The organism is Curtobacterium sp. LFS079, assembly GCF_047977865.1.
Lineage (GTDB): Bacteria > Actinomycetota > Actinomycetes > Actinomycetales > Micrococcaceae > Arthrobacter.
Map to the genome: position 1 here is coordinate 1 of NZ_JBFPFO010000017.1, position 56971 is coordinate 56971.

The 56971-nt window shown below is 63.5% G+C and carries 53 protein-coding genes and 1 pseudogene (1 of these 54 cut by a window edge); 21 read left to right on the plus strand and 33 right to left on the minus strand.

All coding sequences use genetic code 11. The features are described from left to right. Positions 1-238, plus strand: a 238-nt coding sequence (locus ACNQPB_RS18805; RefSeq protein ID WP_498753944.1) for an integrase core domain-containing protein, incomplete at its 5' end; no start/stop codon positions are given. Here ACNQPB_RS18805 and ACNQPB_RS18810 read toward each other — a convergent pair. Continuing rightward, positions 235-942 carry a transposase gene (locus tag ACNQPB_RS18810; RefSeq protein ID WP_498753945.1) on the minus strand — a complete coding sequence of 236 codons (708 nt, stop codon included), beginning with the start codon at positions 940-942 and terminating at the stop codon, positions 235-237. The genes ACNQPB_RS18805 and ACNQPB_RS18810 overlap by 4 nt on opposite strands. Positions 943-998: 56 nt before the next feature. Further along, a complete protein-coding gene (locus ACNQPB_RS18815) occupies positions 999-1445 on the minus strand; it encodes a transposase (RefSeq protein ID WP_498753946.1) in 447 nt (148 codons plus the stop codon). Positions 1446-1874: 429 nt separating this feature from the next. Here ACNQPB_RS18815 and ACNQPB_RS18820 point away from each other — a divergent pair, with 429 nt between their 5' ends. The 3 genes from ACNQPB_RS18820 (at position 1875) to ACNQPB_RS18830 (ending at position 2947) form a co-directional block, all read left to right on the plus strand. After that, a complete protein-coding gene (locus tag ACNQPB_RS18820; RefSeq protein WP_498753947.1) occupies positions 1875-2495 on the plus strand; it encodes a helix-turn-helix transcriptional regulator in 621 nt (206 codons plus the stop codon). Further along, a complete protein-coding gene (locus tag ACNQPB_RS18825; protein ID WP_498753948.1) occupies positions 2492-2617 on the plus strand; it encodes a hypothetical protein in 126 nt (41 codons plus the stop codon). Before ACNQPB_RS18820 ends, ACNQPB_RS18825 begins: the two co-directional genes overlap by 4 nt. A gap of 78 nt (positions 2618-2695) precedes the next feature. Beyond that, the gene (locus ACNQPB_RS18830) at positions 2696-2947 is read left to right on the plus strand and encodes a hypothetical protein (protein ID WP_498753949.1); all 252 of its coding nucleotides are present in this window, start codon (positions 2696-2698) and stop codon (positions 2945-2947) included. A 99-nt stretch (positions 2948-3046) separates the two neighbouring features. Here the strand turns inward: ACNQPB_RS18830 and ACNQPB_RS18835 are convergent, their stop codons facing one another. The 3 genes from ACNQPB_RS18835 to ACNQPB_RS18845 are packed head-to-tail and all read right to left on the minus strand — an operon-like array spanning position 3047 to position 7297. After that, positions 3047-4300: a M20 family metallo-hydrolase gene (locus ACNQPB_RS18835; protein ID WP_498753950.1), complete on the minus strand. Its 1254-nt coding sequence runs from the start codon at positions 4298-4300 to the stop codon at positions 3047-3049. Further along, a complete protein-coding gene (locus tag ACNQPB_RS18840; protein WP_498753951.1) occupies positions 4300-5961 on the minus strand; it encodes an amidohydrolase in 1662 nt (553 codons plus the stop codon). The genes ACNQPB_RS18835 and ACNQPB_RS18840 overlap by 1 nt, the downstream gene beginning before the upstream one ends. Positions 5962-5989: 28 nt before the next feature. Continuing rightward, positions 5990-7297 (minus strand): MFS transporter, encoded by a 1308-nt coding sequence (locus tag ACNQPB_RS18845; protein WP_498753952.1) that lies wholly within the window; start codon positions 7295-7297, stop codon positions 5990-5992. A gap of 184 nt (positions 7298-7481) precedes the next feature. Between ACNQPB_RS18845 and ACNQPB_RS18850 the strand changes: the two genes are divergently transcribed. The 5 genes from ACNQPB_RS18850 to ACNQPB_RS18870 all read left to right on the plus strand — a co-directional run bounded on the left by ACNQPB_RS18850 (position 7482) and on the right by ACNQPB_RS18870 (position 11999). Then, a complete protein-coding gene (locus ACNQPB_RS18850; RefSeq protein WP_498753953.1) occupies positions 7482-8573 on the plus strand; it encodes an RsbRD N-terminal domain-containing protein in 1092 nt (363 codons plus the stop codon). 119 nt (positions 8574-8692) lie between these two features. Next, the gene (locus tag ACNQPB_RS18855) at positions 8693-10057 is read left to right on the plus strand and encodes an MFS transporter (RefSeq protein ID WP_498753954.1); all 1365 of its coding nucleotides are present in this window, start codon (positions 8693-8695) and stop codon (positions 10055-10057) included. Continuing rightward, the gene (locus tag ACNQPB_RS18860; protein WP_498753955.1) at positions 10057-10452 is read left to right on the plus strand and encodes a RidA family protein; all 396 of its coding nucleotides are present in this window, start codon (positions 10057-10059) and stop codon (positions 10450-10452) included. The genes ACNQPB_RS18855 and ACNQPB_RS18860 overlap by 1 nt, the downstream gene beginning before the upstream one ends. Beyond that, positions 10449-11069 carry an RraA family protein gene (locus ACNQPB_RS18865; RefSeq protein WP_498753956.1) on the plus strand — a complete coding sequence of 207 codons (621 nt, stop codon included), beginning with the start codon at positions 10449-10451 and terminating at the stop codon, positions 11067-11069. The genes ACNQPB_RS18860 and ACNQPB_RS18865 overlap by 4 nt, the downstream gene beginning before the upstream one ends. Before the next feature lie 27 nt (positions 11070-11096). Continuing rightward, a complete protein-coding gene (locus tag ACNQPB_RS18870) occupies positions 11097-11999 on the plus strand; it encodes a LysR family transcriptional regulator (protein ID WP_498753957.1) in 903 nt (300 codons plus the stop codon). 73 nt (positions 12000-12072) lie between these two features. Here ACNQPB_RS18870 and ACNQPB_RS18875 read toward each other — a convergent pair whose 3' ends face one another. Continuing rightward, positions 12073-13743: a flavin monoamine oxidase family protein gene (locus ACNQPB_RS18875; protein WP_498753958.1), complete on the minus strand. Its 1671-nt coding sequence runs from the start codon at positions 13741-13743 to the stop codon at positions 12073-12075. A 26-nt stretch (positions 13744-13769) separates the two neighbouring features. Beyond that, positions 13770-14624: a nitrilase-related carbon-nitrogen hydrolase gene (locus ACNQPB_RS18880; protein WP_498753959.1), complete on the minus strand. Its 855-nt coding sequence runs from the start codon at positions 14622-14624 to the stop codon at positions 13770-13772. Positions 14625-14774: 150 nt separating this feature from the next. Here ACNQPB_RS18880 and ACNQPB_RS18885 point away from each other — a divergent pair, with 150 nt between their 5' ends. From ACNQPB_RS18885 to ACNQPB_RS18910, 6 genes are all read left to right on the plus strand, one after another. Then, positions 14775-15935 carry an RsbRD N-terminal domain-containing protein gene (locus tag ACNQPB_RS18885; protein ID WP_498753960.1) on the plus strand — a complete coding sequence of 387 codons (1161 nt, stop codon included), beginning with the start codon at positions 14775-14777 and terminating at the stop codon, positions 15933-15935. Between the two features lie 181 nt (positions 15936-16116). Then, entirely contained in the window at positions 16117-17592 is a 1476-nt protein-coding gene (locus ACNQPB_RS18890) for an amino acid permease (protein ID WP_498753961.1), read from the plus strand. A 185-nt stretch (positions 17593-17777) separates the two neighbouring features. Continuing rightward, complete coding sequence (locus ACNQPB_RS18895) at positions 17778-19442, plus strand: thiamine pyrophosphate-dependent enzyme (protein ID WP_498753962.1); 1665 nt, start codon at positions 17778-17780, stop codon at positions 19440-19442. Positions 19443-19480: 38 nt separating this feature from the next. Continuing rightward, positions 19481-20860, plus strand: coding sequence for an NAD-dependent succinate-semialdehyde dehydrogenase (locus tag ACNQPB_RS18900; protein ID WP_498753963.1), 1380 nt, complete (start codon positions 19481-19483; stop codon positions 20858-20860). Next, positions 20857-22218 carry an FAD-binding oxidoreductase gene (locus tag ACNQPB_RS18905; RefSeq protein WP_498753964.1) on the plus strand — a complete coding sequence of 454 codons (1362 nt, stop codon included), beginning with the start codon at positions 20857-20859 and terminating at the stop codon, positions 22216-22218. The genes ACNQPB_RS18900 and ACNQPB_RS18905 overlap by 4 nt, the downstream gene beginning before the upstream one ends. Positions 22219-22423: 205 nt before the next feature. After that, a complete protein-coding gene (locus tag ACNQPB_RS18910; protein WP_498753965.1) occupies positions 22424-23350 on the plus strand; it encodes an ester cyclase in 927 nt (308 codons plus the stop codon). Positions 23351-23667: 317 nt separating this feature from the next. Here ACNQPB_RS18910 and ACNQPB_RS18915 read toward each other — a convergent pair whose 3' ends face one another. Then, on the minus strand, positions 23668-24765 hold the full coding sequence (locus ACNQPB_RS18915; RefSeq protein ID WP_498753966.1) for an FAD-dependent oxidoreductase: 1098 nt from the start codon (positions 24763-24765) through the stop codon (positions 23668-23670). A gap of 113 nt (positions 24766-24878) precedes the next feature. Between ACNQPB_RS18915 and ACNQPB_RS18920 the strand changes: the two genes are divergently transcribed. Beyond that, positions 24879-25328, plus strand: coding sequence for a MarR family winged helix-turn-helix transcriptional regulator (locus ACNQPB_RS18920; RefSeq protein WP_498753967.1), 450 nt, complete (start codon positions 24879-24881; stop codon positions 25326-25328). A 357-nt stretch (positions 25329-25685) separates the two neighbouring features. Here ACNQPB_RS18920 and ACNQPB_RS18925 read toward each other — a convergent pair whose 3' ends face one another. The 19 genes from ACNQPB_RS18925 to ACNQPB_RS19015 all read right to left on the minus strand — a co-directional run bounded on the left by ACNQPB_RS18925 (position 25686) and on the right by ACNQPB_RS19015 (position 48118). Next, positions 25686-26384, minus strand: a complete 699-nt coding sequence (locus tag ACNQPB_RS18925) for an alpha/beta fold hydrolase (RefSeq protein WP_498753968.1) — start codon at positions 26382-26384, stop codon at positions 25686-25688. A gap of 100 nt (positions 26385-26484) precedes the next feature. Next, positions 26485-29202 carry a helix-turn-helix transcriptional regulator gene (locus tag ACNQPB_RS18930; protein WP_498753969.1) on the minus strand — a complete coding sequence of 906 codons (2718 nt, stop codon included), beginning with the start codon at positions 29200-29202 and terminating at the stop codon, positions 26485-26487. An 87-nt stretch (positions 29203-29289) separates the two neighbouring features. After that, positions 29290-29724: a tautomerase family protein gene (locus ACNQPB_RS18935; RefSeq protein ID WP_498753970.1), complete on the minus strand. Its 435-nt coding sequence runs from the start codon at positions 29722-29724 to the stop codon at positions 29290-29292. 684 nt (positions 29725-30408) lie between these two features. Continuing rightward, the gene (locus ACNQPB_RS18940; RefSeq protein WP_498753971.1) at positions 30409-31278 is read right to left on the minus strand and encodes a sugar phosphate isomerase/epimerase family protein; all 870 of its coding nucleotides are present in this window, start codon (positions 31276-31278) and stop codon (positions 30409-30411) included. 91 nt (positions 31279-31369) lie between these two features. Continuing rightward, entirely contained in the window at positions 31370-32869 is a 1500-nt protein-coding gene (locus tag ACNQPB_RS18945) for a CoA-acylating methylmalonate-semialdehyde dehydrogenase (protein ID WP_498753972.1), read from the minus strand. Positions 32870-32909: 40 nt separating this feature from the next. Continuing rightward, positions 32910-33911 carry a Gfo/Idh/MocA family protein gene (locus tag ACNQPB_RS18950; RefSeq protein WP_498753973.1) on the minus strand — a complete coding sequence of 334 codons (1002 nt, stop codon included), beginning with the start codon at positions 33909-33911 and terminating at the stop codon, positions 32910-32912. Beyond that, positions 33908-34801 carry a sugar phosphate isomerase/epimerase family protein gene (locus tag ACNQPB_RS18955; protein ID WP_498753974.1) on the minus strand — a complete coding sequence of 298 codons (894 nt, stop codon included), beginning with the start codon at positions 34799-34801 and terminating at the stop codon, positions 33908-33910. Before ACNQPB_RS18955 ends, ACNQPB_RS18950 begins: the two co-directional genes overlap by 4 nt. Next, positions 34798-35586: an SDR family oxidoreductase gene (locus ACNQPB_RS18960; protein ID WP_498753975.1), complete on the minus strand. Its 789-nt coding sequence runs from the start codon at positions 35584-35586 to the stop codon at positions 34798-34800. Before ACNQPB_RS18960 ends, ACNQPB_RS18955 begins: the two co-directional genes overlap by 4 nt. Next, positions 35583-36596, minus strand: a complete 1014-nt coding sequence (iolG, locus tag ACNQPB_RS18965) for an inositol 2-dehydrogenase (RefSeq protein WP_498753976.1) — start codon at positions 36594-36596, stop codon at positions 35583-35585. The genes ACNQPB_RS18960 and iolG overlap by 4 nt, the downstream gene beginning before the upstream one ends. Beyond that, complete coding sequence (locus tag ACNQPB_RS18970) at positions 36586-37638, minus strand: Gfo/Idh/MocA family protein (RefSeq protein ID WP_498753977.1); 1053 nt, start codon at positions 37636-37638, stop codon at positions 36586-36588. Before ACNQPB_RS18970 ends, iolG begins: the two co-directional genes overlap by 11 nt. A gap of 14 nt (positions 37639-37652) precedes the next feature. Next, on the minus strand, positions 37653-38579 hold the full coding sequence (locus ACNQPB_RS18975; RefSeq protein ID WP_498753978.1) for an NAD(P)-dependent oxidoreductase: 927 nt from the start codon (positions 38577-38579) through the stop codon (positions 37653-37655). Positions 38580-38616: 37 nt separating this feature from the next. Continuing rightward, positions 38617-39600: a LacI family DNA-binding transcriptional regulator gene (locus tag ACNQPB_RS18980; RefSeq protein WP_498753979.1), complete on the minus strand. Its 984-nt coding sequence runs from the start codon at positions 39598-39600 to the stop codon at positions 38617-38619. Positions 39601-39642: 42 nt separating this feature from the next. After that, positions 39643-40854, minus strand: a complete 1212-nt coding sequence (locus ACNQPB_RS18985) for a Gfo/Idh/MocA family protein (protein WP_498753980.1) — start codon at positions 40852-40854, stop codon at positions 39643-39645. 36 nt (positions 40855-40890) lie between these two features. After that, positions 40891-41724 carry an HpcH/HpaI aldolase family protein gene (locus tag ACNQPB_RS18990; protein ID WP_498753981.1) on the minus strand — a complete coding sequence of 278 codons (834 nt, stop codon included), beginning with the start codon at positions 41722-41724 and terminating at the stop codon, positions 40891-40893. Next, the gene (gene iolD, locus ACNQPB_RS18995; protein ID WP_498753982.1) at positions 41661-43604 is read right to left on the minus strand and encodes a 3D-(3,5/4)-trihydroxycyclohexane-1,2-dione acylhydrolase (decyclizing); all 1944 of its coding nucleotides are present in this window, start codon (positions 43602-43604) and stop codon (positions 41661-41663) included. The genes ACNQPB_RS18990 and iolD overlap by 64 nt, the downstream gene beginning before the upstream one ends. A 36-nt stretch (positions 43605-43640) precedes the next feature. Further along, a complete protein-coding gene (locus ACNQPB_RS19000) occupies positions 43641-45071 on the minus strand; it encodes an aldehyde dehydrogenase family protein (protein WP_498753983.1) in 1431 nt (476 codons plus the stop codon). Positions 45072-45099: 28 nt separating this feature from the next. After that, positions 45100-46002, minus strand: coding sequence for an ATP-binding cassette domain-containing protein (locus ACNQPB_RS19005; protein WP_498753984.1), 903 nt, complete (start codon positions 46000-46002; stop codon positions 45100-45102). 5 nt (positions 46003-46007) lie between these two features. Further along, complete coding sequence (locus ACNQPB_RS19010; protein WP_498753985.1) at positions 46008-47048, minus strand: ABC transporter permease; 1041 nt, start codon at positions 47046-47048, stop codon at positions 46008-46010. 71 nt (positions 47049-47119) lie between these two features. After that, positions 47120-48118, minus strand: a complete 999-nt coding sequence (locus ACNQPB_RS19015) for a substrate-binding domain-containing protein (RefSeq protein ID WP_498753997.1) — start codon at positions 48116-48118, stop codon at positions 47120-47122. Positions 48119-48354: 236 nt separating this feature from the next. On the opposite strand from ACNQPB_RS19015, the gene ACNQPB_RS19020 reads away from it, so the two are divergent. Then, positions 48355-48603: a hypothetical protein gene (locus ACNQPB_RS19020; RefSeq protein ID WP_498753986.1), complete on the plus strand. Its 249-nt coding sequence runs from the start codon at positions 48355-48357 to the stop codon at positions 48601-48603. A gap of 1356 nt (positions 48604-49959) precedes the next feature. Here ACNQPB_RS19020 and ACNQPB_RS19025 read toward each other — a convergent pair. After that, positions 49960-50328, minus strand: a complete 369-nt coding sequence (locus tag ACNQPB_RS19025) for a type II toxin-antitoxin system death-on-curing family toxin (RefSeq protein ID WP_498753987.1) — start codon at positions 50326-50328, stop codon at positions 49960-49962. Then, positions 50325-50531 (minus strand): ribbon-helix-helix protein, CopG family, encoded by a 207-nt coding sequence (locus tag ACNQPB_RS19030; RefSeq protein WP_498753988.1) that lies wholly within the window; start codon positions 50529-50531, stop codon positions 50325-50327. Before ACNQPB_RS19030 ends, ACNQPB_RS19025 begins: the two co-directional genes overlap by 4 nt. A gap of 59 nt (positions 50532-50590) precedes the next feature. Between ACNQPB_RS19030 and ACNQPB_RS19035 the strand changes: the two are divergent. After that, a pseudogene (locus tag ACNQPB_RS19035) lies at positions 50591-50770 on the plus strand (IS3 family transposase); the annotation flags it as partial. A gap of 176 nt (positions 50771-50946) precedes the next feature. Here the strand turns inward: ACNQPB_RS19035 and ACNQPB_RS19040 are convergent. Together ACNQPB_RS19040 and ACNQPB_RS19045 are read right to left on the minus strand one after the other, a co-directional pair. Further along, positions 50947-52905 carry an ATP-binding protein gene (locus ACNQPB_RS19040; protein ID WP_498753989.1) on the minus strand — a complete coding sequence of 653 codons (1959 nt, stop codon included), beginning with the start codon at positions 52903-52905 and terminating at the stop codon, positions 50947-50949. Then, complete coding sequence (locus ACNQPB_RS19045; RefSeq protein WP_498753990.1) at positions 52898-53959, minus strand: hypothetical protein; 1062 nt, start codon at positions 53957-53959, stop codon at positions 52898-52900. The genes ACNQPB_RS19040 and ACNQPB_RS19045 overlap by 8 nt, the downstream gene beginning before the upstream one ends. A 744-nt stretch (positions 53960-54703) precedes the next feature. Here ACNQPB_RS19045 and ACNQPB_RS19050 point away from each other — a divergent pair. Genes ACNQPB_RS19050 through ACNQPB_RS19060 form a run of 3 tightly spaced genes read left to right on the plus strand, consistent with a single transcriptional unit; the run spans position 54704 to position 55389 of the window. Next, complete coding sequence (locus ACNQPB_RS19050) at positions 54704-54871, plus strand: hypothetical protein (RefSeq protein WP_498753991.1); 168 nt, start codon at positions 54704-54706, stop codon at positions 54869-54871. Positions 54872-54901: 30 nt separating this feature from the next. Further along, a complete protein-coding gene (locus ACNQPB_RS19055; protein ID WP_498753992.1) occupies positions 54902-55072 on the plus strand; it encodes a hypothetical protein in 171 nt (56 codons plus the stop codon). Further along, a complete protein-coding gene (locus ACNQPB_RS19060) occupies positions 55069-55389 on the plus strand; it encodes a hypothetical protein (RefSeq protein WP_498753993.1) in 321 nt (106 codons plus the stop codon). The genes ACNQPB_RS19055 and ACNQPB_RS19060 overlap by 4 nt, the downstream gene beginning before the upstream one ends. A 23-nt stretch (positions 55390-55412) precedes the next feature. Here ACNQPB_RS19060 and ACNQPB_RS19065 read toward each other — a convergent pair whose 3' ends face one another. Continuing rightward, on the minus strand, positions 55413-56159 hold the full coding sequence (locus ACNQPB_RS19065) for an HIRAN domain-containing protein (protein WP_498753994.1): 747 nt from the start codon (positions 56157-56159) through the stop codon (positions 55413-55415). Continuing rightward, positions 56144-56971, minus strand: partial view of a HipA domain-containing protein gene (locus ACNQPB_RS19070; protein ID WP_498753995.1) — the 3' portion only. 42 nt of this gene lie beyond the right edge of the window; 828 of the gene's 870 nt are visible here — the last part of the coding sequence; the start codon falls outside the window, past its right edge — the gene reads right to left on this strand; it ends in the stop codon at positions 56144-56146. The genes ACNQPB_RS19065 and ACNQPB_RS19070 overlap by 16 nt, the downstream gene beginning before the upstream one ends.

A 56971-nucleotide genomic window follows, 5' to 3' on the forward strand; every position in this document is an offset into this window, starting at 1 on the left:
CGGCTCGATGGGCAGAGTCGGCGCGTGCGCGGACAACGCCGCGATGGAATCGTTCTTCTCGCTGCTGCAAAAGAACGTCCTGGACCGTCAGTGGTGGCTCACACGGCAGGACCTAAGGTTGGCGATCACGACCTGGATCGAGCGGACTTACCACCGCCGGCGACGGCAAAGGCGCTTAGGAAAACTCACGCCCATCGAATATGAAACAATCAACCGGACCGCGCTCAAAGTGGCCTAAGACCCCGAGTCAACGAAAGCCGGGGCAGTCCCAAAGTCCAGGTCGTATTTCACGGTCTTGAACAGTGATTCGGAGTAGGGGTTGTCGTCCGAGACCCGTGGCCGGGAGTAGGACAGGGTGATGCCCAGAGACCGGGCCAGCTGAAGGGTGCTGCCGGCCCTCATGGGTGCCCCGTTATCGGCATGGAGCACCTCGGGGCGTTGCCGGTTTCCGGTGACGGCGTCCTTGATAAGTGCCGCGGCCAGGGACGCGGTTTCGGTGTGTTCGACCCGGTGCCCGACGACCTTGCGGGAGAACACGTCCAGCATCGTGTAGAGCCGGTAGGTGTGTTTCCCCGGGCCGTGGAGCATGGTGATGTCCCAGCTCCACAGCTGGTTCGGGGCGGTCGCGTGCACGACGGGTTTGGCTCGTTTGGGGCCGGTTCCGGTGCGTTGTTCGCGGCGGTCGCCGTTCTGCCCATACCGGGCCACGATGCGGTGGGCGGCGGCAATGGAGAAGTAGCAGTGCCCGGCATCGAGCATCCGGTAGTAGGCCTGGGTGACGGAGAGGTTGGCGTATTCCCGGGAGTTCAACAACTCCATGAACGCCTCCGCTTCGGCGTCGGTGATCCGGTTCGGGTAGGCCCGGTCAACGTGGGGCACCAGGACCCCCGCCGGCGTGGCCGGGCTCAAGTGCCGGTACCAGGACGTGCGGTGAACGCCCACCAGGGCGCAGGCCTTCACCGCGGACCAGCCGGCCGTGATCAGTTTCCCGGCAAAGGTCAGGGCGAGGTTTTTCCAGGTTTTGGCCTCAGCCAGTCCGGCCGCTGCGGCTCCGGTTCTTCCAGTTTCGGATCCGTCGCCGCCGCGCTCTTGGCCATCGCGTCCAAGAGCGCGGAAGCTTTTCCCAGAATGTCGACCGCAGCCTCGGACCGTGCCAGTTTGGCCTTAAGGATTTCGTTCTCCTTCAAGACCCGTTTGAGCAACTGCTTATCGCCGGAATTCAATCGCTGGTCCTGCCTAACGGTGTCGGATCTGGATCTCAGCTGACCGGCCTCCCTCTCCCGGCACCACTTGTTAATGGTGCCTTCGGTGATGCCGACCGCCCTGATGAATGCGGCTTTGGAGCCCCACTCGAGGCATTTGTCGTACTCATCCAGAATCGCGTGCTTCTGATCGGTCGTGAAGTGCTTCCGGTTCGAAGCACGCACGGGAATAACGAAATCCATGATGGACCTTCCCCGTCCCGAGCACCGGCCGCAGCGACAGCGAACCTGTCACACAACAGCCTGACACACAGGGAATCCGGACCAGTCCGACCGATGTACGGCCTAGTCCGACAGGCAGGGTGTGCACATTGTGCACACCCCCTCTTTTGCCTTCCGATGGCGACCCGGACTCACTGAAAACGCTCGCAACACACCACCTCGGCGGCGCGAATCGCCGGCGCTGGATTCATCAGGGAGGTGGCTTTCGAAAGCAAGAGTTGGAACCAAGCACATCGACTTCCATCACTCCCCTCCGTTGTTGATCCTCCCACTGTCCATCGCAGATCCGGCAGTGCACGACATTACCAACCCGGCCGATCGCGGAGGCCAACCAACAGAACTGACTACTGTCACCGTTCGGTGACATAATGGTCGGCAAAGGAGGCGGCCATGACAACTAGGACCAGCATCGACACGCCGGCAAACATCGGTGCAATCGTGCGTGCCCGCCGCCAGGCCCGCGGGCTGTCCCAGCAGGCCCTCGCCGACAGCGCAGGAGTTTCCCGGAAGTTCCTCATTGATCTCGAAGCCGGCCACGAACGGGCCGAACTCGGCAAGACCCTTGCCGTCCTGACGGCCCTTGGCCTGTCACTGGAAGCCACGGACCTCATCCCCCGCGGCAGCGACCACGACCCGGCGCGACGTGACTACGCGCAGACTTTCACGGAGCTGATTGCAACCCGGGACTTCGAGTTCGCCATCAAGATGCTCGCCGACTACGCCACCGCCTCCCTCAAAGCCGGCAGGCCATTGCTCCAACGCAGCCCCCGGCTCAAGGACCCGCACTGGTCCGCAACCCTCGCCGGTATCACCAACTACACAGCCCACCGGCTCGGCCAGCCCGCACCGTCCTGGACCCGACGCATCAAACCCCTCGACACCGCATGGATGCCGGCCGAGTCCTACAGGCACGTCCGAGAACCCATGAAACAACTCACCATGAACGAAACCCCGGAAGAACTCGCCGCCATGAACGTCTTTATCCGCGAACGCAGCCTGGCCACCGCATGAGTGGCGGCGAACTCACCGCGGCACAGATCCATGCCCTCCTGAAGGAACTCGCCAAGCGCCTCAAGGCCCGTGGCGCCCATGGGGACGTGAAGCTCGTCGGCGGCGCCGCCCTCATCCTGTAAGGAATCGGCAACCGCCCCACGGCCGATATCGATGCCAGTTACGCTAACAAAACTGCTGTCGACGCGATCGTCCGCGAAATGGCCACGGAGTACGACCTCGCACCGGGCTGGCTCAACTCCAACGCCGCAGCCTTCGTCCCTGAGAACGCCACCTGGGTCGAACTCAAACAACTCGACGGCCTCACCATCCAGGCAGCAGACACCGAAACGCTCCTGGCCATGAAGATCGCCGCCGAACGAGACAAAGGCACCCTCGACATTGCCCGGCTCCTGCGCCGGCTGAACATCACTAGCTCGAACGACGCCGTCGCGCTCGCCTACACCAAATAGGGAGAACAACTCCATCCCCCGGTACGGGGTGTCAGGATCGGAGACTGAAGGCAATAAGGGACGGACGCGTGATCCAGCCCTTGGATCTCCAATGCCCCGTCAGTTCTCCAATGCCCCGTCGCAGAGGCGGCCAACAACGTCGGTAAGCATGTCAACGCCGGCCACGAGGTCCTCGTCCTTGGTGTATTCGTGCTCGTTGTGGGAAATGCCGTCCACACTCGGCACAAACAACATGACCGTGGGCACAATGTCTTTCATGTTGGTGGAGTCATGCCCGGCGAGTGTCATCACTTCCTTGTAGGGCAGGCCCAAACCTGCGGCAGCTTTGGCTCCCAGTTCCACGCCTTCCGGCTGATATGGGGTCACGCTCCAGGAATGGGAGGTCCGCTGCTCCACCTGGACGCTGGCTGCCTGCTCCACTTCGGCCACGCGGCGGTGCAGCATGGCATCCGCTTCAGCCAGAGCCAATTCGTCGGCACTCCGGAGATCCAGCAGCAGGGAGACACGGCTCGGCACCACCACTGGAGAGTTCGGATAAACATCCAGTTGGCCCACGGAAGTGTGGACCTTGCCCGGGAAGGCGTTGGCGATCTCACGGGCGGCCACCACCAGCATGGAGGCACCCAAAAGAGCGTCGTGCCGGTCCTCGATCACGGCAGACCCGGTGTGCGCCTGCTCGCCGTGCACCACGAACTCGTACTTGTTTGCCGCCCAGTTGGAGTGCACCAGTCCGATCGTTACGGCGTCGCGCTCCATGGAACGGCCCTGTTCCACATGGATCTCCGCGCAGAAAGCCGCCTCGGGACCTTCCCACTCCGAGAGGAAGCCGTGACCGCCCTGCGCCTCGCCCACGGACACTCCGCGTGAATCTGTCACGGCCAGGGCATCCGCGAGTGCGAGCTTGCCCGTGTAGACGGACGAGCCCATCATGGATGGCTTGAAGCGGCTGCCTTCCTCGTTGAACCAGTTCACGACGGCCACGTTGTACTTCGGTGCGGTGCGCGCTCCGTTGTCCCAGGCGGCGGCGAGCCGGAACGCGGCGTGCGCTGCGGCGAGAACGCCGTATGCGCCGTCGTACTTTCCGGCGGTGGGCTGGGAGTCCATGTGCGAACCCACCACTACGAACGGGGCACCCGGCACCCGCTCGAGCAGTCCCCATTCGTTGCCGATCTGGTCGAAGCGGACGGTGAAGCCGCGGGCTTCGAGGATCGTGCGGAACCAGTTCCGCTGATCCGCATCGGCCTGGCTGGCAGCCTGACGGTCCACGCCGCCGTTGCCGGTGGCGCCAAATTCGCTCATGGTGCGGAAATCGGCAAGGAAATCGTCCGCGGTGGGGGCAGTCTGGGTGGTCATCAGTTCAGTTCCTTTATTTGTGAGTGGGTGGGGGCTCCGCCGAGCAGCGTCGCTTCGACGGTCAGATCAGTGAGTTCCGGGGTTTCCAGCGGGTTACCGGAAAGTACGACGGCGTCTGCCAGCTTCCCGGGGGCCAAGGAGCCTTTCGAGCCGGCAGCTCCCGTCGCTGCCGCCGCCTGCGTGGTGTAGAGGCTGAGGGCCTGCAGCCGGTCAAGGCGTTCTTTCGGGTTACCGAACACGCGGCCGGAGCCTGTCAGCCGGTCCACGTAGGCCTGCATGCCCCGGAGCACATCGCCGTCGGCCACGGGGCGGTCGGAACTGCCGGCCACCACCACTCCCGCGTCGATGAACGATGCGGCGCGGTATGCCCAGGCGGCACGCTCCTCCCCGAGCGAGGCGGCCATGTTGTCGCCTCCGTCGGCGAAGAAACTCGACTGGGGAGTAACAGCGATCCCGGCTGCGGCAAGCCGCGGTACCTGGTCCGGCCGGACTACGGAGGCATGCTCGATCCGGTTGGGGAGCACATTGGGGCCGTACCGCGCCTGGAGTTCCTCGAAGAGATCCAAGGCGAGGTCGATGGCCCGGTCACCGATGGCGTGCGCGGCAACTGCCCAGCCGGAGGAGTACGCCGCTTCGATGCGCTGGCGCAACTGCGCCGGGTCTTCCTGAAAGTAGCCGCTGGATCCGTGATTGCCAGATCCATGCGGATGGTTGCAGTACGGCTCGCTGACTGCGGCGGTGCGGCTCAGCAAGGAACCGTCCAGGAACACCTTCACCGGGCCCAGGGAAAGCATCTCCGAACCGAACCCGGAGTGGATTCCCAGGTCGAGACCAGTTCCGAGGCCATCCGTGGCATGGCCATGGACCGGGTGAAGAGCATCAAGGACGGGCATGACCTGCGCCCTGGCCTTCAAGGTGCCGGCTGCAGCGGCACGCTGGAACGCTGCCAGTTCCACGGAGCTCTGGCCGATCCAACCGCCGCCGATCCCGGCGTCGGTAAAGCTGGTGATGCCTTGGGCGGCGTAGATCCGGGTGGCTTCTTCCACGGCTTGCTGCAGCCGCGAAAGGGGCCTGGGTTGGAATGCACGCTGGAAGATCTCCTGCGCGGTCTCTTCCACTACCCCGGTGGGCAGCCCCTGTTCGTCACGCACAATCCGCCCACCCACCGGGTCCGGGGTGCCGGGCTCAAAACGGCCGACCTTCAGCAGCGCAGCAGTGTTGACCAGTGCCTGATGCCCGGAGTTGTGGCGGAGGAAGAGCGGCACTCCGTCAGTGACCGCATCCAAATCGGCCAGGGAGGGGAACTGCCCGTCGAAACGGTGATGATTGAACCCCGAGGCAATCAACCACCCGTCGGCGCCGCCTGCCGCGGCGGGCGCGGCCCGGCGCAGCAACTCCAGCACTTCCGGAAGGGAAGCGCAGCCGTCCACGGTCGGTTCCAGTAGTCCCAGCCCGAACCACGGGGTGTGGCAGTGGGCGTCGATGAAGCCGGGAACGAGGGTCCGTCCGCCGAGGTCGACGGCGCGCCGGGCACCCAGGTCGGCGATGTCGCCGTCGAGCCCTGCCACCCGGCCGTGCAGCACACCCAGTGAGCGTGCCGACGGCCGGGAAGGGTCCATCGTGATGATGTCTGCGTTGTGCAGGACGAGGTCCAGGTCCACAGGGTTCTCCAGTCGGTCCAGTCCAGGCTCAGGCCTTGAGGCCCTGCTGTTTGATGCTCAATGCCGGAATGGCCACGCCGGCCACGGCAGTGAGGGAGGCGACTATTACCAGCATCCATGCGCTCGGTACCCAGGAATTGCCGCTGGCAGCCAGGGACGCCGTAGCGATCATCGGGATGAAGCCACTCACCAGGCCTGCGAAGTTCGCGGCGATGGCCACGCCTGTGAAGCGGGTTTTCGTCGGGAAGAGGGCTGTGAGGGCAGCGCCGGATACACCGTAGGGAATGGAAAGAGCGCAGACACCTACTGTGACGCCGATGATGACGAGAGCGGGGATCGTGCTTTCGATCGCGAGGAACACCGGGAAGGCGAGCAGCGCGGTGGCTACGCCACCGAAGGTGATGACCTTGCTGGCACCGAACTTCTCCGCGAAGCGGCCACCGCCGATCAGAATCGGAATCTCGAAGACAGCCGCGATGAGCGGAGCTGCAAGCATCAGGGATCGGTCCAGCTTCAGAACGGTGGTGCCATAGAAGACCACGAAGGTGGTGACCAGGTAGAAGCCGCCGATACCGAGGAGTGCGACCGCAATGCCTACCAGGATCTGGCGCCAGGAGTTCTTCAAAACGCTGATGACGGGGGCACTCTCCGTTTCGCCCTGTTCCATCAGAGCTTCGAATTCGGGGGATTCGGAGAGCTTGGACCGGATCCAGATGGAAACCAGCAGCAGCGGGATGGCGATGAGGAACGGGATGCGCCAACCCCAGGCGTCAAAGCTGTCCTTCGCAAGGACGGCGCCGAGCAGAGCAAAGCCGCCCGCAGAAAGAATGGTGGCAATCGGGGACCCCAGCTGTGGCATGGCTGCATAGCGGCCGCGCTTTTCCACCGGCGCGTTTTCCACCGCGATGATCATGGCGCCGGACCATTCACCACCGACAGCCAGGCCCTGCACGATGCGCAGGAGAACCAGGAGGATCGGGGCCGCGATGCCGATAGCGGCGTAGTTGGGCAACAGGCCAACCAGTCCGGTGACGACGCCGATGCCCACAATCGTGATCATCAGGACCTTCTTGCGGCCCACCTTGTCACCGATGGCGCCGAAGATCAGCCCGCCGATAGGACGGACCACGAAGCCGATGGCGAGCGTGGCGAACGAGAAGATGCCGGCCAGGATCGGGTCCTTGGTGGCGAAGAACTGGACGTTGAAGACCACGGCAGAGGCCGTGGTGAAGAGGAAGAAGTCGTACCACTCAAGCGCGGTACCGACCAGGGCGCCGAGGGCGACCCGTTTGGTAACTCGCTCGTCAATGACGGGCGTGGGGGCGGAAATACTCATTGGGGTGCTCCAGGAAGAATTTTTTGGCCTGTGATGGGGGTCTCAGGCGCTGTCATTCCATGGTGACAGTTTGATTGCCCAAAATCCCTAGGGATTCATCACGGGTTTTCGCGCATAGAATGTGTGAATGCACAATCCTTCGAGTCCGGATGATGCCGACAATTGGAAAGGGCTCTTGCTGCGCATGACCGCCCAGGCACCGGCGATGGCTGCCGATTTCGTGGATAAGATTTCGGCGATCCCCGAATACTCCTCCGCGGCCGTAAGCCGAGACGATCTGCTCGCAACGGCCGAGGAGACCTTCACGCATTTGGTATCCGGGCTGCAGCGGGGCGAACGGACCCTGGAGGAAGGACTGGCCCGGGCTGCCCGGGAATTGGGCGGACGCCGAGCCAGGGCGGGTATTCCGCAGGAGTCGCTCACCTCCGCGGTGCGGCTGGACTTTCCGGTGATGTGGGCCCAGTTGCTGGGCCTGGCGGAGGCCGAGGACAGTGCAATGCTTGCCTCCCACGCAGAGGAGGTCTGGAATCTCGTAGACCAGTACGCCACACAGACCCGCAACGGCTTTATGGACGAACGGGTCCGCATGGCCCAGGAGGAAGCGGTGGTGGAGCGGGACTTCATCGCCCAGGTTTTCAGCCCAGGCGGGCTCGGGGCCGAAAACCTGCGTCGGATTGGATCTGCCCTCCATTTGAATCCGGAGGCAACGCTTTCCCTCGCCGCCGCCCGGGGTGAGGCCGGCGCAGTCCTGCGGGCAGTGGGGCTCGCGCCGGCGGCGCGGTCTAGGGTGTACATCTACGAATCCGGGGATGTAGTTTACGGCTTTTGGAAGGTTCCACCTACCGGATCGCCGCTGCCCCCGGGCCTGTCAAGAATTCCCTGCGGCCTGGTGTCACTGGTTCCAGGCCTTGCAGCGATCCGGGAATCGGCGCTGGAGGCAGAAGCACTTGCACGCGTGGCCCACGACGGCGACCCCGGCCCCTTGGAGATGGAAACCGCGTGGCCGCGGGTGGCCAGGCGGCTCCTGGACGACGCGCGGCTGCCCTTGAGGTTCGCCGTGGATCTGGCGTTGGAAGGATGCCGCGAAAGCGAGCGGGAACGGCTGGAGGAAACCGCACGTTCATTCCTGTCCACCGGGAACATCACGGCGACTGCAGCAGCCGTGTTCTGCCACCGCAACACGATCCTGAACCGCATGACACGGTTCCAGGAAGTGACCGGCATTGACCTTATGGTCCCGGAACAAGCAGCCCGGCTGGTGGTGGCCTGGGCCTGAGGATGGCAACCAGTTCATGCCTGATCGGCATGAACATGATCCCGGTTTGGTCTTAGACAGCATGCCTGAACTCTGGAGATAGTGATGTAACCCACCCCCAAGCATTCTCTGGAGTTCCCATGACCCCGCCCACCCCCTCGTCGCCGGCTCTTTCCGGCATCGTCCGCGAAGGACGCCTGGACCAGAAGAAGATGAACAAAATCGCCTTCGCCAGCGTCATCGGTACCACGGTCGAGTGGTATGACCTCTTCGTCTTCGGCACCGCCTCTGCACTCGTCTTCAACAAGATCTTCTTCCCCAGTTTCGACCCCATCGTCGGCACGATGCTCGCCTTCGGCACCTTCGCGTCGGCTTACATCGCGCGTATGGTCGGGGCGATCGTCTTCGGTCACTTCGGCGACCGCCTGGGCCGCAAATCCATGCTCCTGGTCTCCCTTCTCACCATGGGAGCCGCAACCTTCGCCATCGGCCTGCTCCCGGACTACAGCACCATCGGCATAATGGCGCCGCTTCTGCTGCTCCTGCTCCGCGTCATCCAGGGTCTGGCCCTCGGCGGTGAATGGGGTGGCGCAGTGCTGATGACCGTTGAGCACGCGCCCGCCGACCGCCGGGGCTTCTTCGGCTCCCTCGTCCAGGTGGGTGTTCCCGCCGGAACCCTGATCGCGAACGTCGCGTTCCTGATCGTGGCCTCTTCCGTCAGCGAGGACGCCCTGCACAGCTGGGGTTGGCGCGTCCCGTTCCTGGCATCCGTGCTGCTGGTCGCCGTCGGAATCTACATCCGCCTCAACATCGAGGAAACGCCTTCCTTCCAGGCAGTCAAGGACCAGGGCGCCAAGGCCAAGATGCCCTTCGCCGCCCTGATGGCCAAGTACTGGAAGCAGGTTGTCCTGGGCGGCGTGGCCACCCTCTCCACCGGCAGCACCTTTACCCTGCTGGTCGCATCCGGAGTCTCGTATGGCAAGAAGACCCTGGGCCATTCCGAGACCCTCATGCTCTGGGTGGTCCTCGCGGCCTGTGCTCTGGGCTTGGTCCTCATCCCGTTCTTCGGCCGACTCTCCGATAAGTTCGGGCGCAAGCCCATCATCTACGCCGGCGTCGCGGCTGAGGCCCTCCTGGCTTTCCCGATGTTCTGGCTCATGGACACCAAGTCCGTTGCCCTGCTGTTCGTTGCCTACCTGGCCATGATGACCGCATTCTGCGCCAACTACGGCCCCATCGCCACCTTCCTTGCAGAGCTCTTCGGTTCCAAGGTCCGCTACTCGGGCCTGTCCGTGGCCTACATGCTCTCCGGGCTGCTGGGTTCTGCCGCAACGCCATTCATCACCACCTGGCTGCTGGGCTTGACCGGCCAAAGTTCCTCGATCGCCTGGTACATCATGGCCGCCGCCGGACTCTCCCTCGTTGCGCTGTTCATCCTGGGCGAGACCCGCTACGGCAACATTGACGCGGTCGATGAGGCTCCGACCGCCCGGCAGGACGCCTGATGCAGCGGGTCACCGCGGCACCCGGGCTCGCACCCGCCGTCGGGCCCTTCTCCCAGGCGGTCTCGGCCAACGGCTTCGTCTTCGTCACCGGCCAGCTGCCTTCCGGTCCGGGCGGTCTGGAGGACCAGCCGGAGGATTTCGAAAGCCAGGTCAGGCGGACCTTGGAGAACCTCAGTTCCGTGCTGGAGGAGGCCGGGTCCGGCCTGGAACACGTGGTCAAGTGCAATGGCTACCTCACTGCGCCGGACCAGCTGGAGCCTTACAACCGGGTCTACTCCGAGTTCTTCGGAGAACACCGGCCGGCCCGGACCACGGTCTGCGTGAGTCTCTGGGGCGTAGCCCTCGAAATCGACTGCGTAGCCGTACAGCGCGGCATGGGTGGAGCACCCGTATGACGGCACCGGCAGCGGAGGACCTGCTCGCCCGACTGTCCCGCGTCAGCGTCCCCACGCTGGGGCACTTCCTCGAGGGCGGTTTCCTGCCACCGGAGATCCGCCGCCTTGCAGGCCATGGAACAGTGATCGGACGGGCCCGGACCGTGCGGATCGCCGGTCAGGACGCCCTCGCCATGAACCGGGCCATCCTCGGGCTGGAGCCCGGCGAATTCCTGGTGGTGGACATGTCCGGTGACCACGGGCATGCCCCGCTGGGCGCCGTCACGGCCGCCGCGGTGGTTGCACGTGGCGGAGTCGGCGTCATAGTCGACGGGTCGGTGACCGATCTGTCGGACCTGCAGGCTTCCGGCCTCAGCGTCCATGCCAGGGGCACCAGCTGCCTGACCACCAAGCGGCACGGCGGCAGCGGCTCCGCTGCCGGCGTCGTGCTCAATGTCGCCGGCGTGCACATCGCCGACGGCGGGCTGGTGCTGGCAGATGAGAACGGCGTGGCAGTGTTCACCCCTGAAGTTCTGGCGGGCGTGCTGCCTCTCGCAGAAGCATCCGACGCCGCAGAACCCGAGCTGCTCAGGAGGATCCGTTCAGGGGAGGCTCTGGATGGTCTTCTGGCTACTTAAGCGGCGGGCTGGGGCAAGATGGGCTTCATGAACCTTCGCCGGCTGCAGTACTTCCTGGCTGTCATTGACCACGGCACGGTCACCGGAGCAGCCGAAAAGCTGCACATGGCCCAACCCGCCTTGAGCCGCCAGATCAAGACCCTGGAACGGGAACTCAAGCTGGAGCTTTTCGAACCGCAGGGCAGCCGCCTGGCACTGACGGCGGCGGGCCGGGCCCTTGTGCCCCCGGCCCGCCGCTTGGTGGTGGAAGCGCACGACTTCGAAAATGCCGCTACCCTGCTGCGCACCGGGAAAGTGGAGCGGCTGGCCGTTGCGGCCACCAGCGCGTCGCTGCGTACCTTCCTTGCGCCGTTCATCGCCACCACAACACCGGCTGACCCACAGTTGGTGGCAAGGGAAACCAGCCATTTCGAAATGACGGAGTCACTGCGCCAAGGCTGCGATTTCGCCATCTCGCCACAGGCTCCTGACGGCAGCCTGCGGCATGTGGCCCTGGGCCGGGTTCCGGTGCGGGCGTACTTTCCGCCAGGCCACGAGTGGGCGCGCGACGGCGTCACGTCGCTTCCGCTGTCCGCGTTTGCCGGCATGCCGGCGATCCTCACCTCGCACCACAGCGTGAGCCGTTTCCTTCTGGACGACGCGCTCAGCAGGCACGATGTCACATTCAGCAGCGTCACCGAATGCGACGACGGCCAGAGCATCATGGCCCTTGCTGTCGCTGGTCACGGTGTGGGGTTTTCCACGGAGCGACCCCTCTACGGCGCGCATCCCATCCTGGTGCTGGACGAGGACAGCTTCCCGCCCAGGCCGCTGGGGCTCTCCCTCCATGTGGCCTGGCTCCCGGGGCACTATGCCGAAGCGATCATCGAAGAAATCTCCCTGCGCATCCGGGAATTCCTGCGAGTCGAAGGCATCACCCTCGGAGCATAAGGAACTGCTGGTGCGGAAGAAGCCCGACGGTGGTCGTTACGGACCGCCGTCGGGCTTCTTCGTGTCGTCCAAGCTACGGCAGGCGCACCGGGCCGAGCTCGGCGTAACGGTCACCGGGGCCCGGGTTGGCCGCGTGGCTCGCGCCGCCCATCTGCTTCATGACGCCCCAGACGGCATTCAGGCCTGTGGTTACGGCACCGTCCACCCAGCCGCCGGTCCAGGAGACATCGTCACCGGCAAGGAAGATGCCGCGGTGTTCCGGCGCGTGGTCCTCCTGCATGAAGTGGCTGTAGAGCCGTTCCTGGTAGCGGTAATGACCGGGCAGGTTGTCGCTGAAGGCGCCAATGAAATTCGGGTCGTCTTCCCAGGAGACTGTGATCGGATCGCCCACGATGTGCGAGGCAATGTCCACGCCGGGGTAGATCTTGCCGAGGGAGTGCAGCATGAGCCGGACACGTTCGTCCGCATCAAGCGGCAACCACTTCAGGGCGTCGTCATTCCACGTGTAGGAGAGGCAGATGAGGGCAGGCTGGTCCGGGCCGTTGTCCAGCAGGTAGGTGCCGCGCGTGAGGCGGTCCGTCAGGGTGGTGGACATGATTTCCTGGCCCGTCACCGGATCGCGGTCCTTCCAGAACGGCCGGTCCACCACCACGAAGGTCTTGGATGACTGCATGTAGTGACTGCGTTCGATCGCGGTCCAAAGCTTGTGGCTGAAAAGGGATTCGTCCACGTCAATACGCGCCGACAACAGCCAGCTCTGGCACGTCGCAATGACTGCCGGGTAGCGGTCGGTGCGCCCCCAACGGTCGGTCACCGCCACCGCGCCCGGTGTGCCGTCGTCGTTCCACTCGCGATGGATGGACCTCACAGCGCCGCGGGTGTTGCCGCCGTGCAGGGAGGCCAACGATGTGCCGGCAGGCCAGTGCGCTGACGTTTCAGGTGAGTGGTCCCAGAGCCGTTCGGGCACCACTTGGGCCCCTCCGATGATCCGGTGCTGATCGGCATCGGCGTCCACGTAGACCACGCGGAGGATCTCCAGGAAGGAATCCGGGAAGTTGGTGTCCCAGCCCCCGGTGCCGAACCCGACTTGGCCAAAGGCCTCACGGTACTCGAACGGCAAGGCGGAAAACGCCTTGGATGTGGCCAGGTAGCCGGAGAAGGACATGTCGTCGAACTGCGGGACCAGTCCGTTCCAGATCCGTTTGATCTCCGCGAGGTCCCGGCGGCGGATGGCATCCTGCATCTCCGCGAAGCAGGCCCGCTCTTGAAGACAGTCGTCCCACGCGGCGGAAACCTGGTGGAAGAATTCCGGCAGGTCCTCGATCTTCTCCGCGTAGTGCTTTTGTCCGCCGAGTTCGATCACCGTACTCCCGGCGGCTGCGGTGAGCGGGTTGGGGAACGGCTGGGTTTCGACGCCGAGCATGTCCGCGTAGTGGTAGAAGGACCGTCCGGACCTCGGGAACCGCATTCCGCCAAGGTCTGCCACCGGACCAAGCTGTCCTTCCGGGCGCCCGGCCCGCAGGCGGCCGCCGATCCGCGAGGACTCGTAAAGGACGGGCTTGAGACCGAGTTTCATCAGTTCGTATGCGGCGATCAGCCCCGACATGCCAGCCCCGACGACGGCGATTTCCGTACCGTGCAGTTCCTCCGGAATGCTGCCAAGGCCTGCCGGATGCGCCAGGTATTCCTCATAGGGGAAGGGAAAATCGGGGTTAAGCATGGTGATGGGTGCCTGGGATGGCATGGCGGGGTTCATTGTTCTCCTGTGAATCACGAAGGGGACGGGAAGGCGGTGCGCTCGCGTACTACGTCGAGGTAGTTGACTTCGCTCCGGGCGCGGCGGACGACGGCGGAGTCGACCGCGGTGACAAGGAGCTCGCCGGAAAGCCCCGAGGCGTTCTCGGTACTGCCGAAAGGGCTGACGATGGTGCTGAGCCCGGCGAATCCCGGCTCCGCCTGGTCCGCATAGGCGATGAAGAGCTGGCTCTCGATGGCCCGTGCCCGGATCAGTACCGTGGGGACCACGGTGACGTCAAAGGGCTTCGGCCCGGCGCTCGTGTCCGGCCGCAGCGGTACGGCCGTTGGAACGCACAGCAGTTCAGCCCCGCGCAGGGCCGCGGAACGGACAAATTCCGGGAACTCCACGTCGAAGCAGATTCCCAGTGCCACCTTCACTCCGTGGAACTCCACAATTTCGGGCAATTCGTCCCCCGGTTGGAACCAGGTTCCTTCCACGGGCCCGAACAGGTGGCTCTTCCGGTAGCGGGTGAGCTCGCGTCCCGCTTCGTCGAACAGGGAGGCGCTGATGTAACGGGATTCCCCCCGGTGCTCCACTGTTGAGGCAACCAGGCCGATACCCGATTCCACCGCGATGGCGGCCAAGCGCCGTCGTTGCTCATCACCGTCCCAGTCGCTGACCGCCGCTGGGTCATAGCCGGGGACAAACAATTCCGGAGTGACGAGCAATCCCGCACCGCGCCGGCTGGCTTCCTGGGCCCAGCCGGCGACAGTGGCGAGATTCGCGTCCGGGTCGCCGGGGCGGCTCGTAGCCTGCAGCACGGCGACCCACAACGCTCCGGCCTCAACGTCCGGTTCTCCCCGGACAGCGGATTCTGTGTTCTGCATGAGTGCATCCTTAGCGTCGTGGTCACGTGCTGCCTCTTCGATGTTCCCAAGCTGCAGGCCTTCGGGCGATGACGGGATAACTCGGAAAACAGCCCGCTTTTTGTACTTTCATACACCGGATGGGGCAGTCCCATGAGAGACGATGGAATAGTGACGATTTCCATGGCTGCGAACGCCGATCCCCACTGGCAAGGCGCCCTCGACCACCTCGCCGAAAACCTCGGCACCCTGGTGGATGGATTCCTGGCGCGGATCCTGAGCGACCGCAACTACGCAGAATCCGGGGTGACATTCGAAGACCTGCGGAGCACCGGCGAACAAAGCCTTGCCGCCATGATCGATGCCCTCAGAAGCGGCGGTACAGAGACCACGGCCCTCGAGTCATTGGCTGATCAGCTCGGCGCCCGCAGGGCCAGGCAAGGAGTACCGCTGGAAAGCCTCATCCGGGCCGTCCGCATGGATTTCGGCGTCCTCTGGGAAGGTCTCGCAGCATCGACCTCAGGCCTGAGCGCTGAGCACCTGGTGGGACGCGGTGAACTGGTGTGGAAGATCGTGGACATTTATGCCTCTCATGTCCAGGCCCGCTACGTCCAGGAGCAGACCGAGATGGAGCGTGCAGACGTGGATCTGCAGCAGCACTATCTGGCCCAGCTTTTCGGTACCCAGGACCCCAGCGCAGCGGACATCAGCCGCATCTGCGGAGCACTGCGTGTCCAGGCGGATTCCGCGTTCCGGGTGGTCGCCCTGGGGCGGGACGACGGCGCCACGGTGCAGCGTCGTCTTCGTATCCACCGGGGAAACGAGCGGGTCTTCAGCATCGCCCAAGGGCACCACACCTTGGTCATCCGCCAACTGCCGGCACGCTCCCACGCCATGGACCTGCGTGAACGCAACTTGTACGACGGCGTATCCGCCGCCGTCGCACCGCTCGCCGAGGGTCTCGCTGCCGTCCGGGAAGCCGGACTGGCGGCGCGGGAAATCATGCGCGACCTGCCGGTCGGCGCCAGGGGAATCTTCACCCTCCGGGACAGGGTTCTCTCCATCGCCCGGCACCGCCTCACCCAGGTGGGCTGTGATCCGGCCCGGGCCGTGCTGGACGGGCTGGAAAAATGCCCGCCGAAGGAACGTGAGCGGATCCTCGAAGCTGTGGCCATGTTCCTGGAGACCGGCAGCCTCGTGGCGACATCCCGGCGCCTGTTCTGCCACCGAAACACGATCGTCAACCGGCTCGCTGCTTTCGAGCGCTACACGGAACTGGACCTCAAGCTTCCCCGCGACGCGGCGATTGCGGTACTCGTCCTGGGGTCCTGAGATCCTGGACCTTCCGTAGCGGAGTCGTTTGGGCATTCGTACATGGATCGCCCGGGATTCGAGGGCTCTTTGTCGATAGGCCTGCTGCAAACCGGCTGGAAGCATTGAAGAGTCGAGATATGAGGCATGTCACACACGGTCCTCTGCCGGCCACCACATTGCACATTCAGAGGAGAGCACCATGCCACAAACGCAACCCGCATCGTCGACCCGGTCCGGTCCGGAAGGGAGCACTCCGGACGAGGGGATGCACCGCGGATTGAAGAACCGCCACCTGCAGCTCATCGCGATCGGCGGGGCGATCGGCACCGGCCTGTTCATGGGCTCGGGGCGGCTCGCCTCGGCCTCCGGTCCGTCGATCATCTTCGTCTACGCCATCATCGGCTTCTTCGTCTTCCTCATCATGCGGATGCTCGGCGAACTGCTGCTCTCAAACCTGCATTACAAGACCTTCGGCGACATTGCCAAAGACCTGCTCGGCCCGTGGGCCGGCTTCTTTGTCTCGTGGAACTACTGGTTCTCCTGGGTGATTGCCTGCGTTGCCGACATTACTGCGATCGTCGCGTACACCCAGTTCTTTTGGGCGGAGATCCCGTTGTGGGTTCCGGCCCTCTGTGCCGCGGTCCTGCTGTTGATTCTCAACCTGCAGCCTGTGAAGTGGTTCGGCGAGATGGAGTTTTGGTTCGCGATCATTAAGATCATTGCCATCCTCGCACTCATCGGTGTCGGTGCCGTGCTGATCCTCACCGGTTTCACCCACAACGGTTTCCAGGCCTCAATCTCCCACCTCTGGGATCAGGGCGGCATGTTCCCGATGGGGCTGAGCGGTTTCGTTCTCGGATTCCAGATGGGCGTGTTCTCCTTCATCGGCGTCGAACTCGTCGGAACTGCCGCAGCCGAAACCGAGAACCCGCGCAGGAACCTGCCCAAGGCGATCAATTCGATCGTGGTACGCATCCTCATCTTCTACGTCGCCTCACTGGCCATCATCATGAGCATCACCTCCTGGACCGAACTCGTGCCGGGCAAGAGCCCCTTCGTCCAGACGTTCCTGCTTGCCGGATTCGTCCCCGCAGCCCTCGTCATCAACCTTGTCGTCCTGAGTTCTGCAGCGTCCAGCGCAAACTCGGGCGTCTACTCCGGAACCCGGATGCTCTTCGGCCTTGCCAAGGATGGACACGCCCCTGCAAAACTCGCCCTCACCGACGCCCGTGGAGTGCCCACCCGCGCTGTGTTCGTCACCGCTGTATTGCTGTTCACCGCGATCCCCCTGCTCTACGCGGGTGATGGGGTTGCCGCCGCATTCGATTTCGTCTCGACGATGTGCGCAACCCTCGTGCTGTTTACCTGGGGTTCAATCGTTGTCAGCTACATCGTGTACCTCCGACGGCACCCGGAACGGCACTCAGCATCCCGGTTCCGGGTACCGTTCGCCCGGGTGGCCCCTTGGCTTGTCCTTGCCTTTTTCGTCTTCCTCCTCTGCGCGTTCATGTACAGCGAAGGAACACGCTGGGCCACACTGGCTACGCCAGTTTGGTTCCTGCTGTTGGCCGTCTTTTGGCAGATCCGCAAGCGCGCGCTGATCCGTGAAGGTCGGCCGCTCACGGGCGCCATCTCTACCGTTCCGCACCCACTTGACGCGAACGAAGACCTCTGACCAAGGGGCTCCAGGGACCGACACCATCCAGGTGAGGGTCCCTGGACTTCGTTCGACCGTGAGCAATGCGAAAGTCATGCCAATCAGGCATGAAAACCGTGCGGAATAAGTATTGGACGGCATGGCTCGCGGCTCGAAATACTGGTTCTGATCAAGCATTCCCCCAGTGATGTGGAGTAGTAACCGTGAGCCAAGAACCCCACCACGCCGGCCAGGCGATCGTCGATTCGCTGGCCCTGCATGGCGTCAAGCGAATCTTTGCCGTCCCAGGTGAGAGCTACCTGGCCGTCCTCGACGGACTGCACGGCGCAGACATCGAGACCATCGTTGTCCGCCAGGAAGGCGGGGCCTCCTATATGGCCGAGGCACACGGCAAAATCACCGGCGAACCCGGCGTAGCCATGGTGACCCGCGGCCCCGGCGCCGCCAACGCCTTCATCGCACTGCACACCGCCTGGCAGGACGGAACTCCCATGGTCCTGTTCGTTGGCCTGGTGCCGGTGGCGGACCGCATGCGGGAATCCTTCCAGGAATTCGATCCCCATGCCTGGTTCGGAACCCAAGCCAAGCGCGTCTTCGTCCTGGACGAACCCGGCCGCGCCTCGGAGGTCGTGGCGGAGGCCTTCTTCGCCGCGAAATCCGGCCGTCCCGGGCCGGTAGTGGTCGGCCTCCCGGAAGACGTCATCACCAAGGACTTCACCGGGGCGCTGACCCAACCCATCCCCGTGGCCGAAGGTGCCGTGTCCGGCGCCGAGCTGAGCACCATCTTGGACGCCCTGCGCGGCGCGGAAAAGCCCCTCCTCTTGGTCGGCGGCCAGCGTTGGACGCCGGAGGCCGCGGCTGCCATCACCGCCTTCGCCGAACGCAACGGCTTGCCTGTTGCCCAGGATTGGCATGCTTCGGACCGCATCCCGTTCTCCTCTCCGATCAATCTCGGCTCTCTCGGCTACAGCCGCAACGACACCGTGGCGCGGATGTTCGAGGAAGCTGACGTCGTCGTCGGGATCGGGGCGGTTCCCGGCGATGTCGCCACAGACGGGTTCACCCTCCGCCAGCGCCCCGACGCCGTCAACCACCTCGTCTCGATCGACTCCACGCTCCGTGGCCGGTCCGGCGCCATCAGCTCGCACGTCCTCGCCTCGCCGGTCGCCTTTGCCGCTGCCCTCGAAGCTCTCGGCGACGCCGCTGATCTCGGCCGCCAGGAAGCTTGGACCGAATGGGCTTCCGCCGGGCATGCAGCCCACCTGAAATACGCGGAAATCGCGGACGACGCCGCCCTGCCGCCAACCGCGGAAGGCACCGCGCACATGAGCACGGTGATCCGGGAACTTGTGGCCCGCCTGCCGCACGACGCCGTCAACACGCTCGGCGCCGGTAACCACACGCTCTGGGCACAGCGTTTCTTCCCCACCGAAGTGTTCCCGTCCCAGCTGGCCACCCGCAATGGCTCCATGGGCTACTCCATCCCCGCCGCCGTCGCCTCCGTCCTGGAGAACCCGGACCGGCTCGCAGTGGCAGTCTGTGGCGACGGCGAGTTCCTCATGAACGGGCAGGAACTCGCCACGGCTGCCCAGTACGGGGCACCTTTGTTGACCATAGTCCTGGACAACAGCCAGTACTCCACCATCCGCGCCCACCAGGAAAAGCACTTCCCGGGAAGGGTTTCCGGTACGCAGCTCGCGAACCCTGACTTCGCAGCCCTCTCCCGCGCCTTTGGCGGCCACGGCGAAACCGTGCGCGGCGACAAGGAAGCGGCCGACGCCGTCGAACGTGCCCTTGATGCCGTGCTGACCCGCCGGGTGAGTGCGCTCATCCACGTCGTCGCAGACCAGTCCCTGATCGAACCGTGAGCGCCATGACAACGTCCGATCCCCGAAAAGGAACCAGCATGTACAAGGTGACCAACCCCGCCACCGGATCGGTGGAGGCCGTCTACCCCTCCGCCACGGATGCCCAGATCGAAGAAGCCGCGGCTCGCGCTGAGGCGGCCCGGATCCCGCTCAAGGCAATGAGCCCGGCGGAGCGCTCTGTGCTGCTGCACCGCGTGGCCGGTCTGCACCAGGAGCGCCGGGAGGAACTGGCGTCCATCATCACCAGGGAGATGGGCAAACCGATCGCGCAGGCCCGCGGCGAGGTGGACATCGTCGTCTCGATCTACCGCTACTACGCGGACAACGGCCCCGGATTCCTGGTAGAGGAATCCATCAACGCCGTCGCCGGCGGCCGCACCGTGGTCCGCAAGGAACCCTTGGGCGTCCTCCTGGGCATCATGCCGTGGAACTTCCCGTACTACCAGGTTGCCCGCTTCGCCGCGCCGAACCTGATGCTGGGCAACCCGGTGTTGCTCAAGCATGCGCCGCAGTGCCCTGAATCAGCTCTCGCCATGGAAGCGATCTTCCGAGACGCCGGTGCACCGGACGGCGCCTACGTGAACCTCTTCGCCAGCAATGAGCAGGTGGCGGCACTGATCGCCGATACCCGCATCCAGGGCGTTTCCCTCACCGGTTCCGAGCGGGCCGGCGCGGCCGTTGCCGCGGCCGCGGGCGCTGAACTGAAGAAGGTAGTGCTGGAGCTGGGCGGTTCGGATCCGTTCATCGTGCTCGACGCCGGCAACCTGGACGAAGTGGTGAAGCAGGCGGTGGGCAGCCGGACCTTCAACGCAGGTCAGGCCTGCAACGCCGCCAAGCGGTTCATTGTGTTGGATGAGGTCTACGACGAGTTCGTGTCCCGCTTCGTCGCGCAGACAGCGGCACTGCAGCCAGGCGATCCCACCGATGAGCGCACCGCCATGGGGCCGATGTCTTCCGTGGCGGCGGCCGAAGGCCTGCAGGTGCAAGTGGAGCGCGCCGTTCTGCAGGGCGCCACTGTACTGCTCGACGGCGGCCGGCAGGACCGCCCGGGAGCCTATTTCAAGCCGATGGTGCTGGCGGGTATCACAGAGGACATGGATGTCTACCGGCAGGAACTCTTCGGTCCTGTTGCGATGGTGTTCCGGGTCCGTGACGAGGACGAAGCCGTCCGGGTGGCCAACGGCACACCCTTCGGCCTCGGTGCTTCAGTCCACTCGACTGACGAGAACCGCGCCGCGCGGGTTGCGGACCGGATCGAAGCGGGAATGGTCCACGTCAATGAGGCCGGGGGCAGTTCCGCCGAACTGCCGTTCGGCGGCGTCAAACGCTCGGGCGTCGGACGCGAACTGGGACGCTACGGCATGGACGAATTCGTGAACCGGAAACTGGTCCGCGTCCGTGAAACGGCACGGCCATGATCATCCGCGAACTGGAACAGATCCTTGGCCCGGGCAAAGTCTCCACGGATCCTGCATTGCTGGAGGAGTACAGCCGGGACCAGGCCCCACACCAGCCGGAAGCCCGGGCCCTCGCCGTCGTGTTTGCGGAATCCACCGGTGACGTCCAGGCAACGGTCAGAGCCTGTGCCTCCGCGGGGACGCGGCTGGTTCCCCGCGGCGCCGGTTCAGGGCTTTCCGGCGGTGCCCATGCTGTGAAGGCCTGCGTCATCCTGAGCTTGGAACGCATGAACCGCATCCTGGAGCTGCGCGCCGAAGACGAAGTGGCCGTCGTCGAGCCCGGAGTGGTGAACGCGGCCCTCAACGCGGCCGCCGCGGAGCACGGCCTCATGTATGCCCCGGACCCCGCCAGCTTCACGTTCGCAACCATCGGCGGGAACATCGGCACCAACGCCGGCGGCCTGCGGTGTGCCAAATACGGCGTTACCCGCGATTCCGTGCTTGCATTGGACGTGGTCCTGGCCGACGGTGAGCTCATCCGCCTGGGCCACGACACCTTCAAGGGCGTGGCCGGATACGACCTGGTGGCCCTGTTGGTGGGCTCGGAAGGGACGCTGGGCGTCGTAGTTGGAGCAACCCTCCGGCTCAAGCACCTTCCCGTGAAAGTCTGCACCATCGCAGCTTTCTTCCCGGACCTTCCCGCTGCTGCGGCCGGAGTGCTGGCGATCGGCCGGGCCCGGGTCCAGCCCACCATCATGGAACTCATGGACCATGCGTCCATCGCTGACGCCGATGCGCTCAACGGCACGGACCTCGCCAGCCGATGCACGGTCCTGTTGCTCATCCAGACCGACGGCTACGGCGCGGAGGCGGAGGCCGCCGTCGTCCGTGACATCCTGGCGGCGGGAGGCGGAACGCTGTCCGCCCCGGATGATCCTGCGGCAGAAATCTTCGTCCAACTGCGGCGGAACAGCCGCGGTTCCGGCACCGAGAACGATCTACGCGTAGGCGAGGACGTGGCCGTGCCCCGGTCACGACTGGTGGACTATGCCCGGGAGCTGGAGCGGATCAGCCAGGAACACGGTGTCTTCATGAAGATGGTGGCCCACGCAGGGGACGGGAACCTCCACCCCATGTTCTGGGCAGAACCGGAAGACGGCTGCCGGGACGAAGCCTTGGCACGACTCGGAAAAGCCTTGGACGAGTCGGTGCGGGTGGCCCTCGCGATGGGCGGCACCATCACGGGCGAGCACGGCATAGGGAGCTTCAAGCTTCCGTGGCTTGGATGGGAACACTCTGAGCGCGTCCGCGAACTGGCACGCGGAATCAAGGACGTCTTCGACCCCGATGGCATCCTGAACCCCGGCAAGGCTATATAGGGAACCCGGACAATACTGCCGGACGGATACAGATAGCCGGCAGCTGGCATCCCAGGACATGAAACCACAATGCCGCTGAGGAGCCTGCCCAAGGTACTCGGAGTCCGCGGCTACCGCACCGACCTCACCAGCCCCGGCGTCCTGGAACGCCAGCTCCACGCGAACGCCCAAGCCGAGGCGGCGCATGGCAAGGAGAAGAGACGTGATGGGACAGGAGAAGATCGTCCTGGACTTCATGCAGGACGTACTGAACGGTCACAACGGCGGGCACGCCGCGCAATACTTCACCGAGGACATGGCCTGGCATGGCGGCACCGTCGGCACGGTCGCTGGACGCGACGCGGTCGCAAGACTGATGACGGCCGTCGTCGCGGCGATCCCTGACCTGCAGGCCGACGTTCAGGACATGGTGATCCAAGACGACAAGGTAGTCGTCCGACTCGTGGTCACCGGCACCCAGAGGGGCGACATTCTGGGCGTTCCTCAACGACACCGGCACGTTCAAGGCACCGTGGATTCAGTAGAAGATAAGCGAGCCAGACGTATGCTCAGCTCCACCGCCGAATCCCGCTCGCTCGCGAGCCGGCCTCTAGGAACCACAAGAGCGGCAGGCAATGGGGACGGCCGGCACGAGATGGTGCTGGCCTTCCCTATGCGCGGATCTCAGTGGCTATCGGCACGTAGGCAGATTGAGGCGACGAACCGTAGGCAGGATCGGCTGATCGGCGCCGTAAGAGACGGTCGCAGTTTTCGCTGTAGTCTCTTGCCGTCCGCGAGGCCTCCTTACCCCCGGTCCGGCCCAACATCAGCCCAGGAGGGCCGCCTCTTCTCGGGTTGGATGAGCGATCGCTCCCCCCGTGCACACCACCGTCGCACCCGACCGTTGGTGGACGCTGCCGGGGCGGGATCTGGTCTCCGGATCTGGCATCCGGTTCCGCAAAACGGATGCTATTCAGGGGCAAAGCGACCATGCGCGGGCTTTCATACAGTACAGAAGCCCCTTCGAACGCGTCCCAAGTTCCAAGGTTCTCTCGGGGTCCTACGCGGCGACGGCCAGGAACCCACGTCGTTTGTGCATGTCACGCCTCGTGGGGTGCCCCTTGCGCGTGGGCCACACGTGTTGACCTGGTGATTGCACCCGTCGGGGCTTGGATGGTTGAGCGGGTCATAAGCTCGCGATTGCTGGCCTGTGCCGCGTCGAGTTCGCCGTCTCGTTCTGCAGATTGCCGGCGTTGTTCTGCGGTCTGTTGTTCCAGCTCGCTGACGCGGCGGTGCAGTCTGTCGACACAGCACCGCGACTTCGGTCATCCCAAGCGTCCTCCATTTGCGATAGCCAACGCCCAATCGAACCTCAACTTCCCCTCCTGGGAGTAGGACCATCCGGATTGCCCACTTACAAGGAGAGGTACGGTCCTTCACGCCGTCCAAAGTCTGCACGACCACGCCCGTTCAAGGGGTCAAATTCAGCATCTCGACATAACGGTCGATCATCATGTGTTGCCCTTTGATCTTGGAGATCAGCTCCGGGCTGGCGATCTCGCCGTCGGGCAGTTGTCCCGAACCGCCCGCGGGCCCCAGAGGAAGGATGATGACGGGTCTCGACGGCGCATAAGCGGCCAGTTCCGCGGAGCCCTCCAACCGGGCTTGGATGTTCTTGGCAACCACCACGGCCTGGCGTCCCGCGACGCCGGCCTTGTTCACGTCGATCGTTGAGATGTCGCCCAGGGCGTAGACCTTCTCGAAGCCCACTACGCGGAGTTCCGGGGTGACTTCCAGATAGCCATCCGATGTCCGCGCGGCGAGAAGGTCTCCCGAGACATAATCCGTCTGTGGGGCGATTCCGTAGCAGCGGAACCAGATGTCCGCCTCAATGGCAATGCCGTCCTTGGTGTTGACCGTGAAAGTGCCTAGCTCGCCGGCGGGAACCGGAGGCAGCTGCACCAGCGGACTGCCCATGATTCGCCGGATACCGATCTCATCCAATTGCCGGTTGACCTCCCCGCGGAGGCGAGGATCGTACGGTCCAGGAAGGATGTCGGGCGCAAGGTCGACTAGAGCGACGTCCTTGTCCGGCCATGCCGCGGCGATTTCGCCTGCAAATTCAAGGCCCACTGCCCCGGCCCCGAGGAGCATCACTTTGCTGGCACGCTTGAGGTCGTCATGTGCGGCTTGGTAGCGGTCTATAGCCTCGGTGGTGACCACGCGATCGCTCTTGGCCGGGAAGGGGTAGCTGGAACCGCTCGCAAGGACTATGTAGTCCGGCGCCAGCCGCCTTCCGGAGGCCAATTTGACTGTGTGCCCGTCCACCCTGACGGCCCGGTCGTGGAGCACCTGACCCCGCTCCAGCAGGCGGTCATAGGGAAGGAACATGCGTGGCAGGAAGTCCGGCTGCACCACGGACCGCAGTGCCGCGATGTTGTGCACGAACGCGTCCTTGGGCTCCACCAAAGTGACCATTGCATGTTTGTCCAGCGCCTTGGCTACGGCAATGCCACCGTAGCCTCCACCGACAATCACCACAGTGGCGTTCGGAACGCGGTCGTTCATAACAACTCCTTTGTGGAAGAAGCTCTCGTTGATCGGCTCGTACCGATCGGATCGTTTAAGGAGAATAACGATTTTAAAAGGTCAATAATTTCCCGAATGATAGGATTTTTCTGATGAGTACTTCAGCAGCAGGCAAGCAACTGGGGTTTCTCTTGGCGCGCCACGGGCGCATCATGAACACGCGCCTTCGCCAAGCGCTGGACTCCTCCGGACTCAGCCCGAGGCATGCGGTCCTCCTGTGCCGGCTTGAAGAGTCCGGACCCATCAGCCAGCAACACCTCATCGAAATTCTCGTCATCGATGCCAGCGCTCTTGTGTCCGTCCTGAACGATCTTGAAAACGAAAGGCTCGTGGAACGTCGCCGAGATCCCGCGGACCGCCGTCGACATATCGTGGAAATCACCGTGGAAGGCAAGCGCGCGGTCGCGTCGATCGAACTTGCTCTGGCCGACGTCGAGCGGGAGGCCTTTGCTGGGTTCTCCGCCGATGAACTCTCCCAACTCCATGGACTGTTGTCGCGGATACATGCCGAACCCGCAGACGAAGCCCGCGACGAGGATTGAGTGCATTGGAACCGTTGCAGAGGGCGGTCAACATTAGTGGTTACCTTGCCACAGGGCCAGGCGCCCCCTTACGTTCGTCCGGTCAAGCTCCTTGCTGATAGAACGATGGTCATCTACTCCACCGAGTGGCCACATTCAAGCAGACAACGCTGACAGTGAGCCCACGCTGCACCTTTTCCGGGCAGAGAGTAATAGTCCTGGGCCAGCAATCCTCGTGAAGAACCGCACATCATTCCGTGCCAAGCCGCACGGACGAAGGCCCCTGCGTGTTTGAAGCATGCAGGGGCCTTCCAGTAGCCGATCCCTAAACCGGTGCCCGGCTCATGCCCGTCGAGGTGATGCCGGGAACAGCTGGGGTCAGGCGCCCTGTGAGCCGTTGACGGCGGCAGAGGCTGTGCGGATGAGGTCCGCGACGGCTTTGGGCTGGGAGACGTAGATCGCGTGGCTGCCGGGCGTCTGGGCGACGGTTGCCCCAATGCGCTCTGCCATAGCGGCCTGGGCCGCCGGCGGGATCATTCGGTCCTCGCTCACGTGCAGGTACCAGCTCGGCTTTACCCGCCAGGCTGCCTGGGTAACGGTGCCGCCGAACGCCTCGAGGCCCCAGGGAACCTGCGAGTCGGCCATGAAGCCGGCTTCTTCGGTACTGACGTCACCGGCGAATGAGTCTGCGAACTTCTCCCGGTCGAGGGAGAGAAAGCCGTTCACCGGGGGCAGGATGGGCGGCTGGGGACCGTCTGCCGGGAATGTCCCGAGCAGCGTGTTCACCGACTCGCCCTGGTCCGGGGCGAAGGCGGTGATGTAGACGAGGGCCGCGACCTTTTCGTGCGTGCCGGCTTCGGTGATGACTGCGCCACCATACGAGTGTCCGACCAGTACGACGGGACCGTCAGCCTGGTCGAGCACATCCCGGGTGCTGGCCGCATCGCCGGCGAGCGATACGGTGGGGTTCTGCACTACCCGCACCTCGTGTCCGTGAGCCCTCAGTTCGTCGTACACGCCGCGCCAGCCGGCGCCGTCGACGAAGCCGCCGTGGACGAGGACGATGGTTGCATTCATGATCTGACTCCTTGGGTTCTCCGTTGGTGGATACCCATGACATTAGATTTCGCCGGGCCTCCGGCAATCCGTCAGATGACGTAGTTCGGTGACGTCCCGCTCAGGCGACCGGTCTGCTGCCCGTGAGCGCGTCACGTAGAGCGGCCCGTGACTCGACGCCGAGCTTGGGAAACACCCGCGACAGGTGGGTCGAGACGGTGCGGGGTGAGAGGAACAGCTGTGCTCCGATCTGCTTGTTCGTCAGCCCCGTTGCGGCAAGACGCGCGACGGCGGCCTCTTGCGGGGTCAGTGCGTCCACGCCTGGCGCGCCGCCGCCCGAAGCGTGCAGCTCGCGCAGTGCCCGCGCCGCCCAGGGCTCCGCGCCAAGGGCCCTGAAGGACCCAAGCGCCGAGTCGAGCTGTGTCCTGGCCTCGCCCGGTGACTGTGCGCGGCGAAGCTGTTCGCCGTAGACGAGTCTCACACGGGCCCGGTCGAAGACCCAGCGCTCCGCTCCCGGAGTCGAGAGGGCCCGCTCGAACCGTTCACGCCAGCCCGTCTCGGCAACGAGCGCGCCGGCGGCTGTGACGAGCATTCCGAGCCGCGAGGAGCGCTTTGCCAGGCCGGCCTCCTCCGCCGCACGTACGTGGGCAGCGGCCTCGCGCGAACGACCGGAGCGGACGGCCGCCTCGACGAGATCGAAGACCAGCCAAACTGCGTGCGGCAGGAAAGGCTGCAGCGTGCCGGCCGGGCTGACCGACGCTGCATGGCGGTACGCCGACTCGAAACGGCCGTGAGGCAACTGCAACATGCAGCGGATGTGCGAGGCATAGGCGGCCAAGGCATACAGGCGGCGCGGTGCCGCCCACAGGAGCACCTGTTCGGCGGCCCTGTCGGCGACGTCCTCCCGCCCACGTGCTGCATCGAGAAGCCCGCGCAGATACCTCCCCGGAGCCGCGGTGAGCGCATAGCCCAGCTCGTCGCATAGGCGCAGGCCGTCGTCGGTGACGCGTTCAAGCTCGTCCCAACGGCCAGCGAACCAAGCATCGTTTCCGATGAGGAAGAGCGCCTCGATCTCCTTGGCCACGGCCCCACCGCGACGGCCGTCTTCGACCACCCTCCACAGCGGATCAACCGCACGGTGCACCCGGTCCAAATAGGCGCCAGCCGTCGCCATGCGCGTGATAAGCACGGGGTTGGACGTAAAGCCCAGACGGTCAAGAGCGGCATCGAACCAGTCCAGCAGCCCGGCGTCGGCCCTGGCAGGGTCGCTGAACGCGCCGTCGAGCAGTTCGATCGTCTCCGGTGGAGCAGGCACGAAGCGCCGCACCTGGCTCCGCGTGGCTTCGGAGAAGTCCGGACGCCCTGCATAGAAACTGACCAAGAGCAGGGTCGCGACCGCCTCCACCGTTTGCTCGTCACGGGCATCGAGCCCGCCGAGCGAGGCGTCGAGCGCGACGATTAACAGGCGGTGCGCGCTCGACGCGTCCCCTTCGCTGTTGAGCAGGTGGTAAGCCGCTGCGGTGACATGCGCGAGGGACGGGGCTGCAAACGGATCCGGGTGGGCGCTGGCGAGCAGGCGCGGCGCATCCTGCAGTCCGCCCGTGACAAGCGAACCAAGGTAGGCGGCGCGTGCGAGCCGCCGCCCCCGGGTAGCAATGACCGTGCTGAGTTCCGCTGCCCTCAACATCGCCGCGGTGGCCCGCCCGCCGTCGCCCGATTGCAGTAGCTCATCGGAGACGACTTCCAGCAGCCCGGCGATCGCTTCGTCGGGGCCCGAAGCTGACTGTCCCAGATGCCAAGCGCGTCTCTTCGGCTCCGCGGCGAACGCTTCAGCGAGGAGGGCGTGCGCATGGCGACGTTCCTCGGCGCTCGACTGCTCGAACACAGCCGAGCGGATGAGTGGATGGCGGAACTTCATGCGGCCCGTCCGCGGATTGACACGCACGATACCGGCACGGGCGGCCGGTTCCAGATCTTCCTGGCTACGCGTGGGCAAAAGGTTCTCAAAGGTCACGCTGTGTTCCGCTCCCGCCAGCACTACGAACAACAGCACGTCCCGCGTCGCCCTTGGCAAAGAACGGAGGCGTCCTGCATAGATCGCCCCGAGCCGCTCGGTGAGCGGCAAGGGGTCATCTGACGGGCGCGCCACGCCTTCGAGCGCGGCCGGAAGATCCAGCAGCGCAAGCGGGTTGCCCGCCGCATCCGTCATGATGCGCCCCCGCACGACGGCGGGAAGGGCGGGGAACCGTTCGGCGAGCAACGCATTGGCGCTCTCTTCGGAGAGCGGCCTGAGTATGTGCGCGTCGAAACCGCTGCGCACGAAAACGTTTTCGAGTTCGAATCGAGCGGCAACGATCAACCGGACGTCAGCGTCGCGCAGACGCCGCGCCGCATAGGTGAGGACCATGCCGCTCGGCAGGTCCAGCCAAGGCACATCGTCGATGACGATGAAAAGCGGTGCTGCCTTCGCCGCCGCCGTAACGAGGGCGAGCACCGCCGCGCCAGCAATGAGCTGGGCGGGCGGCGGACCTGCCTCGAGACCACACATCACCGCGATCGCGCGCTGATGGACTTCTTCCAGGGCCGGCAGCTGGTCCAGCAACGGGTAGAGGATCTGGTTGAGAGCGCCGTAGTTGAGTTCAGCCTCGTACTCAAGGGCTGTGACCCGAAGGACCCGGCGGCCTGCGTGGCCGGCACAATCGGCCGCGGCGTCAAGCAGTGCCGTCTTGCCCGCCCCGGGCTCGCCGCTCAGAATCAAGACGGGGGAAGCAACCGGCACACCGGGACGGACGAAGGACGAGATGAGTTCGAGCTCCGCGTCCCGCCCGAACAGTGTCATGTCGGAATTGTCATGCCGGCAAGCAGCCGAGCGCAATGGAATTGACGCCGCAGTCGCACGGCGCGGCGCTGAGGGCCCTGGGCCCGATCAGGCGCCTTCTGCGAGTTTGGCGATCTCGGTCCGGGCGGCCTGGACGAGCTCGGCGTTCGTGTGAGCATGGCCCCAGAGCCCCCAGCCACCTTCGGGCGCCTCGGTGAGAAGGACCCACGTCCGATCGGCAAGACCTGGGTCGCCGGCCGCCGCGGACACGAGCGCCGTGAGTTTACTTACGACGGCGACCTGCTTCTCGCGGTCGAGCGCGCCCGCGTTGGTGAGGATTTGCACACGGACATAGTTGCTGTCACCGTCAACATTCGAGATGGACGAGACGGGCAACTCGTGGACAAAGGCAGCGGTGTTCTTCCGAAACATGGGAATGTCGGGTACCTGCTCTTCGGTCATGACCGCCTGGGCCAGGTCTTGAGCAAGGCGGTGGGTGTCCGGGAAGGTTCCTGCAGCAGCGTAAACATCGATCATGGGCATGGCGATCTCCGACGGTCAGTGGGATGACGGCCGGACGACGAGAACCGTCATGGTCACCATGGTAGGTGTCATTCCCGGGGTTCGATCAAGGGCGGAGCGTTATCGGAAAAACAGCGATGGTACCCCAAAAGCACGCTATGGATTTCTCTTTTCCTCCGCCGCAGATGACCGACTTATGCTTTGAAGGAGCTTTTGCACATAATTGACGGCATTGTCATTGATACGGAAACTTGGCCACGTCCCGCATCATTGCAGGCTTTGATGGCGATTGCCAGTGACGGATATTCACTTTGGAAGAAGAACCGTGCTGTCAGGTGCCGCGGACCGCAAGGTGCCGCTCGCTGCCCCTGGTCTCCAACCAGCTCTTTCCGCCGCCACAGAAACCCGTGGTTTTTGGCTCCGCGAGGACTACGGCCCGGACTCTTGCAGTCATCGTGGCGCGATAGTCAAAGCGTGTTCGTTCTCCGACAAATTATCGCTGCCCCTCGCTGTGCATAGTGTTCTTAAGCCCGCCAATGAAAGGGAACTGATGATGACCACCACCACGCCCGAATTCATTTCGGTCGGAGCCTTGGGGCAGGGTTCGCCATCTACCTGTCGGTCCAGTAAGGCTCAATGCCCGGGCAGGACGTTCCGGGCATTGAGCCTCCGCGGGGTTCTCCCCTGTCGGCCCCCCATGGGTAGTCAGGCGTGCGAACCAGCCGCTGCGAAACAATTCATGACCGAGTCCCGCGTGCGGGCGAGTCCTTCCTGGAGAGGCATGGCCCGATGCTCGGTTGCCAGCATCTCGACGCCCCAAGGGCCATTCCAGCCTAGGCGCCGCATGGTCCGGATGAACCCAGCAACGTCCTGGGCGCCCTCACCCGGATATCTCCGGTTGTCACGGGTGTCCTCAAACAACGTTCCCTTCGGTTCTGCGTCCGCGTCGCAAATTTCGACGCCGAGCACCATTTCCGGTGACAGGACACTTTCCAGCTCCGCCAAGGTAGTGCCAGCCCGGAAGACGTGCCAGTAGTCAACCACCAGTCCCGCTCCCTCATGGTCGACCGCCCGGATCAGTTCGGCACCCTGCGGTATGGAGGCGATAAGGGCAAACGGCAACGGTTCCACTGCCACCCGGGTTCCGGCCGCAACTGCCTCATCCGCCAGCCGCCGGAGCGGATCGACGAATGGCGCAACTGACGGTGCGGCCGGGCCGAACGACGTCCCGGCCTTGACCCAGGGAGCCCCCAGGACCGTGGCGGCTTCAAGGAGCAAAGACCAGGTCTCTCGCCACGGAGCGGATTCCTCAGGAAGCCACCAGTCGGTGGCAAGTTCGACTTCGATCGGGCCGATGCCCGCGGCGTCGGCATGTGCCCGAAGCTTTTCGAAGCCCACACCTTCCTTGATCTTCCTTAAATCGGCTTGGTTAAAGCCCATGCCAACGTAGCCGGCGTCCGCGCAGGCGCTGACGCGGTCCAGCACGGGGATGGGGCTGGTTTCGTCGCCTTGCAATGGGGCCGCCGTACCCGCACTTGTCCAGCACGTCGCAACGAGTTCTACTGCTTCGGCCATGTGAGTCCTCCTGTTCAGGCTCGGAATACGCTCCAGTTGCCGCGGGCCGGATCCATGTGCCTCACGGATCCGGCCCGCGGCCTATTGAGTGCTAGTTGGTGGGGAAGTTGTAGCTGGCACCGGTGCGCTGCTTGGGTTCGGGCCAGCGTTCGGTGATGACCTTGGCACGGGTGTAGAAGGATACGCCTTCGGGGCCGTAGATGTGCTTGTCGCCGAACAGGGAATCCTTCCAGCCGCCGAAGGAGTGGTAGGCCACGGGCACCGGGACTGGCACGTTGATGCCGATCATGCCCACGTGCACGCCGCGGTGGAACTTGCGGGCGTTCGCTCCGGAGGAGGTGAAGATCGCCGTGCCGTTGCCGTAGGGATTGGAGTTGATCAGCTCGATCGCTTCCTCGACCGTTTCGGTGCGCACCACGGACAGGACCGGTCCGAAGATTTCCTCCTGGTAGGCGTCCATGTCGAAGTCGACCTTGTCGATCACGGTGGGTCCGAACCAGTAGCCGCCCTCCTGGCCGGCCACGGTGAATTCGCGGCCGTCCACCACCAGGTCTGCGCCGGACTCGGCGGCGGCGGTGACGATCGAGCGCATCTTCTGCTGGGCGGCCTTGGTGATGACCGGGCCCATCTCGGCGTCCGGGTGGGTGCCGTCGGCCACGCGCACGGCTTCGGCGCGGTCCTTGACCTTGGCCACCAGTGCGTCGGCGGCGTCCCCGACGGCGATCGCCACGGAGATCGCCATGCAGCGCTGCCCGGCGGAACCGAACGCCGCGGCGGCCAGATGGTCGGCAGCGTTGTCCAGGTCGGCGTCGGGCAGGATGATCGCGTGGTTCTTCGCCCCGCCCAGGGCCTGGACGCGCTTGCCGTGCGCGGTGCCGGTGTCGTGCACGAGCTTGGCCACCGGGGTGGAACCGACGAAGGAGATCGCGTCGATGTCCGGGTGGGTCAGCAGGCCCTGGACCACTTCACGGTTGCCATGCAGGACCTGGAACACGCCGTCAGGCAGTCCGGCCTGCTTGAACAGCTTCGCCAGCAGCATCGCAGCCGAGGGCACCCGGCCCGAGGGCTTGAGGATGAAGGTGTTGCCGGTGGCGATCGCCATCGGCGCCATCCACAGCGGCACCATGACGGGGAAGTTGAACGGGGTGATGCCAGCGACGACGCCGACGGGCTGGCGGTAGGAGAACACGTCGATCCCGGTGGAGGCCTGATCGGAGTACTCGCCCTTGAGCAGCTGCGGGATGCCGCAGGCAAACTCGATCACCTCAAGGCCGCGCCCGATCTCGCCCTTGGCGTCGGAGAGGACCTTGCCGTGCTCGGCCGTGATCAGGGCGGCCAGTTCATCCACGTGCGCGGCGACCAGCTCACGGAACTTGAACAGGATGGTGGTGCGCTTGGCCAGGGAAACATCGCCCCAGGACCTCGCTGCTTCCTTCGCGATCGCGACGGCCTCGTCCAGGTCAGCAGGGCTGGCCAGGCGGACTTCGCCGGTCCGGGCACCCGTGGCCGGGTTGAAGACACCCTCGGTGTCGGTACCGGTGCCAAGGTGCTCGGCACCGTTGAAGAAATGCGGAATGGTGGTGATGGTCATGGTTCTTTTCCTTCCGGAGGGGATGGCCAGACTCCGATGCCTAGGCCACTGGAATGGTCAGTTGTTGGGGTGTACCGGTGGACATGGACTCGTGAAGAGCCAGCCGGACGGCCAGGTTGTGCTCTGTGAGGTCCCGGAACGGCACCGCGGAACCCCCTTCCCCGATGAGTTCACTGAAGGTCTCAATCTCCGCCCTGAATCCGTCATCGACGAAGCTGAAGACTTCTTCGGCCCCGTCGCGCGAACGAACCGTGACGGTAACCGTTTCGTCCGGGTCGGCGTCAAAGGACACGTCCTGGGTAATCTGGCCCTGGGTACCGATGATCTGAACGGTCTGGGCTCTGGGGCCTTCAAAGCCGCAATCGAAAGTGCCCAGGACGCCGTCGTAGTCCAGGATGGCCGCCATGGTCGTGTCGACGGGGTCAGCGGGACTGGTCCCCTTGGCGTACACGCTCGATGGCAGGCGGCCGACGATGGCGTTCAGCGCATCGATGCAGTACGTTCCCACGTCGTTCAAGGCTCCGCCGTCCATCCCGGGCACCAGCCTCGGTTCGCCTTCCGTCCGGTTCATGACGAAATGGAAGCGCGCGTGGACAGACACCAGGTCTCCTACCCGGCCGGACCGGACGAGCTCCAGGACCTTTTCCCGCTGGGCATGGAACCGGTACATGAAGGCCTCCATGAGGAGCACACCGTGCTGCTCCGCGGCCTGAAGAACCTGTTCAAAGTCCTGCTGCGTAGCCACCAGCGGCTTTTCGCACAACACATGTTTGCCCGCTTCGGCGACCCGGACGGCCCATTCGGCGTGCAGGTTGTTGGGGAAGGGCACGTAAACGGCGTCAATGTCCGGGTCTGCGAGAAGTTCCTCGTGGCTTGAGTAGGCCTTGGGAATCCCAAACCGAGCGGCAACCTCCGAGACCCGGCCGTTGGCACTGCTGATGGCCTTGACTTCCGCGTTGCGTGCTTTCCCCGCCGCGGGAATGAAGCGGTGCTGGGCGATCCTGGCCGTGGTCAGGACCCCCCAGCGCACCGATCCGGTCATGCCGGCTCCCCATTCTCCAAGGACTTGAGGTACGCGATGGACGCGCGGACGTTGGCCACGGGTCCTTCACCTTCAGGTTCGGTCTCCAGGATGGTGTCCTGTTCCATGGTGAACCAGCCGGTGTAGCCGGCGTCGAGCAGGCCGTACACGATCTCCTTGATGCCAACGTCACCCTGGCCGAGCGGAACGTACATGCCGGTCTTGACGGCGTCCGTGTAACTGAGTTCGCCGGACTGGACCTTCGCGGCGAGTTCGGCCTTCACGTCCTTCAGGTGGGTGTGGCCGATCCGGTCAGCGTGGTTCAGGACAACGTCCCTGGGATCCGAGCCACCAATCAGCAAATGCCCGGTGTCCAGGCAGACCTGGGCAGTGGTGTCTTCGATCAGGTGGCGCACGTCTTCGGGGGACTCGATCATGGTCCCCACGTGCGGGTGGACCACCACAGTGATCCCCCGCTCGGCGGCGGCTGCAACCACCGCGTTCAGGTTCTTGGCGAACAGTTCCCAGCCGGCGTCGTCGAGCACATGCTTCTGGTCGTAGCCGGCAACGCCGGTCTCAGCGGCCAGCACCATGACGGTCGCGCCGGCGGCCTGGTAGGCCTCCAGCTCGGGACGGACGACGGCGAGCGGATCTTTTGCAGGATCGTGCAGGATCACGGGGAAGAAGCCGCCGATGGCCTGCAGCCCATGGTGTTCCAGGACGGCGGCGCGGGGACCGGCTTCCTGGGGCAGGAAGCCCTCCGGGCCGAACTCCGTGGCGGAGACGCCGAGTTCGGCCATTTCGGCGAGCACCTTCTCCGGGCCGAGCTGGTAACCCCAGTCGGGAACCTCGCACACGCCCCAGGAGATGGGAGCAGCAGCGATCCTGCTGGAAATTTCGTACGTGGTCATTCCTGTCCTCCAATGACGGTCTGGTCCCAGTCGATGACAGAGCCGGTGACGACCCCGCTCCGCTCCGAGAGAAGAAAAACGATGAATTCAGCAATCTCGGCCGGCTGGCCGAGCTTGCCCATGGGGACAGACGCGTTGGCCTTCTCCAACCAGTCGTCGCCTGCCCCATGGAACTGCTTCTGGGTAGCTGCTTCACCCGTGGTCGCAGTCCAGCCGATGTTGAGCCCGTTGATCCGGATCCGGTCCCAGCGATGCGCATAGGCTGCATTGCGGACGGCACCGGCCAGGCCCGCCTTCGCCGCCACATAGGGTGCCAGGAAGTTCTGGCCACCATGCTGGGCGATGGAGAGGACATTCAGGATGCTGCCGGCTGCGCCGCGTTCCTTCAGATGCTTGATGGTCTCGCTCATGATGAAGAACGGAGCCTTCAGGTTGACCGCGATGTGGGCATCGAAGAGTTCTGGATCCGTGTCCTCGAAGCTGCCGCGCGTGGTGAGCCCGGCGCAGTTGGCAACGCAGTCTACGCGGCCGAATTCGGCTATGGTGCCAGTCACCGAGGCGCGCGCCTGATCGACGTCGGCCAGGTCAGTCTTCAGGAACACCGCGCGGGTGCCCAGCGCCTCGAGCTCCGCCCGCACACGCTCACCCTCTTCGACCTTGCGGCCCGTGATGACGATCCCTTCGGCGCCCTGGGCGGCAGCCCGCAGCGCCACGGCCTCACCCAGGCCTTGGGTGCCGCCGCTGACCAGGAGGATCTTGCCTTGCAGCTGGGGTTCGTCTGTCACCAGGCACCCCGCACATCGACGCTCTTGCCGGAAGCCGCTGATTCGGTGGCGGCCTCTGCCAGGACGAGCGCCGCGAGGCCGTCGTCGAAGCCTGGGGAAGGCGCCACACCAGTACGGATCGCGGTGGCGAAGGCGTCCAACTCTGCACGGTATGCGTTGTTGTACCGCTCCAGGAAGAAGTGCATGTAGGGGCTGGACTGGTCCGTTCCGCCCGCGTTTGATAGCCGGACGTTGTCCGAGAAGACGTTGTCCGCGGACAGCTGACCCCTGGCGCCGAAAGCTTCGAGACGCTGGTCGTATCCGGAGCTGCAGTGGCGGGAGTTGGTGATGCTGATGAGTTCGCCTTTGGAACCGCGCAACGTGACCACGGCGGTGTCGTAGTCACCAAGCTCGCGGATGTCGTCGCTGAAGGTGTTGCTGCCGCGGGCCGTCACCTCCACGATGTCCGGGACGAAGAAGCGCGCCATGTCGAGGTCGTGAATCGTCATGTCGCGGAAGATCCCACCGGATGCCTCGAGATACCCGCGCGGAGCCGGTTCGGGGTCCCGGCTGATGATGGTCAGTTGTTCCAAGGCACCGATCTCACCAGAAGCGACGCGGGACTGAATCGCGGCGAAGCCCGGGTCGAACCGACGGTTGAATCCGAGCATCACCGGGGCTTTCGCCCCTGCGATCCGTTCCTTGCAGGCCCGGACGGTCGGCAAGTCTAGGTCAATGGGCTTCTCGCAGAGTGCCGCCAGTCCCCTCCCCACAGCTGCTTCAATCAGTTCCACGTGGGTGGGGGTCGGCGAACCGATGACGACGGCATCCAGACCGTCAACGGCAAAGGCCTCCTCCGGCGTGGAGACGGCGAAGGCACCGGTCTGTTCGGCCAGCACCTTCGCGCCGTCGATGAAGGGATCTGCGATGACCACAAGCTCCAACTCGGGGTGGTTTGCAAGGTTCCTTGCGTGGACCTGGCCGATACGGCCGGACCCAAAGAGTGCGACGCGAAGACGGTCACGGGACATCGTTGGTGTTTCCTTTCAGGGCAGGGACAAGATGGTCGGTAAGGCTAGAGGTATCGGGCCGCCGGACAGGCACCGGCGAACCGGAATCCATGGCGGCAAGGACTGCTTCGGCAACGCACGCGGCGTCGAGACCGTCCCGCGCAGATGCAAGCGTGGAGGCGCGTCCGGCCCGGATGGAATCAGTCCATTCCTGCAGCTCGCGACGGTAAGCGTCGGCGAACACGGGGCGCCAGTCGGCAGCAAGGGCGCGTGAAATCTGAAGATCCGTGGTCCGAACAACCGCCGGCGGTTCAGCCATGCGGGCCGAGCCTTTGTCGCCGACGATTTCACACGAGACGGTGTACGCCGAACGGGCGTTAACGGAGACCTCCACTGAAGCGATGGCACCGTTGGCGGCCCGCAGGTGGATCAGTTGGGGGCCCTCCCAAGCGGGAGGGGGCTCCGGGTGCACCGGCGCCAGCCAACCGGCTTCGACTATCGGGGAATCCAGGAGCCACGCCGTAATGTCAATTTCGTGAATGGCAGAGTTGGTGACCACAGAGGCCGCCGTTGTGCCCGGGTAGGCGTGGACGTTGCGGTGGGTTTCGTGGACCACCAAGGGACGTCCCAGCTCCCCCGCACGCAGCAGGTCACGCAGTTGCTGGTAGGGCTGGTGGAAGCGACGCATGAATCCGACTGAGACAAGAGGAAAGTCCAGGTCAAGTTCCTCTTCGAGGAGGACCAGCCGCACGCACTCCTCCACCGTGGGCGCCAAAGGCTTCTCACAAAGCACCGGCTTGCGGTGGGCAAGGCACGCCTCCACCAAGGCGGAGTGAGTCGAATCGTGGGACGCGATGATGACCGCATTCACACCTGGGTCTGCGATGAGGTCCTCCGCCTCGGCGTGCGCGACGGCATTGTATTGATGCGCGGCTGCGGCCAAACGCCCGCCGTCGATATCGCTGATAGCGGCGACCTCCGCACCCGCAACAGAAGCCGCGATCGTCTGGGCGTGGTCCGCACCCATGACGCCAAGGCCGATGATTCCGATTCTGAGGTTCATGCTTGCTTCCCGATTCATGGACGCGCAACCGCCTCCGGCTGGTTTCCTGCAAGGACTGTGAGCGCGCCGCGGACGGCGTCGCGAATGGTATTGGCCATGCTCTGCTGTGTGAAGCCCATCAGGTGTGGAGAGAGGGTGACCCGCGGGTGGTCAAACACCGGGTGGTGGGCCGGCGGTTCCGGGTCGAAGACGTCCAGGCCCAGTCCTCCAAGCTGGCCGGAAAGCAGCGCTTCATGGGCCGCATCCAGATCCACCAGGCCACCCCTGCTGCAGTTCACCAGGATGGCTCCGGGTCGCATAAGCGCCAGCCGACCGGCGTCGAACATTCCCTGGGTTTCAGCCGTCAGGGGCAGGTGGAGGGTGAGGAAGTCGCTGTCGGCGACGAGCTGGTCCAGCTCCTCACGGCGGATCGCATCGGGAATCTGCGCGAAAGGGTCGTAAGCGAGCACCCGCAGGCCGAAGGCCTCTGCCAGCTGTTCCACGCGGCGGCCGATACGACCGTAACCGATGATGCCGAGCGTGCCGCCCTCGAGATCCCCCACGGGGATCTGAGCGCGGTCCTCCCAACGTTCTTCGCGGACGACCGCGGTCAGCTCGCCGAGGCGCTTGACAAGCGGCAGCAGGTGGCTGAAAACTCCCTCGGCCACTGAGTTGGTGTTGCTCCCTGGGGTGATCACCACAGGGATGTCCCGGCGCGTGGCCTCGGCGACATCAACAAGATCCGTGCCGACCCCGGTCCGGGCAAGGACCTTCAGGCGCGGCATACGGTCGAGCACGGCGGCGTCGACCCTGTAGGCGGCCCGCACGATGGCGGCATCCGCGCGGGCAAGGTCGTTCTCGTCGGGTTCGGGGATGAATTTCTCTCCCGCAGTCAGCAGCGGCTCGACAAGTTCGCGTTGGACCGGTCCAAGTGCAACGAGGTGATGCGGGGTGTCGGACATGATTTCCTAGGTTCTTGGTTGGTGGTGAATGCGGGCGTCAGGCCAGGCCGTGATGACTGGAGTCCCGCACCACAAGGTGTGGGGTGATCGTGTGTTGGGCGAAAGGCGTGTTGAGTTCCGTCGTGATTCTGCCCAAAAGGATACGGGCACCAGTCAGGCCGATGGAGCGGCTGTCCGGGTCGACCGTGGTGAGGGAGAGCCTCGGCATCGCGGCCAGGGAGATGTTGTCATACCCCGTGATCGCAGGCTCAAGGCCGCGCGAATCCGCCGCCGCCATTGCTCCCAACGCAGCAAGGTCATTGATGCACAGCAGGGCCGTTGGTAGGACCTGTCCCTCAGGTACCAGGGCTTTCTGGGCAGCCAGGCGGCCTGATTGCTCCGAGAAGTCCGCGGGATGGACCACGATGAACCGCTCCAGCCCGTGGCGCCCCATCGCTTCCCGATAACCCCGTTCGCGCTCCGCTGCCACGGATCCGCCGGCACCGCCCAGGTGCACGATCCGTTCATGGCCGAGGGACACCAGGTGGTCGACGACCATCGCGATCCCTGCGGCGTCATCTGTCCGGACAATATCGGCAGTCTTGACGTAATCGGGGCCGCCACCGGCGAATACCACCGGGGAGTCTCCCGCCGCGTGATGGAACGGTTCCGTTTCCGGAACCGAGCCCACCACGAGCAGCCCTGCGACTCTCAGGTCCCGGTATGCCTGCAGCGTCGAGCTGTCTACCCGGCCCCGGGCCGATGCCGTCGCAGCGCTGAAGAGCACTGTGTGGCCGGCGTCTTCCAGGACACCGCGGGCGGCATCGGCCACATCGAAGGCCCAGGGGTTGTGCAAGTCGCTGACGAGCACTCCGACGGTCCCGTTGTCACGGGTCGCCAGGGATCTCGCAGCAAGGTTCATCTCGTAGCCCAAGTCATCAATGACACTCAGGACCCGCGAACGACGTTCCTCGCTCACCCGCGGTGAATTGCGGAGAACAAGGGACACCAAAGACTTGGAGACGCCGGCGGCAACAGCCACGTCTCTGATGGTTGGTCGTCCTGCGGATGGTGCCGGCATGGTTTAGATACTAGCCGCCGTGGTGCCGTCGAGGGCGGGGACACTCTTCCACTGTCCGTCCGCTGCCGAGGCCTCAGCCGCGGAGACCAAGGCTGCCGCCGAGGCGGCGTCATGGATGTTGGAGTTCAGTTGTTCCCCGCCGGTCACAGCCACCAGGAATTTCCTGGCTTCGATGACTTTCAGGTCGTCAAAACTGATCGCATTGCCCGGGCCAGGCTGGAAACGGGAGTAGTCACCGTGCCGGGGTGACCCGATCACTGTGGTGTAACCCTGTTCGTCGTTGTTCCGGCCGAGCACCACCTGCAGTTCGTTCATCCGTTCGTAGTCCCATTTCAGCGAACCCTCGGTGCCATAGACCTCAATCCGGTAGCCGCATTCCCGGCCCACCGCCACCCGGGAGGCTTCGATCGTACCCACCGCACCGGCACCTTGTGCCGAGGTACCGAAGCGAACCAGCGCTGCGGCGTAGTCCTCGTTCTCCACCGGCCCCATCTCGCCGCCTTCGATCACCGCGAAATGGGTTCCCTGTCCCATCGCCAGTTTCGGCCGTTCGGTGTACACCGTGCTGGTGAGCGCGGTGATGTCCGAAATGGGCCCGACGACGTATTGGCAAAGATCCGCGGCGTGGCTGAAAAGGTCACCCAGCACGCCGCTGCCGGCCAGTTTCCGGTCGAAGCGCCAGGACAGTGCCCCATTGGGTTCGGCCGAGTAGCTGGCCATGAATTCGGCCCGGACGTTCGTGATGCGACCGAGCTTGCCTTTCGCCACCAGTTCCCGGGCGTGCTCGACGGCGGGAGCGTGCCGGTAGTTGAAACCGATGGTACTCAGCACCCCGGCCTCGATCGCCGCGTTCCGCACCGCGGTGGTCTCCTCGATGCCCCGGCCCACCGGCTTCTCGATCCAGAAGTGCTTGCCCGCCTTCGCGGCAGCGATGCCGATTTCCGCGTGCAGGAAGTTGGGGGCACAGATGGAGACGACGTCGACGTCCGGATGCGCGAGCACTTCCCGGTAATCAGTGGTTCCTTCGGCAAAACCCAGGACGTCCCTGGCATAGTCGATTCGGCTGGGCTCGGTGTCCGCGGCGATCACCAGCCGGGGGCGGATCCCCAGCTCGGGATACACCAAGGGCACTTGGCTGTAGGCCTTTGCATGCAGTTTGCCCATCCAGCCGACGCTGATCAGGCCAACACCAATGCTGCGGATTTCTGTGCTCATGAGAGAAATTGCCTTTCGAAGTTGGGATCCGGACGCTCAGGAGCGTGCGGTGTCCAATGCTGAACTCAGTGCTGCCGAGAGCACTGTGGAATCGGAGCCAATGCCTACGAAACGAAAACCGGCCTGGAGGTAATCGCGGCTCTTGGCGCCATCCGGTGCCAGGATTCCGGCAGCCTTGCCGTGGAACCGGCAGGCATCTAGGACCCTGTCCAGTGCGGCCTGGTAATCGGGGTGGTTGAAGTCACGTGGTGCGCCCAACGCCGTGGACAGGTCCAAGGGTCCGACGAAGAGGACGTCTACCCCGTCCAGGGCGGCGATCTCCTCCACTTCTGCCAGGGCTCCCAGGGACTCGATCTGGATGACGCCGAGCGCGTCCTGGCCTTCGGCCGAAAGCGGCGAAGCGTCAAGGCCCCACGCACAGGCGCGGTTGTAAGTGGCCGAGCCGCGGACGCCCTGAGGGGCGTAGCGAAGATGCTGTACGGCTTCCGCCGCGTCCTTGGCGCTTTCAACCCGGGGCACCATGACCCCGGCCGCGTTCTGGTCGAGGACCCGGCCTGCGCGGATCCGGTCGCCGGTCTCCACCCGCACCACAGTGGGCACACCGTAAGCTGCGGCGGCCAGGACCGCGGGCCCGACGGAGGTTTCTCCCCCGGCGCCGTGTTCCAGGTCCACCAGGATCCAGTCCACCCCGGCGGCAGCGCAAACCTCGGCAGCGAACGGCGAGCCCAAGCCCACGAAGGTCCCGACTGTGGATGCACCACCCTGAAGACGGGCTCGCAAAGAACCGCGGGTTACAGCGAAGCGGTTCACCCGAACCACCGCTGACGGGCGCGATTCTCCTCGTACTGTGCGCGCAATTCCTGGACCCACGGCTGGGTGGAAACTTCCGCGGGAGCGACGTCCCACCAGACGTCTCCGCCCGGCAGGTCTACATGCGGGACTGTCGGCACGACGATGACCACAGCCCCCTTGGTATCCCGGGTGGAGGCCAGGGCCTCGCGCACTTCCGCCGCCGTCGTCGCACGGATCGCGGTGGCACCCAGCCCCTCGGCGATCATTCGCAGATCAACCTTGAGGTAGTCGCCATCCAGGCGAGGGGTACCTTCCGCGGTCGTGCTGCTGGTCACAGGGCCGGCTTCGGTCCGGTAGCGGAACTCGTTGCCGAACTCCCGGCCGTTGCGATTCATCTGGAGGCGGTGGATGACCTGGTAGCCGTGGTTTTCCGAGACCATGATGGTCACGTCCAGACCTTCCTGGGCAGCGGTAACAAGCTCGGTGGGGGCCATCAGGTAGGTGCCATCCCCGATGAAGGTGATGATGCGGGAACCATCGTTGCCCTGGGCCAGGCGGACACCCATGGCAGCAGGAATCTCGTATCCCATGCAGGAGAAGCCGAATTCCAAGTGGCAGTGGCGGTTGTCCGTGGCGTCCCAGACCTTCTGCAGATCGCCGGGAGGGCCGCCTGCAGCAGCGATGATGGTGTCCCCGGGACGTGCCTGCTCCTGCATGATGCCGATAAGCTGCGGCTGGGTCAGAACAGCACCCGTCACCGGAGCATGTGGATGGTCGGCGGGGTTGTAGGGGGTGTCCGCGTCAAGCCACGCCGAACGAATCGGTTCCCAATCCGCTTTCGCTGCAAGCGCGGCGTCCTTCCACCCGGCCGGCGTCGTAAATCCTTCAAGTGTTTCAGCAAGGGCTTCCAGAGCGAGACGTGCGTCTGCCAAAACACCGACGGCACCCTGCTTGCGGGTGTCCGCGTCCACGACGTTGATGGCGGCGAAGCGCACGTTCGGCGCTTCGAAGATGGACTGCGAACCGGTAGCAAAGTCAGTGAGCCGCGTGCCGACGCTGATCACCAGGTCAGCCTGCTTCACTAGTGTGTTGGAGGCGAAGTTGCCTTCCAGACCCACGCCACCCAACTGCCACCATTCATCGACGGACACAGCACCTTTGCCGCCGAAGGTTTCCACCACGGGGATGCCCACCTGGCCGGCGAGCTTCTCCAGGGCGGCCACGGCGTCCGAATAGTGCACACCGCCACCGGCGATGATCACCGGTCGCTCCGCGGAACGAAGCAGCCCGGCAACTTCCTGGACTTCTTCCGGGGCCGGCACGGGGCGGCGGATCTTCCAGTCGCGGGGTTCGAAAAACTCAACCGGGAAGTCGTATGCGTGTGATTGGACGTCCTGCGGCAGGGAAAGGACGACGGCGCCGGTGTCAGTTGGGCTGGTCAGCACCCGCATGGCCTGAGGCAGCGCGGTCAGAAGCTGCTCCGGGCGGTTGATCCGGTCGAAGAAGCGGGATACCGGACGGAACGAATCGTTCACCGTGGCATCTGCTTCAGTGGGGTGCTCAAGCTGCTGCAGAACGGGGCCCTGGTGCCGGGTAGCGAAGGTGTCACCCGGCAGCAGCAGGAGCGGAATACGGTTGACCGTCGCCAGACCGGCAGCGGTGACCAGGTTCAGCGCGCCGGGCCCGATGGATGCTGTGGCGGCCAGCACCGAACGGCGCCGGGTTGCCTTGGCGTAGGCCGTGGCAATGTGCGCCAGGTACTGTTCGTGGCGGCCCTGGATGAACGGCAGTTCGTCGGAGAACTGGTCGAGTGCCTGGCCCAGGCCGGCCACGTTGCCGTGTCCGAAGATGCCCAGGGCTGCGGGGATCAGCCGTTGGCGCTGGCCGTCGGCCACGCTGTACTGAACGGAAAGGTACTTGACGATCGCCTGGGCGACCGTGAGTCGGATGGTGCTCATGATGTCCTGTCTCAAAACGTTTTCTGAAGCGTCGGGTTACCAGGGGCGGCCGTGCAGGATGACCGTTTTCTCCTCGGTCATCTCATGCACAGCGGAGCGGATGCCTTCCTTGCCAATGCCGCTGCCTTTGAAGCCGCCGTAGGGCATCAGGTCGGCGCGCCAGAGCGGCGTCCAGTTAATGTGGACGTTGCCGGCGTCGAGCTGCCGCATCGCTTGGACAGAAGCTGCGACGTCACCGGTGAAGATGCCCGCCCCGAGCCCGTAGGGGTTGGCGTTCGCCAAGGCGATCGCCTCGGCCATGTTGCTTGCCCGGGAGACAGCCACAGCGGGACCGAACAACTCGTCCTGGCTGATGGGGCTCCTCGGATCGACGCCGGCGAGGACTGCCGGAGCGATGATCGCGCCGTCCCGCTGGCCGCCCGTCAGCAGCTCGGCACCGCCAGCGGCAGCTTCCCTGATCGAGCGTTCGACGCGCTTGGCCTCGGTCTCGCTGATAAGACTTGCCAGCCGGGTGGAATCCTTGGACGGGTCCCCCACTTCGATGGCTTGGACCTTGGACACCAGGGCATCCAGGAAATCCACTTCGACGCTCTGATCCACCAGAACGCGTTGCACGGAAATGCACACCTGGCCCGCGTTGATGTACCCGCCGGCCGCCACGGCAGACGCTGCGAGTTCCAGGTCCGCGTCGGGCAGGACGATGACCGGGCACGACGCGCCGAGCTCCAGGGACAGCTTCTTGACTCCGGCGATCCGGGAAATGTGGCTTCCGGTGGCCGTGGAGCCCGTGAAGGACACCTTGCGGACGCGGGGATCGCTGACAAGAACATCACCCAGCTGTGCCCCGCTGCCGGTAATGACGGATAGTGCTTCAGGTGCCAGTCCGGCGTCGACGAAGCACTCAGCCAGCTTCAAAGCGGTCAACGGTGTGGCACGGGCCGGCTTGAGGACGACAGCGTTGCCGGAAGCCAGCGCGGGCGCAATCTTGTGCAGCACCAGGAGCGACGGGTAGTTGAAGGGCGTGATGGCCACAACAATGCCGCACGGCTGGCGAAGCGTGAAGCCGATCTTGTCCTGGCCCGTGCCCGGGTTCGCGTCGAGGGGCAGGGTATCCCCGTACAGTTGAGTTCCCTCGTAGGCGGCAAGCCGGATGATGGCACCGGCGCGGCCCGCCTCCCCTCGGGCCTCCGTAATCGGCTTGCCGGTCTCTGCGGAGATGGTCAGGGCGATGTCCTCTGCCCGTTCATCCGCAAGGGCCGCCGCCTTCAGCAGGATTTCGTGACGAACGTGGGCAGGCAAGCTGCGCTGAGTGTCGGCACCCCGTCCGGCAGCATCCAGTACCCGGGCTGCGTCCGATGTGGTCGCTACCGGAACCGTGTCAATGACGGCACCGTCAAACGGAGAGCGGACCTCCTCTTCGCGTCCGTCCGAGGCATCGCACCATTGGCCTGCCAAAAGCATCTTCATTGCTGTTATTCCCTTCTAAAACTGTCTTCTACCGGTGCGCTTGGATTTCAGCGGTTTCGGCCTGGACTTCCTTGAGCGCTTCCGAATGCCCGCCGAGCTGTTCCAGTTCGTGGGCGAGCTCGGCCAGCTCGGCGCCACCGGCCATCTGGGCCGTGAGCTCTTCGAGGGTGATGTCCTTCTTCTCGTAGTAGCCGATCGACTTGCCGCGCTTAAGGAGCAGGAAGCGGTCACCCACCGGGAAGGCGTGGTGCGGATTGTGGGTGATGAAAATGACGCCCAGGCCGCGGTCCCGGGCCTGCAGGATGTACCGCAGCACCACGCCGGACTGCTTGACGCCCAGGGCCGCCGTCGGCTCATCCAGGATCAGCACCTTCGCGCCGAAGTACACGGCGCGGGCGATCGCCACACACTGGCGTTCGCCACCGGAAAGCTGGCCGATGGGCTGTTCCACATCGCGCAGGTCGATGCCCATCTCGGCCAGTTCCTTCTTGGTGATGTCCTTCATTTTCTGGACATCCAGGCGTTTGAAGGGACCAAAGCCGGTAGTGAGTTCCGAGCCCAGGAAGAAGTTCCGCCAGATCGGCATCAGGGAAACTACCGCCAGGTCCTGGTACACCGCGGCGATGCCGGAATCCAGGGCCTCACGAGGACTGCCGAGCTTGCGCCCCTCCCCCATGATGCTGAAGACGCCTTCATCGTGCTGATGCAGGCCGGCAATGATCTTGATCAGCGTGGACTTACCGGCGCCGTTGTCACCGAGCACGCAGGTAACGCGGCCGTTGTCCACGGCCATGGTGACATCGCTCAGGGCAATGATGTTCCCGTAGTGCTTGCCCACCTTGTCCAAGGACAGGAGGTGCACGGGGGTGTGCGTCAGCGGATCCTTTTCGTCCTTCAGCAACGTTTGCTGGTCGATATGCTGTGCGTTCATGATTGCTATTTGCTTTCGGCTCGGCGCTTGACGATCAGGTTCACGATGGTGGCCAGCAGGAGCATCAGGCCCAGGAAGAACTTGAACCAGTCCGGGTTCCACTGCGCATACACGATGCCCTTGTTGGCCATGCCGAAGATGAAGGCACCGATCGCCCCGCCAACGGCAGAACCGTAGCCACCGGTGAGCAGGCAGCCACCGATCACCGCGGCGATGATGTAGAGGAATTCGTTGCCCACACCCTCCCCCGACTGCACGGTGTTGAAGGCGAAGAGGTTGTGCATGCCGAGGATCCAGCCGCAGAATCCCACGGCCATGAACAGGCCGATCTTGGTCTTGGTCACCGGAACACCCACGGCACGGGCAGCGTTCGCGTCGCCACCGACGGCGAAGATCCAGTTCCCCACCTTGGTTCGCAGCAGAACCCATGACGCCACGGCCACCAAAGCGATCCAGATGAAGACGGTGACGTTGACCTCGACTCCGCCAATCTTCACACTCGAGGCGAACACAGTTTTGGCTGCGTCAAATCCATCGATATCCGAAATCGACGGCGTGGCCACGGCGCCGCCGATCATCCGGGTGAGTCCAAGATTCAACCCGGCGAGCATGAGGAAGCTGGCAAGGGTGACAATGAAGCTGGGCAGTTTGGTCTTGATGAGGATCCAGCCGTTGATGAAGCCGATCCCGAGCGAGACCACCAGCGCAAAAAAGACTCCCACCCAGATGTTCGCGCTGAAGTACCAGCTGAACATGGAAGCCGACAAGGCTGAGGTGATGACTGCAACACCCGTGGAGAGGTCAAACTCGCCCCCGATCATCAGCAAGGCGACACCGACAGCCATGATGCCGATCGTTGAGCTTCCGTAAAGAACAGTCGCCAGCGAGTTGGGCTGCAGGAATACCGGTGCGATCGCGGCAAAAAAGACGAAGAGAACGACAGCGCCAACCAAGGCACCGATTTCCGGCCGCAACAGCATTTTCTGCAGGGGGTTCCGGGAGCCGACCCGTTCATCGGATACGGCGGTTAGGACAGCATTGGCCATGATTACTGGACTCCTTTGGCGTGGGATGCCGGGCAACTATTGAGGCCCGGCATCCCGACGGCCACATGGGGTTAGCGGATGCCGGCCTGGGCATACTTGGAAACTTCTGCGGCATTGGTCTTATCCACGACTGCCGGTCCGGTGTAGACCTGCTGGCCACCGCCGACCTTGAATCCGCCGACCTTGCTCAGCCAGATGGCGTCAACGCCACCATAGCCTTGGAGATAAGGCTGCTGGTCGACCGTGAACTCGACGCTTCCGTCCTCAATGGCTTTGGCCAGGTCACCGTTGAGATCAAACGAGGCAACCTTGATCTTGCTTCCGACTTCCTTGACGGACTTCACGATCGTGAGCGTGAACGGAGCACCCAGGCCGACGATCGCGTCAGCGTCGGGCGTGGACTGAAGCTTGGCAGTCACAGTGGAGGAGACCGAGGTCATGTCCGCACCATTGACGTTGAGGATCTCTGTGCCCGGGATGTTTTCCTTCATGCCGGCGCAGCGGTTTTCCAGGCCCACATGGCCCTGCTCCTGGATGACGCAGATCGGATGCTTCACGCCCTCGGCGGCCAGACGCTTTCCCACAGTCACACCTGCCAGCTTGTCGCTCTGCCCAAAGTGGGTGAAGGCGCCCAACGCTTTGGACTGGTCCTCGCCCGCGTTCATGCTCACTACAGGAATACCGGCGTCGACTGCCTTCTTGACGACATCCTTCAACGCGTCCGGCTTCGCGAACGTAACAACGATGCCGTCCACCTTCTGGTCAATGGCCTGCTGAACGAGTTGCGCCTGGCGGCCGCCTTCCGCGTCACCGCTGAAAAGCAATTCAACATTGTCCTTCTTGGCCGCGCTCTCGGCGCCCTTGCGCACAATGTCCCAGAAGGTGTCACCTGCCGCCGCGTGCGTGATCATTGCCACCTTGATCCGCGCGGTATCAGCTACCTGGCCTGCGGCACCGGTATCTGCACCGGCTCCCCCGGTCTTGCCGCCCTGTGCAGAGCAAGCGGTGAGGGCAATCATCGGGGCGAGAGCCAGGACAGCCAGTCCTTTCGCCCAAGTAGTCTTCTTCAGCACAAATATCTCCTTTGATCCGTGCGGTCCAGGTGTTCGGCGAACGGAGGTTCGCGGCGTGATGAGACTCACTTTTGGACCGGTCCAACAATAAACAGAGACAATCGCCAATGTCAATGGACCGGTCCAATTTGCTGTGATAGAACTGTTCAACCGTTCCGAAAACCACAAGCTGCAAGCAGCGTTGATAGGCCTGTGCGGGACATCCACTTATCCCCAAGAAGAAACCCGGAACCATGAAAAGCGGAAGCCGCCTGATCGTCCAGAATTGGAGCTGCGCCGAAGGCTGTGAAGTAGACGTAGTTCACGATGATGCGGTGATCCGCACCGGCTTCGTGGAACTGGCCGCGCCTTCGGGAGACTACGTCTGGCTAGCGGCCGAGGGAAACGATCGAAGAGAGCTTTTTGACCGTAGAGACGGGTACGTCCTCCTCACTGATGAGGACCAGGCATACCGCATCAAGATACTTCCCTCTGCACAGTGACTCACCGTCTGGGCAAGGAGAGAACACCCTCCTCGCCGGGCAACGGCGCGACAGACCCGGATCAGACTCGGCGTGGCCCGCAGTCCATGACCGACGTTTCCGCGAAGCTCCACCGGTGGCGTTTACGGGGTCGGGCAGGTCCAATAGATAACGCAACAGGAGGACAACCTGTGCCTCCGCGCCGAGCGGATCCGGTGCAGGCGGAGACGCCGGCCTCCGCCGCGGTGTCCAGCAGAACTTTGGCCACTTGGAGGGAGTGTGCCCGCTTTGAGGCCTTGGCGCTGGGATTGAACCCATGCACTGAAGACACGTTCTGTCTCGTCCTCGAGGGCGTAAATGCCTGGTAATCGCAGTAACCAAGAATTCGGCAATTTTGGCCGTGCTTCAGCCTATGGATCTGGCGACTCCCTTTGTCGATGCCGAGATTTCGTGACCAGTCAACGACATCGGGAGGTACGTTGTCGGGCAACAGCCGCAACTCGTTGCCTTCCTCGTCGCAGGTGTTCACGTACACGTCCACAGCGGGTGCGGATTCAGTCACGACAGCAGGTCACCCTGAGATACGGCAGTGCTAGCCCCTTGAAGCGACGAGGAGGTCGACGAGTGCGGCGGTATTGCTGAGTCCGGAACCGACACACCTCGGCGCTGTCGACGGCTCGTGCGCCAGCCTCAGGGACTCCCGGAGGAGGTCCTGCTGAACCCGGAACGTCCAACGACTCCTACGGTCCAAGCCGAAAAGCCATGTCGCCTGGAACAGAAAACGGCATGAAATGGTGAGGCAGAACCATGAGCAAGGAACCAAGATGCAAGCCGAAAGCCGCCCGTGCACCAAGGTGGGTGCACGCTGTTCAGACCCCATTTGGCCGGACAAACACGCGACGAGCGCACGCTCTCTGGCTCGCATCAAGCAGCTTCCGCGGATGATCATCGCAGACAATTCGGCTTGGTCATGTCTTCACCACGACTCTTGGTGATGAACGAGTAACGGCCAACAACTGGCCACCGGCGGCAGCAAGAAGGGCGACACATAACCCTAGATTCCGACAGGCAGCGGGCCCACCAGCCAGGACCCTGACACGCCACCCAACTTCACAGGCCACCGCGGGCGCCAGGCACAGCCTGCGGACAACGTCAGAGGGACCGCGCAGGATCAATGTCCACACGTTAAAGCAAAACCCCCCTCTGACGAGGGGGTTTGCTGTGCCCGAGGTGGGACTCGAATTGCATTCAGGGCCCCGCAAACACAGGGAAGTTCCGAAAACATGCCGAGTACCGCCCGATCCGGCACCGGTACGGCCGAGTCCGAGAGGCAAAGTGTGGACAGTGTCCACACCTATTCCAGAGGCGCGGATCAGGCTAGCGCTGGACGAGGTGCTTCGAAATCACGGCGGCGGATTCATGCAGTTCGATGTTTCCGGCGGCGACTCCGACCACGAGGTCGAAGCCCTCGTCAGTGGTGAAATCATGACGGTAGCCGTTGATCCACAACAGCAAAACCGTGAGCGTCCACGCCGTGCGCTTGTTGCCGTCGATGAGCGGATGGAAGCGGGCGACCGATTCCAACAGCGCAGCCGCTTTCATGGCCAGGTCAGGGTAGGCATCAGCTCCCATGACGGTTGTCGCCGGCCGAGCGAGGGCCGAGGCAAGCAAACCGACATCCCGGATGTGGAAACCGTACCGGTCAACGACCTGAAGGGCGTCCTCAATGTCCAGGTACGCGCTCACGCGTCCGCAAGACGCGTGAGCAGCTCGGCGTCATGACTCATCACAAAATCCAGCCCCTCATTGATTTCGCGACGGCGGGCATGTCGCTGCAGGACCAGCTCCGCCCCCTGAAGCAGAAGCGCGGACTTGGATGTGTGTTCCTCGGCGGCGAGCTTCTCGAGCCGACGGTCAAGGTCCTCGGGGACACGGAGGTTCATTGCCATACACTCAGTGTACCAAACTGGTACTACGGGTGAATCCAGGCGTCAGCGTAAAGGAATCCGCCGCCGAGTTGCGGGTAGCGAAGAAACGGATCCGCCCTCTTGAGCAGGAGAATGAGACACTGCGGCGCGCCGCGGCATTCTTCTTCCGAGAATTGCCCCCCAACATGAGCTTCCCGCTGGTCCTTGCCGACGGGATTCCCGTGGCGGTGACCTGCCGGGCGCTTGGCTTCTCCAAGCAACAAGGACTTGCCGGAAGCTCCTCGTCCCACCGCTCCGGTCCAACTTTGGCATGTCTGCGTCACACTGCCATGACAGCAACCTCTGATGGAGTCGATATAGCCCCATACATCATCGAAGGAAACAAAGCCTGCTCGCAAGACTTCCGGCTCCCTTAGCCAGCCTCGTCGGAATTCACTTAGAAAGGCGGCTCTTCTGGCTCCTCGGCTTCTGACTCGGACTGAGTCAATGGAGTAGCCCAAGCCTTTGTGATAGCCATCGTGCGACTATTTGGGGTGAATTGTGGCTCGAGCTCTCCGACCGTGACCATCACCGGAATCTGAGCTGCAACACCCGACAGGATGCATGTACCGGTTGGCAGGATGGGCATCGACTCGAAAGATATCCGATCAAGGTATGAAACGGCCTTCTCGATCGCCTTGATGTCCAGGTCGTTCACTAGGCGGTGCAGGAAGTAATTATGCAGCTGGGAGATGATCGTCGGTGAGATATCGTGAGGTCGCTGACTGGCAATCGTCAGGAAGACTCCGAACTTGCGCCCTTCCTTAATGATCTCTTCGAAAGTCTCTAGCCGGTAGTCGCGCCATACTTCGCTCTCACGGGCGGAGTCGAACGACAGGATGTTGTGGGCCTCGTCGATGATGAGGTTGAGATAGTGCTGTCCAAGCTGGTCGCTAGCTTTCTTGGTCTCGTAGAGATGGCGACAGAGAATCATCGGCAGGACCTTGCGCATGTCAAGGTTTACGTCGCGCAAGGACACCACGGTTAGGGGTTTCGACGACGCGGCTTCGTCTGAGACCGTAATGAGCCGCTTGATTCCGTCAATGCGAGTCTCGAGACGTTTCATGAGCGGGCCAACGTGCTCCTTGTTGATGAACCCGCCGATCACGTCGTGGTAGTACTGCAGGATTAGTTTGAACCGCACAAGATCAACGTCTCCAACGGCAGAGAAATCTTGAGAAACGGCCATCACCTTACTGGCGATGAAGCCGCTCCAGTCGTCTGCCGAAGACCACTTTCGAGAGGAAGGGCCGTCCCAGTAGAAATTATGGTTCGAGCTGAAATAGCCAAGACGTGTCTTGAATTCCCGTACCAACTCCTGGAAGGAGCTGGACGCCGAGGCACCGAGGCTATCCTCAATCTCCTCGAGAAACCTTACTGGCAACACACGGTCCATGGACGGATCGGTGCTCTTTGTCGCGCGGCCCAGCAAATCGGCGATGACCGATAGCAGTTCGGTCGCGTCGGGAAGCATCCGGTCCCAGTAGTCGCTTCGCAGAACTCTCGCCACGAAGGGAGCCTGGGTCTTCTCTGTTGCATCCAACAAGATCGTCCAGAAGACTGGATCATGCACGGCCGATCGAGGTAGGGGTAGCCGGTCCCCTTTGTCTGTCCGTGTGGAGAGGCGATACTCGTGTTTGAACTGCTCGTCGACGATCACCGATGACGATCCATTGGGTGTCGGCTCGGCGGTCTCCGACTCCCGGTTGATGTACTCCCCGTTGAAGTCGATGAGCACAAACTGTGACCGGTCAGCGAAGCCGGGCTGGTCACAGAACTTCGCGAACAGCTCGTGATAGAGCTTGGCTAGCGTGTAGGACTTCCCGCTGCCTGTGTTGCCAAAGATGCCCACATGGCTGGCGAAGATCGAGTCGACGCCAACTAGTACCGGTTGCGTCGGTTCCATCGCAAGGACTCCCAGTGGAATGGCGCCCGCAGCATCAGAAACGAAGGTGTGGATCGCCCTGAACTCGTCCTCGCTGAGTAGGAAGCATTCGTTGTCGAGTAGGGGCATCTCACGGACGCCTCGCCGAAACTGTCCCTGCTCAAAGTAGCCGACCAGACTGACTTCAAGCTGACGGTTCTGTTTATCGACGTTGCGTCTGTAGCTCTCTGAGGCTCCATGATCTTCCTCGACACGCTCGCCGTCGACCGATGCGACGAGTTCAACGAATCCCTTGGCGATCTTGACGAAGCCGCCGACGGCGACATTACGGACGATCTTGCCCTGGTAGAGGAGGTGAGAGCTGTTCTTTAGCTTGCTGACGGCGACACGGACCCTGCGTCCTTCGACGGAAGTGACCTTGCCGATGTTGAAGACGGCGTCCTTCTGGAGGGTCTCATCCTCATCAAGCATTTTCGGCACTTCCAAGTCTCACTTCGATGATGTGATCCGCAGGCCGCGATGTCTCTTCGAGGAGCAGTTCAAGGAAGTCCTCAACGACGACATCGAGCGACAGCTTCCGTTCTTCATCATCCGCTTTTGGTTCGGCTGGCCGCACGAACAGGACGTTCCCGTTCTTGACCTTCTCGTTCGGGAACAATGACTCGATAGCCTGATAGGCCTCACGGTCATAGCAGAAGATGATCACCTGGAGCGTCGGATTGGTTGATGCCGCCCTCAAGACAAGATCGAGCAGATGCTCGTCACGAAAAGAGAAGCCGTGCGCCAGCAGGACGCTGTTTTCCTTCTCGAGTTCATTCGCGAACCGACGAATTAGCTCGTAATAGGTCTTGTTGAGAACCGTCGAAGCGAACTTCGTCTTCTCAGGGTTCACGATCTGCAGGTCCTTATAGGCCTCCGCAAAGTCAAGACCAGCCTGATCGAACGCCTTGCCTGTCGCGGAAAGTCCCAGCGTGAAAGCATCGACATCGGTCGGTCCGTTGATCTCCAGGAGATTGGCCTTGGCCGCCTCATAACGTGCCTGGACTGCTTTGATGACATCCAGGCTGTGGTCAAAGTAGATCTCGTCGCCTTGTCGCTGCCAGCCCGCGGAGCCATGGATCTTGATGAGGTTAAACGTGGGGATCTCTGAACGGTACTCAAACCGAGCGCCCTGTCGGAATCGCAGAGTGCTGTACTCGCCAAGGTCGAGTCTGGGCCGTATCTTTCCGGCGAAGCCGTCATTGGTGTCGATCTCGAGCAGCTCCAGTGCGTGTTCAAAGGCCATATCGACGTTTGTAGTGAAAAGGTTGACCTGCTTGCCGAGGAGCGTACTACGCCGCTTCAGCAAGATGCGGTTGAGCGCTCCGACGAAGCGCCCGTAGGACTTGATGAGCTTCTGGGCGTCTGCATCGTTCTTTGCGTCGAGCAGGCGAAGATTTGGCAGCAGAACCCGGTCGAAGAAGTAGCCCTGCAGAGACACGCGGGCCAACTGCGTTTCGTCGTCAGGCTCCTTCAGCTCCGTCAAGACGGTCTCTACATCACCGAGCGGGGCGATGAAGGGGACTGACGACCCGGCCCCGATGAGGAAATTGAGGTGTGAGTCTTGGACGATGGTCCGGAGACGCTCTATCGGAAGGCCTTCGGCTGGAGATGAGGGTACCCCAGACGGGGCAGTAATCCGGAGCCCGCTCGTCACTGGTCCACTCCCGTCCGATGGCCTGACGCGGCAACAGGTATGTCCCAGGAAGCGAGCAGTTCAGACGCTCGACTGGGCCGTCTCACCATTTGTCGTTGTTCCCCCTCCACGCCACGGAGCGTGCATACGTTGTTGTTCAGCTGTGTCATTCAGGCTACCGGCGGCCCCGCACACGGCAACTCGCCACGCTCGAACCCTGGGTGTTTTCGGGCAAGAACTCCTGCCAAGAGCTGCCCGGTTGGCATACCTCCAGGTAGCGCCCAATGGCGGGCATCACGCGACTACATACAAGCCTGCAGCGCGCAAAAGCATCTCAGGTCCAGAGGGTGCCAACGCGCGATTCCAACGGACGCAGCTGATCAACCCTTAAGTCAGACTGGTCACATGGGTCTCGCTCTCAACGACGCCCAACACCGCGTCCTACAGTGGGTCGCTGATGGCGCCGACCTCGTCAACCCGCCTCACGACGTGTTCAAGACAAGCGCCGTGACCTGCCGGCCCGTGGCCAGGCGGTCACGGTCGCCATCGACCCGGACCACACGACCCCTTCGCGTCATAGGCTACGACAGACCGGTGTGGGCCGATATCGGGTTCGCCGCGTCGATCCTGGATCTGCCCGCCATCCTGTCCTCCTCCTTTGTGTCGACCTCACTCGTGGCGCTTCCGCCCCAGGTCCGCAAGGCAGTCGGGGACCGCCCGTGGCAGGAAGTGACGGCCCGGTCCGTCTCACGATCCCTCTAAAAAGACACGCTCACCTCCCGGCTGGAAGCAGTGGACTCAGAACGCACGTCCCTCCTCAAACCCCTCGACACCGCATGGATGCCGGCCGAGTCCTACAGGCACGTCCGCGAACCCATGAAACAACTCACCATGTCCGAAACCCCCGAAGAACCCTCCGCCATGAACGTCTTCATCCGCGAACGCAGCCTGGCCACCGCATGAGCGTAGCCGCACAAAATCCACGCCTCCTGCAGGAACTCGGCCGGCGCCTTCAAGCCCGCGGCGTCCATGGGGACGTGAAGCTCGTCGGCGGGGCCGCCCTCTTCCTGCAGGGCATTGGCAACCGCCCCACGCCCGACATCGACGCCAGCTACGCCGACAAGTTTGCCGTCCCCGCCGCGATGACGGCGAGCGGGACCGCGGTGCGGGTTTTGGTTGCTGCCCGCGATCACATGACCGCCGAGCGCAGGGCGACCCTCAATGCGTTGATCGCGATGGTACGTGTGGTCGGCCTTGGAATCGACACCGAGGACAGCTGAACGCTCGCCCAGGTAGTCGAGTCTCAAGTAAGGAGGTGTGCACTCAACGTCTTCCATTTGAGCCACATAAGAACTCGGAGGTGCAAGCCATCTGATGCAGGGTTTACAGCGGCAACCGTCGCTTCGAATAACCCAGGCTGATCCAGCAAGTCCACGTAGTCCAACACGGGCGCTGGAACATATCCGATCCGTTCGCCTGTCTCCGTGTAAATTGCCCGCGCTCGTGGATCGGCAATGTTCTCCGTTTCCGCGACGACACGAAGGCGACCGCCCGGCTTCAGGCGCCCAGAGTCGACTAGCTCACGAGACTCGTCTCGTTGGTACTTGAGCCCGTGAACGGGCACCAAGAAGCGCAATGACTCTTCAGCCGAATCGATCTCTGGTTCAGAGAACATCTCGTACGTGTCTGCGACACGTCTTCCAAAAGAGCGACCTAGTATTTCAAATGGCGCCGCATCGGCAGGCAGCCTGAGCTTTTTGAGCCACTCATCTCGATCGGGACGCTTCTGGCTCATCAACCTCCCTGAAAAGAATGGGAAGAGAACAGTCGATTCATATGTGCGCGAGACATCACGGAAACCGGGAATTGCTCGGAAGTGGGGGTTATTCTCGACGCCCGCAAAGTATCGAAAGGTATACGTCCCATCGTGCTCTTCAGCTCGCCCAAGCAAGACATAGGCACGCGTTTCAGGATTCTGCCAGGATACGAGGAGCGAGTTCGCCTGAGGAGGGGTAGCCAGCGTCGATGGCCGATTCAGCAGCCGAGACATGAAACCAATCTTTCTTTGTTGATACTGACGATCTTAGCGGCCAGGTTAGTTGCCTGCGCTGACATTTTACTCAGCTCGATGATCCGAGTGGCCGTGTCAACGTCGAACTCAAGCACAGTCGTGGCCCAGTGTCGCTGCGCTTCGGCGCTGCAGCCTGCTAGAAACTGAACCGCGAAATCAACCAAAGACGTCTTCGACTCCCCCTCGAACCGATGACTCGTGGCTCTGGTCGCGAACTGCCTCAAGAGCTCTTCCGAAGCGAGAACCTTCTCCAGACGTGGTCCTCGCGTGGTGACGCCGAGCGAGGTGGCGTGATCATAGGAGGGCGCCAGATGCATTTTTCCCTTGGGCGTGATTTCTATTGCCCAGTTTTCGCTATGACGATCCGTGTTCCCGATGAGAGCGTCGAAAATCAGATACCCAGCGAACCAATCGACAGCGGTCAGGCCCTTCACCGGACTTGCAATGGGTGGTTCAAGCTGCTCCAGGATCGTCCTGATCCATTGCTGGCTGTGGCCCTTTGAGTCCTTTGCTCGCGGGTCGAAGTTCTCAACGAACTCTGAAAGGTACAGTGATGCATGCTCGAGTTCGTTGTTTTCATCGACAACAACGTTTCGCGAAAGACACCCCTGGGAGTTCCTAAGGATTGCCAGTCGAACGACGGCAGCGGGAATCCCGAATTGCTGGGCAAGTATGCTCGCCACAAGCTCAGACCTGTCCTCATACTCACTTCGATGTTGTCGATTGGGCTTGTAAATCCAGCGGTGATCGGAGGCGTCGGGGTCCCTGAGCCAAGTCTTCTCGTTCTCACC

Coding starts and splice junctions, on each gene's coding strand:
- ACNQPB_RS18815 (WP_498753946.1), bottom strand. CDS start 1,445: ATGGATTTCGTTATTCCCGTGCGTGCTTCGAACCGGAAGCACTTCACG.
- ACNQPB_RS18820 (WP_498753947.1), top strand. CDS start 1,875: ATGACAACTAGGACCAGCATCGACACGCCGGCAAACATCGGTGCAATC.
- ACNQPB_RS18825 (WP_498753948.1), top strand. CDS start 2,492: ATGAGTGGCGGCGAACTCACCGCGGCACAGATCCATGCCCTCCTGAAG.
- ACNQPB_RS18830 (WP_498753949.1), top strand. CDS start 2,696: ATGGCCACGGAGTACGACCTCGCACCGGGCTGGCTCAACTCCAACGCC.
- ACNQPB_RS18835 (WP_498753950.1), bottom strand. CDS start 4,300: ATGACCACCCAGACTGCCCCCACCGCGGACGATTTCCTTGCCGATTTC.
- ACNQPB_RS18845 (WP_498753952.1), bottom strand. CDS start 7,297: ATGAGTATTTCCGCCCCCACGCCCGTCATTGACGAGCGAGTTACCAAA.
- ACNQPB_RS18850 (WP_498753953.1), top strand. CDS start 7,482: ATGACCGCCCAGGCACCGGCGATGGCTGCCGATTTCGTGGATAAGATT.
- ACNQPB_RS18855 (WP_498753954.1), top strand. CDS start 8,693: ATGACCCCGCCCACCCCCTCGTCGCCGGCTCTTTCCGGCATCGTCCGC.
- ACNQPB_RS18860 (WP_498753955.1), top strand. CDS start 10,057: ATGCAGCGGGTCACCGCGGCACCCGGGCTCGCACCCGCCGTCGGGCCC.
- ACNQPB_RS18865 (WP_498753956.1), top strand. CDS start 10,449: ATGACGGCACCGGCAGCGGAGGACCTGCTCGCCCGACTGTCCCGCGTC.
- ACNQPB_RS18870 (WP_498753957.1), top strand. CDS start 11,097: ATGAACCTTCGCCGGCTGCAGTACTTCCTGGCTGTCATTGACCACGGC.
- ACNQPB_RS18875 (WP_498753958.1), bottom strand. CDS start 13,743: ATGCCATCCCAGGCACCCATCACCATGCTTAACCCCGATTTTCCCTTC.
- ACNQPB_RS18880 (WP_498753959.1), bottom strand. CDS start 14,624: ATGCAGAACACAGAATCCGCTGTCCGGGGAGAACCGGACGTTGAGGCC.
- ACNQPB_RS18890 (WP_498753961.1), top strand. CDS start 16,117: ATGCCACAAACGCAACCCGCATCGTCGACCCGGTCCGGTCCGGAAGGG.
- ACNQPB_RS18900 (WP_498753963.1), top strand. CDS start 19,481: ATGTACAAGGTGACCAACCCCGCCACCGGATCGGTGGAGGCCGTCTAC.
- ACNQPB_RS18905 (WP_498753964.1), top strand. CDS start 20,857: ATGATCATCCGCGAACTGGAACAGATCCTTGGCCCGGGCAAAGTCTCC.
- ACNQPB_RS18910 (WP_498753965.1), top strand. CDS start 22,424: ATGGGACAGGAGAAGATCGTCCTGGACTTCATGCAGGACGTACTGAAC.
- ACNQPB_RS18915 (WP_498753966.1), bottom strand. CDS start 24,765: ATGAACGACCGCGTTCCGAACGCCACTGTGGTGATTGTCGGTGGAGGC.
- ACNQPB_RS18920 (WP_498753967.1), top strand. CDS start 24,879: ATGAGTACTTCAGCAGCAGGCAAGCAACTGGGGTTTCTCTTGGCGCGC.
- ACNQPB_RS18925 (WP_498753968.1), bottom strand. CDS start 26,384: ATGAATGCAACCATCGTCCTCGTCCACGGCGGCTTCGTCGACGGCGCC.
- ACNQPB_RS18930 (WP_498753969.1), bottom strand. CDS start 29,202: ATGACACTGTTCGGGCGGGACGCGGAGCTCGAACTCATCTCGTCCTTC.
- ACNQPB_RS18935 (WP_498753970.1), bottom strand. CDS start 29,724: ATGCCCATGATCGATGTTTACGCTGCTGCAGGAACCTTCCCGGACACC.
- ACNQPB_RS18940 (WP_498753971.1), bottom strand. CDS start 31,278: ATGGCCGAAGCAGTAGAACTCGTTGCGACGTGCTGGACAAGTGCGGGT.
- ACNQPB_RS18945 (WP_498753972.1), bottom strand. CDS start 32,869: ATGACCATCACCACCATTCCGCATTTCTTCAACGGTGCCGAGCACCTT.
- ACNQPB_RS18950 (WP_498753973.1), bottom strand. CDS start 33,911: ATGACCGGATCGGTGCGCTGGGGGGTCCTGACCACGGCCAGGATCGCC.
- ACNQPB_RS18955 (WP_498753974.1), bottom strand. CDS start 34,801: ATGACCACGTACGAAATTTCCAGCAGGATCGCTGCTGCTCCCATCTCC.
- iolG (WP_498753976.1), bottom strand. CDS start 36,596: ATGTCCCGTGACCGTCTTCGCGTCGCACTCTTTGGGTCCGGCCGTATC.
- ACNQPB_RS18970 (WP_498753977.1), bottom strand. CDS start 37,638: ATGAACCTCAGAATCGGAATCATCGGCCTTGGCGTCATGGGTGCGGAC.
- ACNQPB_RS18975 (WP_498753978.1), bottom strand. CDS start 38,579: ATGTCCGACACCCCGCATCACCTCGTTGCACTTGGACCGGTCCAACGC.
- ACNQPB_RS18985 (WP_498753980.1), bottom strand. CDS start 40,854: ATGAGCACAGAAATCCGCAGCATTGGTGTTGGCCTGATCAGCGTCGGC.
- iolD (WP_498753982.1), bottom strand. CDS start 43,604: ATGAGCACCATCCGACTCACGGTCGCCCAGGCGATCGTCAAGTACCTT.
- ACNQPB_RS19000 (WP_498753983.1), bottom strand. CDS start 45,071: ATGAAGATGCTTTTGGCAGGCCAATGGTGCGATGCCTCGGACGGACGC.
- ACNQPB_RS19005 (WP_498753984.1), bottom strand. CDS start 46,002: ATGAACGCACAGCATATCGACCAGCAAACGTTGCTGAAGGACGAAAAG.
- ACNQPB_RS19010 (WP_498753985.1), bottom strand. CDS start 47,048: ATGGCCAATGCTGTCCTAACCGCCGTATCCGATGAACGGGTCGGCTCC.
- ACNQPB_RS19020 (WP_498753986.1), top strand. CDS start 48,355: ATGAAAAGCGGAAGCCGCCTGATCGTCCAGAATTGGAGCTGCGCCGAA.
- ACNQPB_RS19030 (WP_498753988.1), bottom strand. CDS start 50,531: ATGGCAATGAACCTCCGTGTCCCCGAGGACCTTGACCGTCGGCTCGAG.
- ACNQPB_RS19040 (WP_498753989.1), bottom strand. CDS start 52,905: ATGCTTGATGAGGATGAGACCCTCCAGAAGGACGCCGTCTTCAACATC.
- ACNQPB_RS19060 (WP_498753993.1), top strand. CDS start 55,069: ATGAGCGTAGCCGCACAAAATCCACGCCTCCTGCAGGAACTCGGCCGG.
- ACNQPB_RS19065 (WP_498753994.1), bottom strand. CDS start 56,159: ATGTCTCGGCTGCTGAATCGGCCATCGACGCTGGCTACCCCTCCTCAG.